Annotated in this window: 44 protein-coding genes and 1 pseudogene (1 of these 45 running past the window's edge); 20 read left to right on the top strand and 25 right to left on the bottom strand. The window is 67.0% G+C overall.

Features of this window, described 5'->3' with window-relative positions; translation table 11 throughout:
- Nucleotides 1–111 precede the first annotated feature (111 nt).
- The 3 genes from CWS39_RS08405 to CWS39_RS08395 are packed head-to-tail and all read left to right on the top strand — an operon-like array spanning nt 112 to nt 1,666.
- Nucleotides 112–441, top strand: coding sequence for an ArsR/SmtB family transcription factor (locus CWS39_RS08405; protein ID WP_102142462.1), 330 nt, complete (start codon nt 112–114; stop codon nt 439–441).
- Nucleotides 441–1,049, top strand: coding sequence for a cation efflux transmembrane domain-containing protein (locus CWS39_RS08400; protein WP_102142437.1), 609 nt, complete (start codon nt 441–443; stop codon nt 1,047–1,049). The genes CWS39_RS08405 and CWS39_RS08400 overlap by 1 nt, the downstream gene beginning before the upstream one ends.
- 11 nt (nt 1,050–1,060) lie before the next feature.
- A complete protein-coding gene (locus CWS39_RS08395; protein ID WP_102142461.1) occupies nt 1,061–1,666 on the top strand; it encodes a methyltransferase family protein in 606 nt (201 codons plus the stop codon).
- On the opposite strand, the gene CWS39_RS08390 is transcribed toward CWS39_RS08395, so the two are convergent.
- Nucleotides 1,663–3,705, bottom strand: a complete 2,043-nt coding sequence (locus CWS39_RS08390) for an NAD(+) synthase (RefSeq protein WP_102142436.1) — start codon at nt 3,703–3,705, stop codon at nt 1,663–1,665. The genes CWS39_RS08395 and CWS39_RS08390 overlap by 4 nt on opposite strands.
- 58 nt (nt 3,706–3,763) lie before the next feature.
- Between CWS39_RS08390 and CWS39_RS08385 the strand changes: the two genes are divergently transcribed.
- Nucleotides 3,764–4,303, top strand: coding sequence for a cysteine hydrolase family protein (locus tag CWS39_RS08385; protein WP_102142435.1), 540 nt, complete (start codon nt 3,764–3,766; stop codon nt 4,301–4,303).
- Here the strand turns inward: CWS39_RS08385 and CWS39_RS08380 are convergent.
- Nucleotides 4,300–5,346, bottom strand: a complete 1,047-nt coding sequence (locus CWS39_RS08380) for a glucose 1-dehydrogenase (RefSeq protein WP_102142434.1) — start codon at nt 5,344–5,346, stop codon at nt 4,300–4,302. The two genes, CWS39_RS08385 and CWS39_RS08380, sit on opposite strands and share 4 nt — an antisense overlap.
- A gap of 43 nt (nt 5,347–5,389) precedes the next feature.
- Here CWS39_RS08380 and CWS39_RS08375 point away from each other — a divergent pair, with 43 nt between their 5' ends.
- Complete coding sequence (locus tag CWS39_RS08375) at nt 5,390–6,223, top strand: NAD-dependent protein deacetylase (RefSeq protein WP_102142433.1); 834 nt, start codon at nt 5,390–5,392, stop codon at nt 6,221–6,223.
- Between the two features lie 41 nt (nt 6,224–6,264).
- On the opposite strand, the gene proB is transcribed toward CWS39_RS08375, so the two are convergent.
- The 12 genes from proB to CWS39_RS08315 form a co-directional block, all read right to left on the bottom strand.
- On the bottom strand, nt 6,265–7,365 hold the full coding sequence (gene proB / locus CWS39_RS08370; protein ID WP_102142432.1) for a glutamate 5-kinase: 1,101 nt from the start codon (nt 7,363–7,365) through the stop codon (nt 6,265–6,267).
- Nucleotides 7,362–8,807 carry a GTPase ObgE gene (obgE, locus tag CWS39_RS08365; protein WP_102142431.1) on the bottom strand — a complete coding sequence of 482 codons (1,446 nt, stop codon included), beginning with the start codon at nt 8,805–8,807 and terminating at the stop codon, nt 7,362–7,364. Before obgE ends, proB begins: the two co-directional genes overlap by 4 nt.
- An 81-nt stretch (nt 8,808–8,888) precedes the next feature.
- Entirely contained in the window at nt 8,889–9,155 is a 267-nt protein-coding gene (gene rpmA / locus CWS39_RS08360; protein WP_102142430.1) for a 50S ribosomal protein L27, read from the bottom strand.
- A 15-nt stretch (nt 9,156–9,170) separates the two neighbouring features.
- Nucleotides 9,171–9,482 (bottom strand): 50S ribosomal protein L21, encoded by a 312-nt coding sequence (rplU, locus tag CWS39_RS08355; RefSeq protein WP_102142429.1) that lies wholly within the window; start codon nt 9,480–9,482, stop codon nt 9,171–9,173.
- 172 nt (nt 9,483–9,654) lie between these two features.
- Nucleotides 9,655–12,423, bottom strand: a complete 2,769-nt coding sequence (gene rne / locus CWS39_RS08350) for a ribonuclease E (protein ID WP_102142428.1) — start codon at nt 12,421–12,423, stop codon at nt 9,655–9,657.
- 375 nt (nt 12,424–12,798) lie between these two features.
- Nucleotides 12,799–13,215: a nucleoside-diphosphate kinase gene (ndk, locus tag CWS39_RS08345; protein WP_102142427.1), complete on the bottom strand. Its 417-nt coding sequence runs from the start codon at nt 13,213–13,215 to the stop codon at nt 12,799–12,801.
- Nucleotides 13,216–13,226: 11 nt separating this feature from the next.
- Nucleotides 13,227–13,622: a DUF4233 domain-containing protein gene (locus tag CWS39_RS08340; RefSeq protein ID WP_102142426.1), complete on the bottom strand. Its 396-nt coding sequence runs from the start codon at nt 13,620–13,622 to the stop codon at nt 13,227–13,229.
- Nucleotides 13,619–15,028, bottom strand: coding sequence for a bifunctional tetrahydrofolate synthase/dihydrofolate synthase (folC, locus tag CWS39_RS08335; protein WP_102142425.1), 1,410 nt, complete (start codon nt 15,026–15,028; stop codon nt 13,619–13,621). The genes CWS39_RS08340 and folC overlap by 4 nt, the downstream gene beginning before the upstream one ends.
- Nucleotides 15,025–17,688 carry a valine--tRNA ligase gene (locus CWS39_RS08330; protein ID WP_102142424.1) on the bottom strand — a complete coding sequence of 888 codons (2,664 nt, stop codon included), beginning with the start codon at nt 17,686–17,688 and terminating at the stop codon, nt 15,025–15,027. Before CWS39_RS08330 ends, folC begins: the two co-directional genes overlap by 4 nt.
- Before the next feature lie 86 nt (nt 17,689–17,774).
- Nucleotides 17,775–18,398, bottom strand: coding sequence for a DUF937 domain-containing protein (locus CWS39_RS08325; protein WP_102142423.1), 624 nt, complete (start codon nt 18,396–18,398; stop codon nt 17,775–17,777).
- A gap of 89 nt (nt 18,399–18,487) precedes the next feature.
- Nucleotides 18,488–19,738, bottom strand: coding sequence for a saccharopine dehydrogenase family protein (locus CWS39_RS08320; RefSeq protein WP_102142422.1), 1,251 nt, complete (start codon nt 19,736–19,738; stop codon nt 18,488–18,490).
- A 10-nt stretch (nt 19,739–19,748) separates the two neighbouring features.
- Nucleotides 19,749–21,731, bottom strand: coding sequence for a S9 family peptidase (locus CWS39_RS08315; RefSeq protein ID WP_102142421.1), 1,983 nt, complete (start codon nt 21,729–21,731; stop codon nt 19,749–19,751).
- A 43-nt stretch (nt 21,732–21,774) separates the two neighbouring features.
- On the opposite strand from CWS39_RS08315, the gene CWS39_RS08310 reads away from it, so the two are divergent.
- Nucleotides 21,775–22,956 carry an FAD-dependent oxidoreductase gene (locus CWS39_RS08310; RefSeq protein WP_102142420.1) on the top strand — a complete coding sequence of 394 codons (1,182 nt, stop codon included), beginning with the start codon at nt 21,775–21,777 and terminating at the stop codon, nt 22,954–22,956.
- Here CWS39_RS08310 and CWS39_RS08305 read toward each other — a convergent pair.
- The 6 genes and pseudogenes from CWS39_RS08305 to CWS39_RS08280 all read right to left on the bottom strand — a co-directional run bounded on the left by CWS39_RS08305 (nt 22,922) and on the right by CWS39_RS08280 (nt 29,950).
- Nucleotides 22,922–23,395, bottom strand: coding sequence for a transglycosylase family protein (locus tag CWS39_RS08305; RefSeq protein WP_102142419.1), 474 nt, complete (start codon nt 23,393–23,395; stop codon nt 22,922–22,924). The genes CWS39_RS08310 and CWS39_RS08305 overlap by 35 nt on opposite strands.
- Before the next feature lie 288 nt (nt 23,396–23,683).
- A pseudogene (locus CWS39_RS08300) lies at nt 23,684–23,908 on the bottom strand (transglycosylase family protein); the annotation flags it as partial.
- Between the two features lie 1,113 nt (nt 23,909–25,021).
- Nucleotides 25,022–25,591 (bottom strand): molybdenum cofactor guanylyltransferase, encoded by a 570-nt coding sequence (gene mobA / locus CWS39_RS08295; RefSeq protein ID WP_102142418.1) that lies wholly within the window; start codon nt 25,589–25,591, stop codon nt 25,022–25,024.
- Nucleotides 25,592–25,601: 10 nt separating this feature from the next.
- Nucleotides 25,602–26,684 (bottom strand): 2-oxoacid:ferredoxin oxidoreductase subunit beta, encoded by a 1,083-nt coding sequence (locus CWS39_RS08290; RefSeq protein WP_102142417.1) that lies wholly within the window; start codon nt 26,682–26,684, stop codon nt 25,602–25,604.
- A complete protein-coding gene (locus CWS39_RS08285) occupies nt 26,681–28,654 on the bottom strand; it encodes a 2-oxoacid:acceptor oxidoreductase subunit alpha (protein ID WP_199178008.1) in 1,974 nt (657 codons plus the stop codon). Before CWS39_RS08285 ends, CWS39_RS08290 begins: the two co-directional genes overlap by 4 nt.
- Nucleotides 28,655–28,945: 291 nt before the next feature.
- Nucleotides 28,946–29,950 (bottom strand): LacI family DNA-binding transcriptional regulator, encoded by a 1,005-nt coding sequence (locus CWS39_RS08280; RefSeq protein ID WP_102142458.1) that lies wholly within the window; start codon nt 29,948–29,950, stop codon nt 28,946–28,948.
- 88 nt (nt 29,951–30,038) lie between these two features.
- Here CWS39_RS08280 and CWS39_RS08275 point away from each other — a divergent pair, with 88 nt between their 5' ends.
- Genes CWS39_RS08275 through CWS39_RS08260 form a run of 4 tightly spaced genes read left to right on the top strand, consistent with a single transcriptional unit; the run spans nt 30,039 to nt 34,031 of the window.
- Nucleotides 30,039–31,202: a phytanoyl-CoA dioxygenase family protein gene (locus CWS39_RS08275; RefSeq protein WP_102142416.1), complete on the top strand. Its 1,164-nt coding sequence runs from the start codon at nt 30,039–30,041 to the stop codon at nt 31,200–31,202.
- Nucleotides 31,199–32,203: a Gfo/Idh/MocA family protein gene (locus tag CWS39_RS08270; protein WP_102142415.1), complete on the top strand. Its 1,005-nt coding sequence runs from the start codon at nt 31,199–31,201 to the stop codon at nt 32,201–32,203. Before CWS39_RS08275 ends, CWS39_RS08270 begins: the two co-directional genes overlap by 4 nt.
- On the top strand, nt 32,200–33,078 hold the full coding sequence (locus tag CWS39_RS08265) for a sugar phosphate isomerase/epimerase family protein (RefSeq protein WP_102142414.1): 879 nt from the start codon (nt 32,200–32,202) through the stop codon (nt 33,076–33,078). The genes CWS39_RS08270 and CWS39_RS08265 overlap by 4 nt, the downstream gene beginning before the upstream one ends.
- Complete coding sequence (locus CWS39_RS08260; protein WP_102142413.1) at nt 33,069–34,031, top strand: Gfo/Idh/MocA family protein; 963 nt, start codon at nt 33,069–33,071, stop codon at nt 34,029–34,031. The genes CWS39_RS08265 and CWS39_RS08260 overlap by 10 nt, the downstream gene beginning before the upstream one ends.
- A gap of 249 nt (nt 34,032–34,280) precedes the next feature.
- Here CWS39_RS08260 and CWS39_RS08255 read toward each other — a convergent pair whose 3' ends face one another.
- The 4 genes from CWS39_RS08255 to CWS39_RS08240 form a co-directional block, all read right to left on the bottom strand.
- A complete protein-coding gene (locus CWS39_RS08255; protein WP_102142412.1) occupies nt 34,281–35,105 on the bottom strand; it encodes an ATP-binding cassette domain-containing protein in 825 nt (274 codons plus the stop codon).
- A 4-nt stretch (nt 35,106–35,109) separates the two neighbouring features.
- On the bottom strand, nt 35,110–36,162 hold the full coding sequence (locus CWS39_RS08250; RefSeq protein WP_102142411.1) for an ABC transporter permease: 1,053 nt from the start codon (nt 36,160–36,162) through the stop codon (nt 35,110–35,112).
- A complete protein-coding gene (locus tag CWS39_RS08245; protein ID WP_102142410.1) occupies nt 36,162–37,148 on the bottom strand; it encodes a substrate-binding domain-containing protein in 987 nt (328 codons plus the stop codon). The genes CWS39_RS08250 and CWS39_RS08245 overlap by 1 nt, the downstream gene beginning before the upstream one ends.
- Nucleotides 37,149–37,276: 128 nt before the next feature.
- Complete coding sequence (locus CWS39_RS08240) at nt 37,277–38,266, bottom strand: LacI family DNA-binding transcriptional regulator (RefSeq protein WP_102142409.1); 990 nt, start codon at nt 38,264–38,266, stop codon at nt 37,277–37,279.
- A 98-nt stretch (nt 38,267–38,364) separates the two neighbouring features.
- Here CWS39_RS08240 and CWS39_RS08235 point away from each other — a divergent pair, with 98 nt between their 5' ends.
- Together CWS39_RS08235 and CWS39_RS08230 are read left to right on the top strand one after the other, a co-directional pair.
- The gene (locus CWS39_RS08235) at nt 38,365–39,336 is read left to right on the top strand and encodes a Gfo/Idh/MocA family oxidoreductase (protein WP_102142408.1); all 972 of its coding nucleotides are present in this window, start codon (nt 38,365–38,367) and stop codon (nt 39,334–39,336) included.
- Nucleotides 39,333–40,109 carry a TIM barrel protein gene (locus CWS39_RS08230; protein WP_102142407.1) on the top strand — a complete coding sequence of 259 codons (777 nt, stop codon included), beginning with the start codon at nt 39,333–39,335 and terminating at the stop codon, nt 40,107–40,109. Before CWS39_RS08235 ends, CWS39_RS08230 begins: the two co-directional genes overlap by 4 nt.
- Nucleotides 40,110–40,179: 70 nt before the next feature.
- Here the strand turns inward: CWS39_RS08230 and CWS39_RS08225 are convergent, their stop codons facing one another.
- Complete coding sequence (locus CWS39_RS08225) at nt 40,180–40,959, bottom strand: GntR family transcriptional regulator (protein ID WP_306768813.1); 780 nt, start codon at nt 40,957–40,959, stop codon at nt 40,180–40,182.
- A 103-nt stretch (nt 40,960–41,062) separates the two neighbouring features.
- Here CWS39_RS08225 and iolC point away from each other — a divergent pair, with 103 nt between their 5' ends.
- The 8 genes in view from iolC to CWS39_RS08185 are tightly spaced (at most 43 nt apart) and all read left to right on the top strand, a layout consistent with a single transcriptional unit that may run on beyond the window.
- Nucleotides 41,063–42,034 carry a 5-dehydro-2-deoxygluconokinase gene (gene iolC, locus CWS39_RS08220; protein WP_102142406.1) on the top strand — a complete coding sequence of 324 codons (972 nt, stop codon included), beginning with the start codon at nt 41,063–41,065 and terminating at the stop codon, nt 42,032–42,034.
- The gene (locus tag CWS39_RS08215) at nt 42,027–42,908 is read left to right on the top strand and encodes a Cgl0159 family (beta/alpha)8-fold protein (RefSeq protein WP_102142405.1); all 882 of its coding nucleotides are present in this window, start codon (nt 42,027–42,029) and stop codon (nt 42,906–42,908) included. The genes iolC and CWS39_RS08215 overlap by 8 nt, the downstream gene beginning before the upstream one ends.
- Nucleotides 42,909–42,911: 3 nt before the next feature.
- The gene (gene iolB, locus CWS39_RS08210; RefSeq protein ID WP_102142404.1) at nt 42,912–43,778 is read left to right on the top strand and encodes a 5-deoxy-glucuronate isomerase; all 867 of its coding nucleotides are present in this window, start codon (nt 42,912–42,914) and stop codon (nt 43,776–43,778) included.
- 1 nt (nt 43,779) lies between these two features.
- Nucleotides 43,780–45,708, top strand: a complete 1,929-nt coding sequence (gene iolD / locus CWS39_RS08205; RefSeq protein WP_102142403.1) for a 3D-(3,5/4)-trihydroxycyclohexane-1,2-dione acylhydrolase (decyclizing) — start codon at nt 43,780–43,782, stop codon at nt 45,706–45,708.
- Nucleotides 45,705–46,610 carry a sugar phosphate isomerase/epimerase family protein gene (locus CWS39_RS08200; RefSeq protein WP_102142402.1) on the top strand — a complete coding sequence of 302 codons (906 nt, stop codon included), beginning with the start codon at nt 45,705–45,707 and terminating at the stop codon, nt 46,608–46,610. Before iolD ends, CWS39_RS08200 begins: the two co-directional genes overlap by 4 nt.
- A 20-nt stretch (nt 46,611–46,630) precedes the next feature.
- Nucleotides 46,631–47,668, top strand: coding sequence for a Gfo/Idh/MocA family protein (locus tag CWS39_RS08195; RefSeq protein ID WP_102142401.1), 1,038 nt, complete (start codon nt 46,631–46,633; stop codon nt 47,666–47,668).
- On the top strand, nt 47,665–48,540 hold the full coding sequence (locus tag CWS39_RS08190) for a sugar phosphate isomerase/epimerase family protein (protein ID WP_102142400.1): 876 nt from the start codon (nt 47,665–47,667) through the stop codon (nt 48,538–48,540). The genes CWS39_RS08195 and CWS39_RS08190 overlap by 4 nt, the downstream gene beginning before the upstream one ends.
- 43 nt (nt 48,541–48,583) lie before the next feature.
- On the top strand, nt 48,584–48,682 hold the beginning of the coding sequence (locus tag CWS39_RS08185) for an FdhF/YdeP family oxidoreductase (RefSeq protein WP_102142399.1). 2,229 nt of this gene lie beyond the right edge of the window; the window shows 99 of its 2,328 coding nt (coding positions 1–99); it begins with the start codon at nt 48,584–48,586; the stop codon falls past the right edge of the window.

Raw genomic sequence — 48,682 nt, 5'->3', positions numbered from 1 at the left:
CGGCGCGAAACCATTTCGATACAGCCCGCTGAGCGCAACTGCGCGCGCCGAAATCGCTGCGACGGATAGTTCAGGGTTTTCTGAATACAGGATTAGATGTACTGTCTGGGTATGCAGACGGTGGTTCGCAGCGATGCGCTATCGCGGTTCGGCTCGGCATTGTCGGACCCGACCCGCGCCGAGATCCTGATGCTGTTGCGCGACGGGCCGAGTTATCCGTCAGACCTCGCGGAGAAGATCGGGGTGTCGCGGCAGATCCTGTCCAACCACCTGGCCTGCTTGCGCGGCTGCGGCCTGGTCCTGGCCACCCCGGAAGGCCGGCGCAGCCGTTATGAGCTGGCCGACGTCCGTATCGCCCACGCGCTCGACGATCTGATCGGGCTGGTGCTGGCGGTCGACCCGGCCTGCTGCCCCACCGCCGAGACCGATGACTGCTGCTGATGCCTATCTCATCGACGCGACAAACGGTGCTGGCCCGCCGCATCCGCTGGCTGGTCACCGCGACCATCACGTACAACGTCATCGAAGCGGTGATCGCGCTGACCGAGGGCACTCGGGTGTCGTCGTCGGCGCTGATCGGATTCGGTCTGGACTCGGTGGTCGAGGTGTCGTCGGCCGCGGTGGTGGCCTGGCAGTTCTCCACCAAGGATCCCGAGACCCGCGAGAAGACGGCGCTACGCCTGATTGCGTTCTCGTTCTTTGCCCTTGCGGCATATGTTGCGGCCGACGCCACTCTGTCGCTGCTGGGCATCGGCGAACCCCGCCCGTCACCGATCGGCATCGGCCTGGCCGCGGCGAGCCTGATCGTCATGCCGGTGCTGTCCTGGGCGCAGCGTCGCGCGGGCCGCGAATACGGATCACGTTCGGCGGTCGCCGATTCCAAGCAGACGCTGCTGTGCGCATACCTGTCCGCGGCGCTGCTGGCGGGTCTGGTGCTCAATGCGCTGTTCGGCTGGACGTGGGCGGACGGGGCCGCGGCGCTGGTGATCGCCGGGATCGCGGTCCGTGAGGGACTCAACGCCTGGCGCGGCGACCCGTGCTGCTCGTGAAAGGAAATGACATGCCCGTTGTCGCATTGGTGTTGTTCGCCGTGTTCGGCGCGCTCGGATTCGGTTGGCGCAGTTGGGAACAGCGTCGCCGCACCGGTTCGACGGGTTTTCGGGGGGTCAGCGGCCGGCTGGGTTCGGCGGAATGGTTCGCCGGTGTGGGCTTCGTCGTCGCGTTGGTGGCCGCGGTCGCTGCGCCCGGGCTGCAACTCGCCGGCGTGGTGTCACCGCTGGACATCCTTGAGGCAACCTGGATTCAGGTCAGCGGCATCGTGCTGGCGATCGCCGGCATCGCGGGCACCGTCTACGCCCAGATCGACATGGGTGATTCCTGGCGGATCGGCGTGGACCCCGGCGAGACCACCACGCTGGTCCGCTCCGGAGTGTTCGGCTGGGTGCGCAACCCGATCTTCACCGCGATGGTGGTGTTCGGCGTCGGCATCGCGCTGGTGACGCCGAACGTGGTGGCAATCGCCGGTTTCCTGCTGCTGGTCGCCACCATCGAGTTGCAGGTGCGCCTCGTCGAAGAGCCGTATCTGCTGACGGTGCACGGTGATTCCTACCGCGAGTACCTCGCCACCGTCGGCCGCTTCGCGCCCGGTGTCGGCTTGAAGATCTAGTCCTCGGGGATCTCGCGGTCGATCTCGTCGAGCCACGTTCGCGCCGACATGTCCGACGGGGCCCGCCAGTCGCCGCGCGGCGACAGCGATCCCCCGGCCGACACCTTGGGGCCGTTGGGCAGAGCCGAGCGTTTGAACTGGCTGAACGAGTAGAACCGCTGCGCGAACACCTGCAGCCAGTGCCGAATCTCCTTCAGCGAATACGCCGGCCGCTTGTCGTCAGGGAAGCCGGCCGGCCAGTCGCCGCGGTCGGGGTCGCTCCACGCATGCCAGGCCAAGAACGCCACCTTGGACGGACGGAAACCCCAGCGCAACACATGGAACAGCGAGAAGTCCTGCAGCACATAGGGCCCGACCTTGGCCTCGCTGCTCTGGATCTCCTCGTCCTCGCCGGTCGGAATCAGCTCAGGGGTGATTTCGGTATCGAGCACCGACTGCAGCACCTCGTTGACCTCATCGCAGAACTGGCGCGACGAGATGACCCACCGAATCAAGTGCTGGATCAACGTTTTCGGCACCCCGCCGTTGACGTTGTAGTGCGACATCTGATCGCCGACGCCGTACGTCGACCAACCCAAAGCCAATTCGGACAGATCCCCGGTGCCGAGCACGATGCCGCCGCGCTGGTTGGCCAGCCGGAACAGGTAGTCGGTGCGCAACCCGGCCTGCACGTTTTCGAACGTGACGTCGTAGACCTCTTCACCGTTGGCGAACGGGTGGCCGATCTCGCTGAGCATCAACTTCGCCGTCGACCTGATGTCGAGCTCTTCGAACGTGACACCCAATGCGTTGGCCAACCGGATCGCATTGCCCTTGGTGCGCTCTCCGGTGGCGAAGCCGGGCAGCGTGAAGGCCAGAATGTCGCTGCGCGGCCGGCCTTCCCGGTCCATCGCGCGCGCGGCGACGATCAGCGCGTGGGTGGAATCCAGGCCCCCGGACAGTCCCAGCACCACCTTGGGATAGTTCAACGCCCGCAGCCGCTGCTCGAGGCCGGCCACCTGAATGTTGTACGCCTCGTAGCAATCCTGTTCCAGCCGTGAGGGATCCGCCGGCACGAACGGGAAACGTTCGACTTCGCGCAACAGACCGATGTCACCGGTGGGCGGATCGAGCCGGAACTCGATGCGCCGGAACGCATCAAGACCGGCGCTATGGTGTCTGGCGTTGTCGTCGAAGGTGCCCATCCGTAGCCGCTCCGAACGCAGCAGCTCGAGGTCCACATCGGCGACCGAGCGCCGCTCCCCCTTCGGGAACCGCTCCGACTGGGCGAGCAGCACACCGTTCTCCCAGATCATGGTCTGGCCGTCCCAGGCGAGGTCGGTGGTCGATTCGCCCTCCCCCGCCGCGGCGTACACGTAGGCCGCCAGACATCGCGACGACGCAGATCGCGCCAGCAGGCAACGATCTTCGGCCCGCCCGATGGTGATCGGGCTGCCGGACAGATTCGCCAACACCGTCGCGCCCGCCAACGCCGCTTCCGCGCTCGGCGGCACCGGCACGAACATGTCCTCGCAGATCTCGACGTGCAGCACGAAACCCGGCATATCCGTGGCGGTGAACAACAGGTCGGGACCGAACGGCACCTCGGCGCCGGCCACCCGGATCGTGCCGCGCACGTCGTCGCCGGGGGCCATCTGCCGGCGTTCGTAGAACTCGCGATAGGTCGGCAGATACGACTTCGGTGCGACTCCCAGCACCGCGCCACGGTGGATGACGACAGCGGTGTTGTAGATCCGGTGCCGGTGGCGCAGCGGCGCGCCGACCACCAGCACGGGCATCAACACCGCGGACGCCGCGACGATTTCGACCAGCGCGTCCTCGACCGCGTCCAGCAACGCATCCTGCATGAGGATGTCTTCGATCGAATAGCCCGACAGCGTCAACTCGGGGAACACCGCGAGCGCGACGCTGTCGTCGTGGCAGGCCCGCGCCATCCGCAGCACCGCCTCGGCGTTGGTCGCGGGGTCGCCGATGGTGGTGTGGTCGGTGCATGCGGCGACCCGCACGAAGCCGTGCGCGTATGCCGAGTAGAAGTCCATCGCACTCCATTGTCGCCCGCCGAGTGTCAAGATCGGGTGACGGGGTATCAACAGTTATATGGCCGAGACCGCTGTCCTCGTCATCGACATGCTCAATGCCTATCGCCACGAGGACGCCGACCTGTTGATACCCAACGTCGCCGAGATCATGGCGCCGCTGGCCGGGCTCATCGCTGATGCCCGGCGCCGCGACGGCATCGACCTGATCTACGTCAACGACAACTACGGCGATTTCACCGCGGAATTCAGCGATATCGTGCGCTCCGCACTCGACGGCGAGCGGCCGGATCTGGTCAAGCCGATCGTGCCGGACGACAGCTGCCGCACATTGATCAAGGTGCGGCACAGCGCGTTTTACGCCACCGCGTTGGACTATCTGCTGGGGCGCTTGGAAACTCGGCGCCTGGTGTTGACCGGGCAGGTCACCGAGCAGTGCGTCCTCTACACCGCACTGGACGCCTACGTCCGTCATCTCGACGTGGTGGTGCCGCGGGATGCGGTGGCGCACATCGACTCAGCGCTCGGCGACGCGGCGCTGAAGATGATGGAACGCAATATGCGGGCCGAGATCGTGCCGGCCGCCGACTGTTTGGGCTAGAGGTCGATGACGACCTTGATGTCGGAGCCGTCGTCGTCGAACGCTTTGAGGGCGTCGTCCAGTCTCACCCGTCGGGTGATCAGCGCCTCCAGCCATCCCACGTCGGCGCGTGCCAGGGCGTCGGCGGCCTGCCGGTAGTGGTTCAGATTGGCGTTGACGGATCCGATCACCACGTCGTTTTCCAGCACGATCTCCCGGTTCACCGCCCCGGCGTCGACCTGGATGTGACGCCCGGCCGGCGATACCCCGGTAAGACACGTGACCCCGTACGCGCTGGTCTGCTGCAGGACGGCGAAGACGACGGCCGCGGCGCCGGTGGCTTCGATGACGATGTCGGGTTGCAGCGCCATGGCGACGGCGTCGACGTCCTCGTGGTGGTAGGTGGCGCCCAAATCGCGCACCAGCTTGGGTTTGGGCCCGTCGGTGACGCGGTCCAGCACGTGGGTGTCCAGCCCGCGCTGGACACCGATCAGCGCGGCCAGCAACCCGATCGGCCCCGCGCCGGTGACCAGCACCGTGCGCGGTTCGAACCAGCTGCGTCCGCCGACGCGGTCGATCTGCTCCCACGCCTTGGCCACCACCGAGGTCGGTTCGATCAGCATGCCGACCCGCTGCAGCGCCGCGTCGACACGCACGACGTATTCTGTTGGCACACACCACTGTTGGCTGCCGTAGCCGTCCAACTCCTTGATACCGCGTTCGGTGTAGCGGCCGTTGCGGCACATGTCGAACTCGCCGCGGGCGCAGGCACCGCACGGCACCGGGTCCGGCCTGCGCACCACGCCCGTGACCAGGTCGTCGACGGCGAACCCACTGCCGTCAGGTGCCTGACGCACACGCCCCAGCGATTCATGGCCGAGAACCAACCGCTGCGCCCCCGGCGGCGGCCAGCCGTATTCGCCGCGGGCGATTTCGCGGTCGGTGCCGCAGACACCGAGCGCGATGCCCTCGACAAGCAGTTCACCAGGCGCTGGCGTGGGATCGGGCACGTCGGCCACTTCCAGCGATCCCGGCCGGCCCGGTGTCACGGTGAGCGCACGCATACCTCTAGATAACCCGCCGACGCGCAGTTCTACTCTCGAAAGGGTGGATGCACCCGAACTCGTCGCGCTGCTGGCGGGCCGCCGGATCGCCGTACTGACCGGCGCGGGCATGTCCACCGATTCGGGCATCCCGGACTACCGCGGACCGGATTCGCCGCCGAGCAATCCGATGACCATCCGCCAGTTCACGTCGGATCCGGTGTTTCGCCAGCGCTATTGGGCCCGCAATCACCTCGGTTGGCGGCATATGGACGCCACCTCGCCCAATGCCGGGCATCGAGCGCTGGCCGCGATGGAGCGCGCCGGCGTGGTGGGTGGGGTGATCACCCAGAACGTCGATCTGCTGCACAGCAAGGCCGGCAGTCGCACGGTCGTCAACCTGCACGGCACCTATGCCCAGGTGGTGTGTCTGGACTGCGGGCACACCATCTCCCGTGCCACGCTCGCCGACCTGCTGGAGGCCGCCAACCCCGGCTTCATCGAGCGCGCGGAGGCCGTCGGGGGCATTGCGGTGGCGCCCGACGCCGACGCGGTCGTCGGCAACACGGCGTCGTTTCGCGTCGTCGACTGTGCGGCATGCGGCGGGATGCTCAAACCCGACATCGTGTACTTCGGCGAGAGTGTGCCCAAAGACCTTGTGGAGCAAGCCTATTCGCTTGTCGATGCGGCCGACGCATTGCTGGTGGCGGGCTCGTCGCTGACCGTCTACTCCGGGTACCGGTTCGTCCGCCACGCCGCCGCGAAGGCCATACCCGTCGCGATCATCAACCGCGGGCCCACCCGCGGCGACGACCTGGCCACGGTGAAAATCGACAGCGGTTGCTCAGAAATGCTGACCCTGCTGGCCGACGAACTCTCCCCCGCGATTTCGGCGTGAAAACCTGCGCTGGGCGCCGGAAATCACGCCCAAATCGCACGCTAGACGGCGACGAGGTCGTCGGCGTGCACGGCGGGACGTCGCAGCTCGGCGGGTAGATCCGATGTCGAGCGGCCCAACATGCCGGCCAGCTCGGTCGCGTCATAGGCCACCACGCCGCGGGCCACCATGGTTTCGTCGGGGCCGCGTAATTCGACGACATCGCCGCCGTAGAAGCGGCCCGACAGGGCGATGATCCCCGCGGGCAGCAGTGACCGCCGTTGGCGCACCACCGCGCGCACCGCGCCCTCGTCGAGGGTCAGCGCACCCGCCGATTCGGCGGCGTAGCGCACCCAGAACTTGCGCGCCGACATGCGTTCGGGCCGCGGCGCGAACACGGTGCCCACCGATGCGTCCTTGAGCGCGGTGGCGACATCCGACGCCGCGGCCAATAACACCGGCACCCCCGCATCGGCGGCCAGCAGCGCCGACGACAGCTTCGAGGCCATCCCGCCGGTGCCCAGGTGGCTGCCGGTCCCGGCCACCACACCGTCCAGATCGTCGGGGCCGGCAACCTCAGGGATGAACCGCGCGTTCCCCTTTCGCGGGTCGGCGTCGTACAGCCCGTCGATATCGGACAGCAGCACCAGCGCATCGGCACCAACAAGGTGGGCCACCAGCGCCGAGAGCCGGTCGTTGTCGCCGAACCGGATCTCGTTGGTGGCCACGGTGTCGTTCTCGTTGACGATCGCGACCGCATGCAGCGCCCGCAACCGGTCAAGCGTGCGTTGGGCATTGGTGTGCGACACCCGTTCGGAGATGTCGTGCGCCGTCAGCAGCACCTGCCCGACCACACGGTCGTAGCGGGCAAACGCGGTGCTCCACGCGTTCACCAGCGCCACCTGCCCGACACTGGCCGCGGCCTGTTTGGTCGCCAGGTCCGTGGGCCGCTTGCTCAACCGCAGCGGCTCGATCCCGGCGGCGATCGACCCCGACGACACGATCACCACATCCGAGCCGGCTTTCATCCGCCCCTCGATGGCATCGGCCAACCTCGCCAGCCGGCTGGCGTCGAACATGCCGGACGGCGTGGTCAGCGCGGTGGTGCCGACCTTGACCACGACGCTGCGGGCGGTGCGGATGGCCTCGCGGTACTTGCTCATGAGTCACCGCCTGGCCGCCGACGCTCGCGACGGGCGGCCTTGCGCTCGGCGGCGGCGACGCGATCCGTCTGCTCCAGTCGCGTGTCGGTACCGCGACCGGACAACGGCACATCGACGCCCGCGGGCGTGGCGGGCTCCCAGTCGAACGTCATCTCCCCGATGGTGACGGCGCACCCGGGTCGTGCGCCCAGGCGCAGCAGCTCCTCTTCGACGCCGAGGCGGGCCAGCCGGTCACCGAGGTAGCCGACGGCCTCGTCGTTGTCGAAATCCGTTTGGCTGACCCAGCGTTCAGGCCGCGAGCCGCGCACCAGAAAACCGCCCTGGCCATCCGGTTCGACGGTGAAGCCGCTCTCGTCCACTGCTTTCGGGCGGATGACCGGGCGTCGGGGCACGATCGGCGGCTGCGAGTCCCGGTATGCCTTGACCATGTCCCACAGCGCAAACGTCAACGGCCGCAAGCCTTCATGCGTGACCGTCGACACCTCGAAAGTCGGCCAGCCGAACCGCCGGGCGATGTCGTCTTTCACGAAGTCGGCCAGTTCCCGCGCCTCGGGCACGTCGATCTTGTTGAGCACCACCGCGCGAGGCCGCTCGGCCAGATCTCCCAGAGTTGAATCGCCTTGCAGCGTCGGGGTATACGCCGCAAGCTCGGCTTCCAAGGCGTCGATATCGGAGATCGGGTCGCGGCCCGGTTCGAGTGTGGCGCAGTCCACCACATGCACCAGCACCGCACATCGTTCGATGTGGCGCAGGAAGTCCAGACCCAGGCCGCGACCCTCCGATGCACCGGGAATCAGGCCGGGAACGTCGGCGACGGTGAACGTGTGATCGCCCGCGGAGACCACGCCCAGGTTGGGCACCAGCGTCGTGAACGGATAGTCGGCGATCTTCGGTTTGGCCGCCGAGATGACCGATACCAGAGACGACTTACCCGCCGAGGGAAACCCGATGAGGCCGACGTCGGCGACGGTCTTGAGTTCGAGCACCAGGTCACGGGCCTCGCCCTTCTCGCCGAGCAGCGCGAACCCCGGCGCCTTGCGGGCGCGTGACGCCAGCGCGGCGTTGCCCAGCCCGCCGCGACCGCCGGCGGCGGCCACGAACCGGGTGCCTTCGCCGACCAGATCGGCCAGCAGCCGGCCCTGCTCGTCGAGCACGACCGTGCCGTCGGGTACCCGGACCTCCAGGTCTTCACCTGCGGCCCCGTCCCGGTTGCTGCCCATGCCCTGTTTGCCGGACGGCGCCACGACATGGGGGTGGAAATGGAAATCGAGGAGGGTGTGCACCTGCGGGTCGACGACCAACACGACGCTGCCGCCGCGTCCGCCGTTGCCGCCGTCGGGGCCGCCGAGCGGTTTGAATTTCTCCCGATGAACCGAGGCGCACCCGTTACCGCCGTTGCCCGCCCGCGCGTGGATCACGACGCGATCGACGAACCGGGGCATCGGAGTTCCTTTCCGTCGACTGTGAAGCTACTGCGAAATTTCAGCCGAGAATTCGCAGTAGCTTCACATTCGCGGCAGAAGTTAGGCCTCCGGAGCCGACGGTCGCACCACGCTGACCGTCTTGCGGCCGCGCGTCACGCCGAACTCGACGGCGCCGGGGGCCGTCGCGAACAGGGTGTCGTCACCGCCGCGTCCGACGTTCACGCCGGGGTGGAAGTGTGTGCCGCGCTGACGGACCAGGATCTCGCCGGCCTTGACGATCTGACCACCGAACCGCTTGACGCCGAGCCGCTGGGCGGCTGAGTCGCGACCGTTGCGCGAGCTGGAAGCGCCCTTTTTGTGTGCCATGTGTTCGCTCCCTACCTACTTGATGCCCGTGACCTTCAGGACCGTCAGCTGCTGACGGTGACCCTGGCGCTTGTGGTAGCCGGTCTTGTTCTTGAACTTATGGATACGGATCTTGGGGCCCTTGGTGTGCTCGAGCACCTCGCCGGTGACGGCGACCTTCTCCAGGGCCTTGGCGTCGCTGGTGACCTTCGCGCCGTCGACCACGAGCGCGACGGGCAGCGAGACCTTGGCGCCGGGCTCGGAGTCGAGCTTCTCGACCTTGACCACGTCACCGACCGCGACCTTGTACTGCTTGCCGCCGGTCTTGACGATTGCGTATGTCGCCATCGTGCTTCTTTCTCTGCTCTGCGGGCGCGCGCTACCCGTGGCTGCGCGTGCGGGTCTGGGGTGCGGGCTCAGGTGGCCCCGCTGCCTTCGGCGTCGGCCGAAAGACAACTGCTCAAGGTTACGTGACCAGCGGGTACAGGGTCAAACTGCGGGTCACGGCGTGGTGCACTCCTCAGCCCTCGTGGATGGGCGGTCCGGCGGGGCGGACGGCGGCCCGCCGGCGATGACGACCGCCGCGCGCCGTTACCACCTGGATGGGGACGTCGTCTTCCTCGTCCTCGTCAGATTCTTCGTCGTCGTCCTCATCGGTGTCGTCATCCTCGTCGGAGTCCTCCTCGGAGTCCTCATCAGAGTCGATGACCTCGATGTCGTCGTCGATGTCCTCGTCCTCGTCGTCGGCGTCGAGGTCGATCTCGTCTTCGTCGTCTTCGTCGTCATCATCGTCAGACTCGTCTTCGTCTTCATCGGACTCGTCGAAGTCCTCGTCCTCGAGGTCCTCCTCGGCGACCTCGCGCGCGACCTGTTCGGCGGTTTCCTCGTCGGACGCCGCGCCGAGGGTCTTGGTCTCGTCTTCGGTGACGTCCTCGGCGCGCTCCTCGCCCTCCTCGGTGGCTTCATGCTTGCCGTTGGCCGCGGCCATCGCCTTGAACATCGGGTGCTCGCCGGGGACGTGCGGCGGCACCTTGGCCACCTGCACATCATCGGCCTTGCTCTTCTTGCCCCGCTTGGAGCGCCGGCTGCCCGATTCGGACTTGCGCCCGGTGGACGACGAATCGACCGGATCACCGTGCAACAGGATCCCGCGACCGCCGCAGTGCGGGCAGGCGGTGGAGAAGGCTTCAATCAGCCCGGTGCCCAACTTCTTTCGCGTCAGCTGCACCAAACCAAGCGAGGTCACTTCGGACACCTGGTGGCGGGTGCGGTCACGGGCCAGCGCCTCGGTCAGCCGACGCAGCACCAGGTCGCGGTTGGATTCGAGCACCATGTCGATGAAGTCGATGACCACGATGCCGCCGATATCGCGCAACCGCAGCTGTCGGACGATCTCCTCGGCCGCCTCGAGGTTGTTGCGCGTGACGGTCTCTTCCAGGTTGCCGCCCGAACCGGTGAACTTGCCGGTGTTGACGTCGATCACCGTCATCGCCTCGGTGCGGTCGATGACCAGGGTGCCGCCCGACGGCAGCCACACCTTGCGGTCCATCGCCTTGGTCAGCTGTTCGTCGATGCGGTGCACCGCGAACACATCGGGGCCGTCGTTACCCGCGGGCTCGTACTTTGACAGCCGTGGAAGAAGATCCGGCGCAACCGAATTCACGTACTCGTTGATTGTGTTCCAGGCCTCGTCGCCGGCCACGATCAGGCTGGAGAAGTCCTCGTTGAACAGGTCGCGGATCACCTTGACCAGCACGTCGGGCTCTTCGTAGAGCGCGACGGCGGCACCGGCCTTCTTCTCGGTGATCTCGGCGGCCTTGGCCTCGATCTCCGTCCACCGCTTCTGCAGCCGCTCGACGTCGGAGCGGATGTCATCTTCTTTGACGCCCTCGGACGCAGTGCGAATGATCACGCCGGCCTCGGCCGGCACCACTTCGCGCAGGATCTCCTTGAGCCGCTGCCGTTCGGTGTCGGGCAGCTTGCGGCTGATACCGGTCGACGACGCGCCCGGCACGTAGACCAGGTAGCGGCCGGCCAGCGACACCTGCGTGGTCAGCCGGGCGCCCTTGTGCCCGACCGGATCCTTGCTGACCTGCACGACGACGTAGTCGCCCGGCTTGAGGGCCTGCTCGATCTTGCGGTTCTGCCCGCCCAGCCCGGCGGCCTCCCAGTTGACCTCGCCGGCGTAGAGCACGCCGTTACGGCCGCGCCCGATGTCGACGAAGGCCGCCTCCATCGAGGGCAGCACGTTCTGCACGATGCCGAGGTAGATGTTGCCGACCAGCGACGACTGGGCCGCGGAGGTGACGAAGTGCTCGACGACGACGCCGTCCTCGAGCACCGCGATCTGGGTGTATCGGGCGCCTTCGTGCGGCGGTTCAGTGCGGACCTTGTCACGCACCACCATCACCCGTTCGACGGCCTCGCGGCGGGCCAGGAATTCGGCTTCGCTCAGGATCGGCGGGCGACGACGTCCGGCGTCTCGACCGTCGCGGCGGCGCTGCCGCTTGGCTTCCAGTCGGGTGGATCCGGTAATGCCCTGGATCTCGGTGTCGTCGTTGAGGGCCTTGTCCCGGCGCGGCGCACGCTCGTGCACGACCGTGTTGGGCGGATCGTCGGGTGCACCGGAATCGCTGTCGTCGCCCGCACCGGACTTGCGCCGGCGACGGCGGCGGCGACGACGCGTGACGCCCTCGGTACCGGTGGCGTCCTCGTCGCCGGTGTCCTGGTCGGTGTCCTCGCCGGCGTCGGACTCATCGGAATCGGTGTCGGCCTCGCCGGCGGACTCGTCGCCATTCTGTTCGCCGCGGCCACGACCGCGACCGCGACGACCGCGGCGGCGGCGGCGTGCCACAGGCCGCTCGGCCTGGTCCTCGGACTCCGCGTCGTCGGTGTCCTCGTCGTCCTCGTCCTCGTCCTCATCCTCGTCGTCGGCGTCGGGCTCGTACTGGACGGGCTGCGGCGCCACGAACAGCGGCAGGTAGTCGGCGCGCTGCGGGGTTTCGGTGGCCGTTTCGAGCATCAGCCGCGACTCCGGCTCGTCGCCGTCGGTCTCCGACGCGCCGTCGGGCTCAGCGGCCAGTGCTTCGCGCACCTGATCGGCCTCGGCCTGATCGACGGTGGAGTGCGCGCTGCGCGGCCGGCCGTCGATCTCGGCCAGCGCGTCGAGCACCCGCTTGCTGGTGGTTCCGAGCGTGCGAGCCAGCGAATGGACCCTCAGACGGTCGGGCTGAGCCTCTTCACGCTGAGTCTCATCGGATAGGTCTTCGGTAGGGGCATCTTCGGCCACGTATTCTCCTCAAGCCCCCGGGCGCGTCGGGTGGACGCGGCCACGCGAGGGCTTCCGCTATGGACCCGGGCAACTCCCCCCGGGCTTGTTATGGTCTCGCTCCGAGAAGTCCGCTGGCGAACCGGCTCGGTGCCTGGCTGAATGATGGCTGGACGGTCGGCGCCGCACCGAGAATTGTCACGATGGTCGCGCTCGTCTAAGTCTTCATTCGGGCGTCCGCCCTTGGTATGAGGCCGGTCACCCGAATCCAGTATCCCACATCGCCGGGCGCTGCCCGACCAAGCGGCGCGAACGGGGCGACAGCAGCGAGTTCTGCACCAGGGCTGTGACCGTCGCGAGCACGACCCTCCCGCAGGGAATCGACCGGTCGAGCGGCTATGCGCCGGGAAACCAGAGCGCTATTTCGCGGGCCGCCGACTCGGGTGAATCCGAGCCGTGCACCAGGTTGTCCTGGGTGACGAGTGCCAGGTCACCGCGGATTGTGCCGGGCGCGGCCTTCTCCACCGGATCAGTCGCGCCGGCGATCTGGCGAAACGCGGCGACGGCCCGCGGCCCTTCCACGATGGCGGCGATCACCGGGCCAGAGGTGATGAATTCCAGCAGCGAGTCGAAGAACGGCTTGCCCTCGTGTTCGGCGTAGTGGCGCCGGGCGAGATCGTCGCTCACATTCTTCAGCTCGAGGGCCGCGATGCTCAGGCCCTTTGCCTCGATCCGGCTGAGGATCTCGCCGACCAGGCGCCGCTTCACGCCGTCCGGCTTGATCAACACAAGAGTCTGCTCCGTCGCGGTCACGGAGACACAGCCTAATCCGCTGGTGGCTGCTGGCCCGGCAGCAGTCCCCGCTTCTGCCTACGCAGCACCTCCGCGCGCAGGTACACGATCAGCAGCCATACCGCGAGGAAGATGCCGCCGATGAAGCCGATTCCGGCGTGTACGACGACGCCCGCGATGACGACCACCTGGATCCCGAGGTTCGCCCAGATGGCCCACGACCGGCCCTGGATTCCGGTCAACAGCACCAGCACCACCGCGAGGCCGATCAGATAGCTGCCGCTGAACACCGTCAGCCCGTTGGTGCGGGCCACCAGTGGCAGCGCCAACAGCACCACAATGGCCTCGAGAATCAGCGTGCCGGCCAGGACGCCGCGAAAGCTGCGCCACGGGTCCGGAGCCCCCTTCGTGGGCTGCGCGCTCGTCATTCCGGATCCCGCCCGAATAGTGTGCGCGCCGCGCCGGCGGTGACGACGGAACCGGTGATCACGATGCCGCTGCCGGAGAAACCTTCGCCTTCGAAGCCGGACTCCTCCACCAGCGCGGTGGCCGTCTCGATGCCGTCGGGCAGCGTCGCGGCGGTGACGACGCGCTCCGGGCCGAACCGCTCCTCGGCGCGGATCCGCAAGGAGTCGACGTCGAGCGCGCGGGGTGACCCGTTGTGGGTGACGACGATCTGGTCGAACGCCGGCTCGAGCGCGGCCAGGATGCCGTCGATGTCCTTGTCCCCCATCACCGAAACCACGCCGACCAAAAAGCGGAAGTCGAACTCCTGCTGCAGCGCATCTGCCAACGCCGCAGCGCCGGCGGGATTGTGGGCGGCGTCGATGAAAACCGTTGGGGCGCTGCGCATGCGCTCCAGCCGACCCGGGCTCGTCACCGCGGCGAAGCCGGCGCGCACCGCGTCGACATCCAGCTGCCGCTGCGCTCCCGCACCGAAGAACGCCTCGACGGCGGCCAGTGCGACGGCCGCGTTGTGCGCCTGATGCTCACCATGCAGCGGCAGGAACATGTCGGAGTACACGCCGCCGAGCCCCTGCAGCTCCAGCATCTGCCCGCCGACGGCCACCTGCCGGCTCAGCACCGCGAACTCCGAATCTTCCCGGGCCACAGCGGCATCCGCACGCACCGCCTGGGCCAGCAGCACCTCCATCGCCTCGGGCACCTGCCTCCCGATCACCGCGACGGTATCGGTAGGCACCAGATCATCTCTGGCCTTGACGATGATGCCCGCCTTTTCGGCGGCGATCTCCGCGATGGTGTCGCCCAGATAGTCGGCGTGGTCCACGCCGATCGGGGTAATGACGGCGACGGGGGCGTCGACGACGTTGGTGGCGTCCCAGCGCCCGCCCATGCCGACCTCGACGACGGCGACGTCGACGGGTGCGTCGGCGAACGCCGCGAACGCCATCGCGGTGACGACTTCGAACTTGCTCATCGCCGGGCCGCCGGCGGCCTGCGACTGCTGATCGACCAGGTGCACAAACGGTTCGATCTCCTGATACGTCGCGACGTACCGCGCCGGCGTAATGGGTTTGCCGTCAATCGAAATGCGCTCCACCGCCGACTGCAGATGCGGGCTGGTGGTGCGTCCCGTGCGTCGATGCAGCGCGGTCAGCAGCGCATCGACGATACGGGCCACCGACGTCTTGCCGTTGGTGCCGGCGATGTGGATCGACGGATAACCCCGCTGCGGCGAGCCCAGCATCTCCATCAGCGCGGTAATACGGGCCGTGCTCGGTTCGAGTTTGGTTTCCGGCCACCGCTGATCGAGCAGGTGCTCGACCTGAAGCAGTGCCGCAACCTCATCCGGCGTCGGCGCGGCATCGGTCATTTCAGGCTGGCCAGGCGTGCGGTGATGCGGTCGACTTCCTCGCGAGCCACCTGCTGTCGGGCCCGGATCTTGTCGACGACGTCTGCGGGCGCCTTGGCCAGGAAGGCCTCGTTGCCGAGTTTGTTTGTGGTGCCGGCCAGTTCTTTCTCGGCGGCGGCCAGGTCCTTCTCCAGGCGCCGCCGTTCGGCGGCGACGTCGACGGTGCCCGACGTGTCGACCTCGACCGTCACCGTGCCCCCGCTCAACCGGACCTCGACCGCCGCCGACGGGTTGAAGCCCTCAGCCGGCTCGGTGAGCCAGGCCAGCGAGGTAACCGCCGGGGTGTGGGCGTCGAGGTCGGCCTCGGTGATGCCGATGAGTCGCGCGGGGACCTTCTGGCGATCGGCCAGACCCTGATCGCTGCGGAATCGGCGCACCTCGGTGATCAGCTTCTGCATGTCTTCGACGCGTTGGGCGGCAGCGTTATCCGGAGTGATTCCCGACGGCTGCGGCCAGTCGGCGATGACCAGAGACTCGCCACCGGTCAGGGTCTTCCACAGCACCTCGGTGACGAACGGCATCACCGGGTGCAGCAGTTTGAGCAGGGTGTCCAGCACCGCGGCCAGCACGGCGGTGGTATGGGAAATACCCTGCCCCAGCTGGACTTTGGCCAACTCGACGTACCAGTCGCAGAACTCGTCCCACGCGAAGTGGTACAACGCCTCGCATGCGCGGTTGAACTCGTAGGAGTCGAACGCCGAATCGACCTCGGCGCGGACCTCTTCGAGCCTGCCGAGGATCCAGCGGTCGGCGTCGGTCAGCGCGCCGGCCTCGGGCAGCTCGGCCGGGGCCGCGCCGTTCATCAGCGCAAATCTGGTGGCGTTGAACAACTTGGTCGCGAAGTTGCGCGACGCGCGGGCGTGGTCCTCGCCGATGGACAGATCGCCGCCGGGGCTCGCGCCGCGGGCCAGGGTGAACCGCAGCGCGTCGGCGCCGAACTTTCCCACCCAGTCCAGCGGGTCGATGCCGTTGCCGCGCGACTTGCTCATCTTGCGACCGAACTCGTCGCGAATCAGCCCGTGCAGGAACACATTTGTGAACGGCACCTGCGGCCCCCGCTTGCCGTCGAGGGTGATGGCGGGGTCGTCGCCGACGAAGGTGCCGAACATCATCATCCGGGCCACCCAGAAGAACAGGATGTCGTAGCCGGTGACCAGGACGGTGGTCGGATAGAATTTCGCCAGGTCTTCGGTGTGATCGGGCCAGCCCAGCGTCGAGAACGGCCACAGCGCCGAGGAGAACCAGGTGTCGAGCACGTCGGGGTCCTGCTCCCAGCCCTCGGGTGGGGTCTCGTCGGGCCCGACGCAGATGGTGTCGCCGTCGGGGCCGTGCCAGATCGGGATGCGATGGCCCCACCACAGCTGACGGGAGATGCACCAGTCGTGCATGTTGTCGACCCACGCGAACCAGCGCGGCTCCAGACTGGCCGGGTGAATCACGGTGTCCCCGTTGCGAACCGCGTCTCCGGCGGCTTTCGCAAGCGATTCCACCTTGACCCACCATTGCAACGACAACCGCGGTTCGATCGCCTCGCCGCTGCGCTCCGAGTGCCCGACGCTGTGCAGGTACGGCCGCTTCTCCTCCACGATCCGGCCCTGCTGGGCCAGCGCCTCACGGACCTTCACGCGGGCGTCGAAGCGGTCCAGGCCGTCGAATTCGGTTCCGGTGTCGACGATCCGGGCCTTGGTATCCATGATGTTGGGCATCGGCAGCTGGTGGCGCAGCCCGATCTCGAAGTCGTTGGGGTCGTGGGCGGGGGTGACTTTGACCGCGCCCGTACCGAATTCGGGGTCGACGTGGTCGTCGGCGACGATGATCAGCTGTCGATCGACGAAGGGGTGCGGCAGCGTCGTGCCCACCAGGTGGCGATAGCGCTCGTCGTCGGGATGCACCGCGATCGCCGTGTCGCCGAGCATCGTCTCCACCCGCGTCGTCGCCACCACGATGTGGGGTTCGTCGTCGCGCATCGAGCCGTACCGGAACGACACCAGTTCGCCCTCGACGTCTTCGTATTTGACCTCGAGGTCGGAGATCGCGGTCTCCAACACCGGCGACCAGTTCACCAGGCGCTCGGCTTGGTAGATCAGCCCCGCGTCGTAGAGCCGCTTGAAGATCGTGCGCACAGCGCGGGACAGGCCCTCGTCCAGGGTGAACCGGTCACGGCTCCAGTCCACGCCGTCGCCGAGCCGGCGCATCTGTGCGGCGATCGTGCCGCCGGACTCGCGCTTCCAGTCCCACACCTTGTCGATGAACAGTTCCCGGCCGAAGTCTTCCTTGGTTTTGCCGTCGACGGCGAGCTGCTTCTCCACGACCGTCTGGGTGGAGATGCCCGCGTGATCCATGCCGGGTAGCCACAACACCTCGTAGCCCTGCATCCGCTTGCGCCGGGTCAGCGCATCCATCAGCGTGTGGTCGAGCGCATGACCCATGTGCAGGCTGCCGGTCACATTCGGCGGCGGCAGCACGATCGAATACGCCGGCTTGCTGCTCGATGCGTCGGCGGTGAAGTAGCCGGCCTTGACCCAGCCCTCGTAGATGTCGGACTCCACCGCCCCTGGCTCCCACGATTTGGGCAGGGCCTCGGCCCGTGGGCTGGCGGCAGGCTGAGAACTGGCGGTCACCGGGCCATTCTAGGAAGAACAGGCCACGTGGCAGCGAAAGCCCCCACACGCCAGGCGTATGGGGGCCGTCGCTGTGGGCTTGCCCGTTACTTCTTCCCGCCGAGCAGCCCGCCCAAGATCTCTCCGATGGCGTTGCTCTGCCCGCCGCCGCCGAGCACACTGCCCAGGATGCTGCCGAGCGGGTTGTTGCCGCCACCACCGCCACCGGCTGCGCCGCCGAGGATGCTGCCCAGCACATCGCCGAGGCCGCCACCCGACGGCGCGGCCTGCGCCTGCGCCTCACCACCGGCCGGTGCGGACTGGCGCTGGGCGAACTGCTTGCCGATGTAGGCCAACACGATCGGCGCCAGGATCGGCAGCAGCTTCTGGATCAGGCCGCCGGAGCCCGCGCCGGTGCCGGCCAGCGCCGAGGCGACCTGATTGCTGTCGTTGCCGCCGAAGATCTTGGCGACGAGCTCGTTGCCCTGGTTCGGATCGACCTGGTCGACGCTCACGCCGCCGTCGAGCAGGCCGCTGGTGCCTTGCTGGGCGACCGTCTGCTCGAGGTCGCTGGAGTCGATGTCTTCCGACTGCACGTTTTGCGCAAGGCCGCCGACCAAGGCGGGCACCAGTGTGCGGACGGCGTTGTTCACCTCGCCTTCATCCGCGCCGAGTTTGTTTGCGATGTCCTGTACGGGGATCTGTGCGAAGAGGTCGTCGAGCGCGGCCATGTCATTCCACCTTCGTTGCTGGTTGTTGGTAGCTCGCGAACGACATTAGTCGAACTGATCTTGGTGCACACGGGTTCCGCGCGCGCAGATCAGTTCAACCGGGTCGTCTCCAACTTCACGCCCGCGCCGGGGAATCGGGCCATCAGCGCATCGCCCATCGCGGCCGCGGGGGTCAGCACACCGTGCAGGTCCGACAACTTGTCGCGGTCCAGCGCGAGCGCGAGACCACATTCACCCAGCAACACCGACGTCGCCTTGTACCCGGGGTCGCCCTGCTGCGACATGACGGCCCGATATCGCGCCCCGGTCGTCGTGGTGGTGTACGTCTCGACGGTGTAATGCCCCTTCTCCTGCGTGCGTTCGCTGGGTCCCGTCCCCGGCTTCGGGGCGATGCGTTCGAGGACTTTGCGCGGGAGCCGGTTGAACAACCGGCTACCCACGGCCATGACGGCGGCGTTGCCGCCCGTCATCATCGCCGCCGCGACCGGCGCCGCGATCGACTTGCCCACGCTCATCTGCTCGGCGTACTCGAACCGGCGGCCATAGGCGTAATCCAGTAATGCGTTGCTGCGTCGCACAATCCGGGTGTTTGCCGCGGCCATCACAAACGCGCCTGTCCAGTAGCCATCCAGCTCGGGCGCGATTTCACGGCCCCGACGCCAGCGGATGTCGCGTTGCGCGCCAAGCTCAGGCTCCGCGGCCCGATCCGGGCTCAAGGTGTACGGGTCGGTCATCACCCGCCGCGCCTCGGGGTCGGAGGAGGCGGCATTCAGCACCTCCATCATCGAAGCGACGGTGCCGCCGGAGACCCCGCCGGCGAACGAGCGCACCACAAGGTTGGTGTCGCCGAGCTGGCCTTCCCCATCCTGCTCAGCGCGCCGATACAACGCGAAGACAGTGAGATCCGAAGGGACGGAGTCGAATCCACAGGAGTGCACGATCCGCGCGCCGGTGTCGATGGCTTGCTTGTGGTACTCGTCGATGCTGTCGCGGATGAAATTGACCTCGCCGGTCAGATCGGCGTAGTCGGTGCCGGCCGCCGCGCACGCGGCCACCAGCGGCAGGCCGTATTTGGTGTAGGGGCCCACGGTGGTCACCACCACCTGGGTGCGGGCCGCCATCGCGTTCAACGACGACGGGTCCGACGCATCGGCAGTGATCAACTGCCACGAGGCTGCGTTGTCCCCCAATTGCTCTCGAACGGCGAGCAGTTTCTCCTGGGATCGGCCGGCAAGTGCGATGCGCGCGTCGCCGCCGGCCGTGGCGAGGTAGTGCGCGGTCAGTTTCCCGACGAACCCGGTCGCTCCATACAGGACGATGTCGAACTCACGCTGCGTCATGAGCGCGACGCTACCCGAGCATTTCGGGCGGTTGGGCGTCCTCACCGAACAGGTGGCGGGCCAGGAACGCGCTGACGACCTGGTACCAGATCTTGGCGTGCGGAGGGTGGCGTACCCAGTGGTTCTCCGACGGGAAGTACAGGAACTGGTGCGGGCTGGTGCCGTCGTCGTCGGCGGGCAGCCCGGACTTGGTCAGCAACTCATACCAAAGCCGCAGCGCCTCGCCGATCGGCACCCGATAGTCCTTGTCGCCATGGATGACGAGCATCGGGGTGCCGATGTGCTCGACGAACCGGTGCGGCGAGTTCTGCTCGGCCATCTCGGGCGTCATCTCCCGCGCCCACCAGTAGGCGCCGTCGGTGGTGGCGCCGAACTGGTCCAGCGCCCACAAACTGGCGTGGGTGACGATCGCGTCGAACCGATCCGTATGCCCGGCAATCCAATTGGCCATGTATCCGCCGAACGAACCGCCCATGGCTGCCGTGCGTGTCTCATCCACCCCGGGATGTGCGCACGCGGCGTCGGTGGCGGCCAGCAGATCGGTATACGGTGCCGAACCCCAAGCGCCCCAGCCACGTTGAATGAAGTCCTGCCCGTAGCCGGTGGACAACGCCGGATCCGGCATCAACACCGAATAACCTTGCGCCACCATCAGCCAGGGGTTCCACCGCCAATGCCAGGCATTCCAACTGGCCAGTGGACCACCGTGGATCCACAGCAGCAGCGGCGCGGGCTCGTCTGTTTTGGGCAGCGCCAACCACGACCGGACCGGCGTCCCATCGTCGGCCGTCGCGATGATTTCGGTCAAAGTGCCGGGCAGACCCGGCAATTCGACGCACGGCAACACCGTCACCGCGCCGTCGGGATCGATCCGAACCGGATGTGGCGGCGCATCATAGGAACTGCGCAGCGCGAAGATCACCCCACCGGGCGCGGTGCGGACGTCGCAGTAGGTGTAGTCGTCGTCGGTGATCCGGGTGACCGAGCCCGTCACCGGGTCGACGGCGAAAATCGGGCCGCGCCCGTTCTCGTCGGCGGTGACGATGATGCTCGAGCCGTCCACCGCCCAGGTCACCGACGTGGGCCACCGGTCCCACTCTGTCCCGAGCTCAACGAACGGCTCTGCGAATCGCAGACAGCACAACGTGATTCGTGGTGCCTTGTCTGGCGTGGAGTGGGTTTCGCGGGTGAAGGCCACCGCCGAACCGTCGGGCGAGATCGCGGGCAGCTCCAGGTCCGCGTCGGGATCGTCGGCGATGGTGGTCCGTTCCCCGCTGTCGAGGTCGATGCGCACCAACGTGCCGCGAATGGACGCCCGCGGTCCGGGGTCGTGCCACGACGTCACGAGGAAGCGTCCGTCGGCGCTGACGTCGAAATCGGCCTCCCGCAATGCATCACCGGGTTGCGGCGTCAGGTCACGCGGGCCCTCGGCGTCGAGCAGATGCGGATGGTCGGGCCCGAGGTCGTGATCCCAGTACCGCACCGGATATCCGGTGTGCAGCACCGCGGAGATCTTGTTGTCCTTGCGCAGCGTTCGCAGTCGTTTGTCCTCGTCGATGCCCTTCGCCGATCGCAGCAGCGGGGCTGCGACCACGGTGGTCGCGGCGTCACGTGCGGTCTGCACCTTGGTCACCCCGCCGGGCAGCGTCAGCTCCTCGACCGCTTCACCGCCCGCCGCGGGCAACCGCCACAGCGCCGCGGGCGGCTTGTCGTCGTCCTCGGTCGGGCGGACCGCGATGAACAACACGTCACCGTCGGCGGTGAAGACGGGTGACGACTCGCCCTTCGCGCCGCGCGTGAGCCTGCGCACCGGCCGCTCACCCGACGGGTCGAGTTCCCACACCGCCGTGACGTATTCGGTGCGCTTGTCGTTGAGTTCGGCGATGGTGGTCACCACCCGCGAGCCGTCCGGCGACACCGCCAGGCCCGACACCCGCGGCAGGGCGACGAACGCGTCGAGGTCATGAAAGGGCGTCGACGGTGCAGAAGTCATGCCCCGTTGGTAGCACACCCACCCGACCGTTTACGTTCGACGGATGGCGCAGCAGATCCTGGTGGTCGGGGCGGGTATCGCAGGTCTGGCCACCGCGGTGGCCCTGCAGCGGCGCGGACACCGGGTCGCCATCGTCGAATCGCGCACCGACACGTCATCCGGCGCGGGCATCAGCATCTGGCCCAATGCCCTGGCCGCGCTGGACGACATCGGACTGGGAGACCGTGTGCGTGCGGCCGGCGGACCGGTGGCCGCGGGAGCGCTGCGCTGGCGCGACGGGAGGTGGCTGCGCCATCCCACCGCGGACCGGATCGTCAATGCGTTGGGCGAGCCGTTGGTGGTGGTGCAGCGGTCAGCGTTGATGGACATCCTTACCGACGCGTTGTCCGACGGCACGCTTCGTCGCGGTGTGGCGGCACAACACATCGTCGCCACCGATTCCGGTGTACAGGTGACGTTGTCGGATTCGACGACCTGCTCGGTCTCGGGGGTCATCGGCGCCGATGGCATCAACTCGGTGGTCGCGCGGCACCTCAACGGACCGCTGAACCACCGCTATGCCGGCTACACCGCGTGGCGCGGGGTCGCAGAGTGCGCGCTCGACCCCGATCTCGCCGGCGAAACGTTGGGCGCAGGGCTCGAATTCGGTCACGTCCCGATGGGGCCGAATCGCACATATTGGTTTGCCACCGAACGAGCGCCGCAGGGCAACGCCGCACCGGACGGCGAACTGGCTTATTTGCAAACCAGGTTCGGGGCGTGGGCGCAGCCCATCCCGGCGCTGCTTGCGGCCACCGACCCCGCGCAGGTGTTGCGTAATGATCTGTACGACCGCGATCAGGCGCGACGCTGGTCACGCGGCCCGGTGGTGCTCGTCGGCGACGCCGCGCACCCGATGCGCCCGCATCTGGGCCAGGGCGGCTGTCAGGGTCTGGAAGACGCTGCCATCCTGGCCCGCTTCGTCGATCACACCGCAGATGTGTCGGCGGCCTTCGCCGGGTTCGAGGCGTTCCGGCGCCGCCGGGTGCGCTCATTGGTGCGTGAGTCGGCGTGGATCGGCAGGGTCGTCAACCTGCGTCCCGCGTTGTTGAGCGCCCTGGCCAGTCGCGCGACGGTCCTGGTGCCCGAGGCGGTGCTCACCCACCATCTCGCCTCGGTGGCGGCCCGTTCGGCGTTCGTCGCGCCGACGCTCAGCGAGGCAGGCCAAGCGCGGCCAGCGGGCTGAGGAACGTCGAACACACCTGGCGCAGGTCCACGATGCCCAGCACACTGCCAACCCGAATAGCATCGCAGCCGATCGGGGCGTTCGTCGCCCAGACCGCCGGGCCGGCGCCCCGCGTACCGCAGGTGGGCCAGGCGTCCAGCCCCTGAGCCGCCAGGACGTTCTCAGCCACGCGAATCTGCTCCTCGCGCGACGCGGTTGCCGGCGACCCCACGCCGCCGTGTGCGGCCCAAGTGGTCGGTTTGAACTGCAGGCCGCCGTAATGCCCGTTGCCGGTATTGGTGGACCAGTTACCGCCGGACTCGCATTCGGCGATCGCGTCCCAGTTGACGGTGTCGGCGCGCGCGCTGCCCGTCGACAGGATCAGCGGCACCAGGGCGAGCATTGCGGTGATCGCGGCCAGCCACAGACCTTTGAGCAGTGATTTCCCGGTGTACTTCATTGCGGTCCTTCCTCGACCGGTTTCACCAAGGACCGCAATGAAGTACACGCGGTCAACAGGTTCTTCGTGTGACGCACATCACGCGTTACAGGGGAGGCTGAAGTTTTCTTCCGAGACGGGACTGACCAGCGAGAACGCTGGGAAAAATGAGAACGGTGCCGGGCATGCTCGCCCGGCACCGTCTCCGAAAATGACCTAACTTGCGCGCGTGAGATTGCACTGAGGGCTGTGGTTTCCCGGAAATCACGACCCTGTGCGCAATGTCAGCGCACAGCGCGAGGCTGGGTACTAGCCCCGCTGACCGCAGACCGGCCACGCGCCGATGCCCTGCGAACGCAGGACGTTCTCGGCAACCCGGATCTGCTCGGCCTTGGAGGCCTGGTGCGGCATGCCCGAGCCACCGTTGCTGCGCCAGGTGCCCAGCGCGAACTGCAGGCCGCCGTAGTAGCCGTTGCCGGTGTTGATCGACCAGTTGCCGCCCGACTCGCAGGCAGCGACGGCGTCCCAGTTGACGCCGCTGTCCGCATTGGCGGTGGTCGCCAGCGCGATCGGTGCCACGGCGAGCGCCCCGGCGACGGTGGCCAACCCAAACGTCTTGCGGATGTTCTTCAACTTCGTTCCTTTCGCCAAGCGCGTGCCACCCACACCCGCGCGTCACGCGGGCGTAGTTCCCATGGAGGTGAAGAGCTGGGCCGCGCCGTCTCGGTCAGGCGCGACAGGGGACGGCTGCTGAAGGCTCTGCGCCTATTGCCAGCCCCACTCACACGCAGCTTCGTGGTTTTGAAATTATTTGCTCCGTTTCGGAGCTCTCAGGGACCGTACAAAGCCCGTGGCGAGAAGTCATATCGGTGAACGGCCGATAGCGGTTAGATCACGGACAGATCACGACGCCATCATCGACATCATCTGTGCAGGTCACTCTGCATTCCGCGCGGACGGTCAAATCTGCTAACAGGGCGACATTTTGTGACCCAAATCACCAGGCTTTTGTGAGCTGGGCCACGCGGACCGGGGAATTAACCCGCGCCTGCCGCCCTTCGTCGGCGCTAAACCGCAGGTGAGAGCACCTGCGAGCCCGCGTTGACGCGCCCTCGTACCCCCGCGGCGATTCGCTGGTTCGGCTTACCCATCCGGGTTGCCCAAACTCCTTGATGCGACGGGGTATTCGGACGCAGCCTACGATCACCGACGGTGCCCGGCCGGGCCCTGACCCGACCGTGTCTGGCGTTAATCACATTGCTACACAACAAATTCGGCATAACGTCAGCATCGCGGAACCCCAGCACCACCCGTCGCCTGCGCCTCCCCCGGCGCGTACACCGGCACCACCCCTCGATATGGCCGCTTTTGCCGACTAGCCGGGAACCAAAACCAGGGCCGCCGTCGCCCGAATTTCCCCACTGCGGCCGGTCTCGCAACGCGAAATCCCCGCCGCCAGAAGCATTCTCGGTGCCACACCGTAGCCTCTGGGCGCAAAAAAGTACGACGGATCGAGAAATAGAGACAGCCAATAACGAACAGATATGCAGCCAATTACCGGGAGACGAACTGCCAATTTAGCGGAAAAGGATCAAATAGCGATCCAAATACAATTTGCTGACAATTTCGGGACGCGCTGTGGCAAGTTCAGGGCAGGTCTGCGGGGGTGTTGACGTTGGTCAGAGCCCGTTGCCCGGGTGACATCACGATCCGTTGCGTATCGACGCGGTCAACCAGCGCCCGCATGCTGCGCTCCCCCGCGGCCACCAACTCCGACGCCCGCTCGTGCAGTGCGGTGCGGTACACGCCGGCCAGATAGTGGTCGCGGCCATCCCACGGCAGCACCGCATCGACGCCGAGACGACTTGCGCGACGGGCAAGTTCGTCGATCAGCTCCGTGGTCAGAAACGGCATGTCGACGGCACAGACAAACGCCCACTCGCAACCTGCCTCGGCGGCGGCCCGTAGTCCGCGACCGGTCGCGAGCAGCGGCCCGACACCGCGCACCTCATCACGGAGCACCTCGGCGGGCAGTGGCGGCAAGGGTTGGCCGGGCGCGGCGATCACGAAGACGGGTGAGCACCGCGGGCCGACCGCGGCGACGACATGCTCGATGAGAGTCTTTCCGTCGTACGGCAGGGTGGCCTTGTCGCGGCCCATCCGCCGGGATGCCCCGCCCGCCAGCACTACCGCCGCCAGCGGAACGGTGGACGTCACGCCAGTGACGTTAGTCGACGGTCCAGGTGTCTTTGCCGCGCAACAGCGATTGCAGCGCCGCCGTGTCGTGCGCCTTGGCCTCGCGCGCGGAGGCGACCTGCGCACGGGCGGCGTCGTCGTAGGTCGGCTTGCTGACCTGACGGAAGATGCCCATCACCATGTGTTCGAGGTTCTGCTCAGAAAGCCGCGACAGCGCGAAGGCGTACGCCGGATCCTCGACGTGGGCGTTGTGCACGACGATCTCGTCGGCGGACACGTCGGCGGTCTTGGCGACCTCCAGGCCGTAGCCGGACTTGACCACGCAGTACTCTCCGTCTGCGCCGAAGATGATCGGTTCGCCGTGTGCGACGTTGATCAGCCGTTCCTCGGCGCCTTCCTTGCGCAGCGCATCAAAGGAGCCGTCATTGAAGATCGGGCAGTCCTGCAGGATTTCGACCAGCGCGGCGCCGCGGTGCGAAGCGGCCGCCCGCAGCACTTCGCTCAACCCCTTGCGGTCGGAGTCCAGCGCACGCCCGACGAATGTCGCGTCGGCGCCCAGCGCCAGCGACACCGGGTTGAACGGATAGTCCAGCGAGCCCATCGGCGTCGATTTGGTGATCTTGCCGACCTCGGAGGTCGGCGAGTACTGCCCCTTGGTGAGCCCGTAGATCCGGTTGTTGAACAACAGGATCGTGATGTTGATGTTGCGGCGCAGCGCATGGATCAGGTGGTTGCCGCCAATCGAGAGTGCGTCGCCGTCGCCGGTGACAACCCACACCGAGAGGTCCTCGCGGGCCAGCGCCAAGCCGGTGGCGATGGTCGGGGCCCGGCCGTGGATCGAGTGGAAGCCGTAGGTTTCCAGGTAGTACGGGAAGCGGCTCGAGCAGCCGATGCCGCTGACGAACGCGATGTTCTCGCGGCGCAATCCCAACTCGGGCAGGAAGTTACGAATCGTGTTGAGGATGACGTAGTCACCGCACCCGGGGCACCAGCGCACCTCCTGGTCGCTGGTGAAGTCTTTCGCCTTCTGCGGTTGGTCGGTTGTGGGCACCCCGCTGGTCTTGGACAGACCGCCGGGTGTCAGTCCGAGATCCGCACCGATCAGGTCAGTCATGCGTTCACTCCCACGCCAGTCGCGTCCGCGTCGGCGGTGTCTGGCCCCTCGATGGTGGCCGCCGCCAGCCGGGCGAATTTGGCCTTGTCGATTTCCTTGTCGCCCAACGTCCCGTCCAGTGCGGAATCGATGATGTCCTCAACCTCGTCGGCCAGAAACGCCATGCCTTCCACCTTGGTCACCGATTGCACGTCCACCAGGAACTTGCCGCGCAACAACAACGCCAGCTGGCCGAGGTTCATCTCCGGCAGCACCACCTTCGGGTAGCGCCGCAGCACCTCACCGAGGTTGGCCGGGAACGGGTTGAGGTAGCGCAGATGCGCCTGGGCCACCTTGATGCCCTTGCGGCGGGCGCGCCGGCACGCCTCACCGATCGGGCCGTATGAACTGCCCCACCCGAGCATCAGCAACTCCGCATCGCCAGTCGGGTCGTCGACCTCGAGGTCTGGCACCGTGATGCCGGCGATCTTCTCCTGGCGCAGCCGCACCATCAGGTCGTGGTTCTTGGGCTCGTAGGAGATGTTGCCCGAGCCGTTGGCCGCCTCCAGCCCGCCGATGCGGTGCTCCAGACCGGGAGTGCCGGGGATGGCGAACTGGCGGGCCAGCGTCTCGGGGTCACGCGCGTACGGCTGGAACGGCTCGCCCGCTTTGGCGAACGTGTGCTCGATCGGCTCGAACGTGCTGATGTCGGGAATGCGCCACGGTTCTGACCCGTTGGCGATCGCGCCGTCGGACAGGATCATCACCGGCGTGTGGTAGTTCACCGCGATTCGCGCCGCCTCGATGGCGATCTCGAAGCAGTCCGAAGGGGACCGCGGCGCCAGCACCGCGACCGGCGATTCGCCGTTGCGCCCGAACAGCGCCTGCAGCAGATCGGCCTGCTCGGTCTTGGTCGGCAGACCGGTTGACGGGCCGCCACGCTGCACGTCGATGACGATCAGCGGCAGCTCGGTCATCACGGCCAGGCCGATGGCCTCGGATTTCAGCGAGATGCCGGGGCCCGACGTGCTGGTGACGCCCAGCGCGCCGCCGTAGGACGCGCCGATCGCCGCGCCGATGCCGGCGATCTCGTCCTCCGCCTGGAAGGTGAGCACATTGAAGTTCTTGTGCTTGGAGAGCTCGTGCAGGATGTCCGACGCCGGCGTGATGGGGTAGGTGCCCAGCACCACCTGGATGTCGCCGAGGTGACCCGCCGTCACGATGCCGTACGCCAGCGCGGTGTTGCCCGAAATCTGGCGGTATTCACCGGTCTTCAGCTTGGCCGGGGCCACCTCATAGGTGGTGCCGAAGGCCTCGGTGGTCTCGCCGTAGTTCCAGCCCGCCTTGAGCGCGAGCACATTGGCCTCGGCGATTTCTGGCTTGCGGGCGAACTTCTCGCGGATAAACGCCTCGCTGTGCTCGAGCTCGCGACCGTACATCCACGACAGCAGGCCGAGCGCGAACATGTTCTTGGCGCGTTGCCCGTCCTTCTTGGAGGCGCCGATCTCCTCGACCGCACCCAGCGTCAGTGTGGTCATCGGAACGGCCTGCACGACGTAGTCGGACAGCTCGTCGTTCTCCAGAGGATTGCTCTCGTAGCCGACCTTGGCCAGATTGCGCTTGGTGAACTCGTCGGAGTTGGCGATGATCAGGCCGCCGCGGGGCAGGTCGCCGACATTGGCTTTGAGCGCGGCGGGGTTCATCGCGACCAGCACGTCGGGGCGGTCACCCGCGGTCAGGATGTCGTAGTCGGCGATTTGGATCTGGAACGACGAAACGCCCGGCAGGGTGCCCTGCGGGGCGCGGATCTCGGCGGGGTAATTCGGTTGTGTGGCAAGGTCATTGCCGAACAGTGCGGCCTCGGAGGTGAACCGGTCACCGGTGAGCTGCATACCGTCGCCGGAGTCGCCGGCGAAGCGGATGACGACCTTCTCCAGCTTCTGCCGAGGGCCCGAAGTGCCGGGACTGACCGCGTTGTCGATGGCCCCCACGACGCCTGCCTTCCGTGCTGATCGGGCGAAGTCTTCCGAGTCGCAGTCACGCGGACGCGCCGCCGGTTGACGTTCACCAAAGTTTTGCTGTCACTACCAGTACCGATTATTGCACTTCTCTTAGGCTGCGCTTCACCGGACTCGCGGGTGACTTGCGGGTGAGCACCGATCGAACTCGCTGCTCAGTGACGTGAACAACGCCGACGTGAGACAAAAATGTGGTTTTCGTCACGTTTAGGAGAATGTCATTCTCTAAGAATTGGTTACCGACCGGTAGCTGTCGGCTAGCACTCACGGCGGCAAGTTGTACGGCGTGATGACCTGGATGGGAACCGGCCGAGAGGGCTCGGCGGGAAGTGCGCCCCGGTGCTGCAGGATCAGCCGCATCGCCAGGCGGGCGTCGGCGCGCAAATCGTTGTGCAGCACCACGGAGATGCGGCCTTCACGGAGCAGTCGGCGGTTGTCGGCGTCGAGATCGTGGGCGATGAAAACCCGGCAAACCCGCCCCAACTTCTCGAACGCCGCCACCGTCGCGGCGTTGCCGCCCCCGACGGAGTAGACGGCCTCGACGGAGGGGTGGCGCTCGAGGGCTTCGAGCACCAGCCGTTCGTTGGTGGCGTCGATGCCGTCACTGTCGCTGACGTCGACGATGGTGCGACCGGAGCCACGCAGCGCCGTCCGGAACCCCACCTCGCGTTCACCCTCGCCGCGAAAGACGTTGCGACTGAGCGTGATGAGCACGTCCGACGGCGCCGGCCCCAGCCACTGCCCCATCAAGTAGGCCGCGGTGACCCCCGCGCCGTGGTTGTCGATGCCGACGTATCCGCACCGGGCGCTGGTCGGCACATCGGTCGCATAGGTCACCACCGGGACACCGCTGTCGACGAGCCGGTCGATCGCCTCGGCGACGTCGGGATCGTCCTGGGCCTTCAAGATGACGCCGTGGCTGCCCTTGATGCGGCCGAGGGTGTCGACCATCTGGGCCGTCGAGCCCGACTCCCACAGATGGAATCGGGCGCGCAGCATGGCCGGCGCGAATGCCGGCAGTTCGGCCTCCACCGCCGCGCGGAAGGCGTCGGAAAACCGCCGGGGCGTCTGCATCACCACGTCGATCAGGTAGCGCCGGCCGTTGAGGCGCAGCTGCGACCGCTGCCTGTCCAGATCGGCGATCGCCTGCATGACCTCGGCGCGGGTGTTCTCCCGCACCCCGGGACGCTGATGGAGCACCCGGTCGACGGTGGCCTCACTCAGCCCGGACTGCTGCGCGATCTCACGCACCTTGTAGCGATGCGGCATGTTGCCTCCGGCTCCGCCCATCCTGCTGAGGTGTTTTTGATGGGTTTTTGGCGTTGTATGCGGTCGATGTCACAGCAACACTAGCTGCATGGCGACACCGATGACCACTACGCACCGGGCGTTCCTCGACGACACGGATTGCCATCTGGACGAATTCCGTGACCAGGTGCTGCGGGAAACCGATCTTGCCGACTATCCGCACGCCAGCGATGTGCGAAGCAACGTGCTGGTGTACTCGGCGGGTGCGGCCGCGCAGTCCAGCCGCCGCGCAGTGCAGTCGGAGTTGGTCCGGGCGCTGGCCCACGGGCCCGGCGTCGTGGTGTTCGAGGGCGGGTTCACCGACGATGTCGTCGACGCGGCCAGGGCCGCATTCTTCGACATCATCGCCACCCAGCGCGCGGCCGGATCGGCCGCAGGGGACCACTTCGGCACGCCTGGCGCCAACGACCGGATCTGGAACGCGGCGCAGAAACTGGCGCTGCACGCGCCCGCTGTCTTCGCGGAGTACTACGCCAGCGACGTGCTGGCGCTGATCTGCCAGGCCTGGCTGGGACCGCGATACCAAGTCACCTCGCAGGTCAACGTGGTCAATCCCGGTGGCCGGCAACAAGTTCCCCACCGCGATTATCACTTGGGTTTCGTCCGACCGGATGAGCTGGCGGCCTATCCGGCGCACCTGCACCAGATGTCGGCGGTGCTCACGCTGCAGGGCGCTGTCGCGCACTGCGACATGCCGATCGAGAGCGGACCCACCATGTTGCTGCCCTACTCGCAGCGGTTCGTCGCCGGGTACATCGCATTCAACCGGCCGGAGTTCATCGATTTTTTCGCCGAGCACCACGTGCAGGTTCCGCTGCGCAAGGGCGACGCGATGTTCTTCAATCCGGCGCTGTATCACGGCGCGGGCTCCAACACGTCGTCCGGCATCCGGCGGATGGCCAACCTGCTGCAGATCTCGTCACCGTTCGGCCGGGCCATGGAGGCGGTCGACCGCGCAGCGATGGTGCGCGCCGTCTATCCGGTGCTGCGGACGATGAAAGCGGCCGGCCGGCCGGAACGCGACCTGGTCAACGTCATCGTCGCAGCCGCCGAGGGCTACCCCTTCCCCACCAACCTGGACCGCGACCAACCGGTCGACAGCCTGGCCCCACCCAGTCAGGTCGACACCGTACTGGCCGCGCTGGCCGACGACATGTCCCCCGAAGCACTCGCCATCGCATTACGCAACCAGGACGATCGGAGAACCCCATGACCACACTCGGCGTTATCGGGCTTGGACGCATCGGCGCCTTCCACGCCGACACCCTCAGCGGGCTGGACGGGGTCGACGGCCTGGTGGTCGCCGATGAGCGTGCCGAGGTGGCGGCAGCGGTGGCCGCCAAACACGCTGCGAAACAAGCTGATTCGATCGAGACGCTGCTCGACTCCGTCGACGGCGTCGTCGTGTCGGCGGCTACCCCGGCACATGCCGAACTGACGCTGGCGGCAGTGCGGCGTGGGCTGCCCACCTTCTGCGAGAAACCGATCGCCGCGACCGCCGCCGAGAGCGCCCGCGTCGCCGAAGTGGTCGCGCGGTCCGGCGTTCCCGTCCAGGTGGGATACCAACGACGGTTCGACGCCGCGTTCGCGGCGGCCAAACAAGCGGTCGACGACGGCTCGCTGGGTCCGCTGCACACCGTGCGCAGCACTACGATGGATCCGGCGCCGCCGCCGATGGAGTACATCGAGAGTTCGGGCGGCATCTTCCGGGACTGCGCCGTGCACGACTTCGACGTGCTGCGCTGGATCGCCGGTCAGGAGGCGGTCGAAGTGTATGCCACCGGCAGCGTGCAGGGTGACCCGCGCTTCGCCGAGTTCGGCGACGTGGACACAGCCGCGGTGCTCGTCACGTTCGAGTCGGGCACCCTGGGCGTGGTGTCGGTGGCCCGCTACAACGGCCGCGGCTACGATTGCCGCCTGGAGGTGCACGGCTTCCACGACACTGTGGTCGCCGGCTGGGACGGCGGCGCGCCAATGCGAAACATGGAGCCCGCCAACGACTTTCCGGCGGGTCCCTACCACCATTTCTTCATGGACCGCTTCACCCACGCCTTCCGTGCCGAGTTGGCCGCCTTCGTCGACGTGGTGAACGGCGAGGCGATGCCCGCGTGCACAGTGGCCGACGCGGTGGAAGTGGCCCGGATCGCCGAAGCAGCGGCCGAATCGTTGAAGCGGCACATGCCGGTCCGGATCGAGGAGGTAGGGGCATCATGAAGATTGCGGGAGCACCGATCTCGTGGGGTGTCTGCGAAGTGCCGGGCTGGGGTCATCAGTTGGCACCGCAGCGCGTCCTCACCGAGATGCGCGACATCGGTTTGACCGCAACGGAACTGGGACCTCAGGGCTTTCTTCCGACCGATCCCGGCGAGCTCAATGCCCTGCTGGACTCCTACGGTCTGCAGTGCGTCGGCACCTTCGCACCGGTGCTGCTACACGACGAGTCGAATGACCCCCTGCCCGACATCTCGGGGCCTCTCGATGCGGTGGTGGCTTGTCGCGCAAAGGTTCTCGTGCTGGCGGCGGCCAGCGGCGCCGACGGCTACGACGCCCGTCCGGCACTGAACGACGGTCAATGGGCCACTCTGTTGACCAATCTGGATCGGCTGGCCGCCGCGGCCGCCGAGCGCGGCGTGCTCGCGGTCCTGCATCCCCACGTCGGCACCATGGTGGAAACCCGCAGTGATGTCGACCGCGTGCTGGCCGGTTCCACCATCCCGCTCTGCCTCGACACCGGGCACCTGCTGATCGGCGGGACGGACCCGGTGGCCCTGGCCCGCGAGGTCCCCGACAGGATCGCCCATGCGCATCTGAAGGATGTCGACGCGGCATTGGCCGCCCGCGTCAGGACCGGTGAACTCAGCTACACCGACGCGGTGCGGCAGGGCATGTACACCCCACTCGGATCCGGCGACGTTGACATCTCGGGCATCGTGACGACGCTGCGCGGCAATGGCTTTGACGGCTGGTTCGTGCTCGAGCAGGACACCGTCCTCGACGGCGAGCCGGCCGATGAGGGGCCGGCACGTGATGTGCGGGCCAGCGTGGGGTTCATGCGCGATGTGTGTGCGGGAGTTGATGCGTGGGCCTGAAGTTCGGCGTACTGGGGGCATCCCGCATCGCCGAGCTGGCCATCGTCGGGCCTGCCCGGGAGCTGGGACATCGCCTGGTCGCGGTGGCGGCCCGTGACCCGCGACGGGCCCATGAGTTCGCCGAAAAGCACGGTGTGGAGCGTGTTTTGCCGACATATGCCGATGTGATCGACGAACCCGAGGTCGAGGTGGTGTACAACCCGCTGGCCAACGCATTGCACGCGCCGTGGAACCTAGCCGCGATCGCGGCGCGCAAACCGGTGCTGACCGAGAAGCCGTTCGCGCGCAACCGTGCCGAGGCGCAGCGGGTGGCCGGGGCCGCCGACGCCGCCGGCATCACCGTGATGGAGGGGTTTCACTACCTGTTTCACCCGGTTACCCGCAGGGCGTTCGACTTGGTGCGTGACGGCATCCTCGGCGAGATGACCCACGTCGAGGTGCGGATGGCCATGCCGCCACCACCGGATGCCGACCCGCGGTGGTCGCGGGAGCTGGCGGGCGGGGCGCTGATGGATCTGGGCTGCTACGGCCTACACGTCATGCGGCAGTTGGGCCACCCGACGATCGTGCGCGCTCACGCCGAACAGCGCACCGCGGGTATCGACGCGTGGTGCGACGTCGAACTGGCCTTCCCCAACGGAGGGACCGGCTTGTCCGCCAACTCGATGGTCGCCGACGATTATTCGTTCACGCTGCGGATCGTCGGGACCAAAGGAGATGTGTTGGTACACAACTTCATCAAGCCCCACCTCGACGACCGACTGACCATTCGCACTCCCGATGGCACCACGGTGGAGCGGCTCGGCACTCGGCCGTCGTACACCTATCAACTCGAGGCGTTCGCCTCCCATGTGCAGCACGGCGCGACGCTGCCGATCGATACCGCCGATGCGGTGCAGAACATGGCCTACGTCGACGCCGCGTACCGTGCCGCGGGGATGTCCCCGCGCTGAGGGCGCACCTCACGCCGCAGGCTCAGCGGGCGTCGCTGACCACGCGTGTGGCGGCGTTCGTGCCACCGCAACCGCAGCAACAACACCTGACGATGCGCGCGCCAACCCACGGTCAACGGGTCGCGCCAGGCCGGCGTACGAAACCGTTCGGGATCAACGTCCATACGTCCTATTGTGCAGACCCCATGCAAATCGGCACGTCGGCACGCCCGCCGAACGGGTGTCGACCAGATGAATTGATGTCGACTCTCAGCTCTTGTCGCCGCGCAGCTCGTGCGAGAGCGCCTCGAGCTCATCGCCGCCGGCCATCTCCTGGGTGAGGTGCTCCAGGGTGATGTCGTCGAAGCTGCAGTCGAGCTTCTGCTGACCACGGTTGAGCAACACGAAATGGTCGCCGACCATGTGCGCGTGGTGCGGGTTGTGCGTGATGAACACCACGCCGAAACCGGCTTCCTTCGCGGCGGTGATGTACTTCAGCACCACCCCGGACTGTTTGACGCCCAGCGCCGCGGTCGGCTCGTCGAGAATCAGCACCCGGGCGCCGAAGAACACCGCCCGCGCGATTGCCACACACTGGCGCTGACCGCCCGAGAGTGAGCCGATCGGCACGTCGACGTCGGGCAGGTCGATTCCCATCTTCGACAACTCGGTCAACGTGGTGGCCCGCATCGCGTTGGAATCCAGCGCCCACGGGAAGCGCTTCTGCCGGATCTCCTGGCCCAGAAAGAAGTTGCGCCACACCGGCATCAGCGGAACGACGGCTAGATTCTGGTACACCGTGGCGATGCCCTTGGCCAGCGCGTCTGCCGGTGAGCCGAATTTCACCGGCTCCCCGTCCACCACGAGTTCACCGGATGTCGGCTGGTGGTAGCCGGCGATGATCTTGATCAACGTCGACTTGCCCGCGCCGTTGTCACCGAGGATGCCGGTCACCTCGCCCGCATGCACTCGCAGCGAGATATCTTTCAGGGCAACGATGTTGCCGTAGGCCTTGCCGACGTTGCGCATCTCCACCAGCGGCACCTTGCCTCCGGACGGCGCGTCGTGGACGGGACGGTCGACGGTTGCGGTCACGGGGTCACCTCTTCGCGGCGTAGTTACGGAAGGCGTTGTTGGCGATCACCGCGAACAGCAGCATCACGCCCATGAAGAACTTGAACCAGTCAGGTTCCCAGCCGGCATACACGATGCCCTGCTGCACCATGCCGAAGATGAACGCACCGATGGCGGCGCCGATTGCGGTGCCGTATCCGCCGGTCAGCAGACACCCGCCGATCACCGCGGCGATGATGTAGATGAACTCCTGCCCGGCGCCCTGACCGGACTGCACGGTGTTGAAGGAGAACAGCAGATGCATGCCGACGAACCAGGCGCAGAACCCGACGAACATGAACAGCCCGATTTTCACCGCGGTGACGGGCACGCCGACGGCCCGCGCGCTCTCCTGGTCGCCGCCGACAGCGAAGATCCAGTTGCCGACCCTTGTCTTGAACAACACGTAGGTCGCGATCGCGGTGAACAGCAACCACCACAGCACCGTGATCCGCACCTGCACGCCGAACACGGTCAGCGTCGACGAGAACACCGCACGAGCCGAATCCCAGCCCTGCATGTCGTTTACGCTCGGCGTGGCCACCTGCCCCGAAATCAGTTTGGTCACAGCGATGTTGGCACCGGTCAGCATCAACAAGGTGCCCAGCGTGATCAAGAAGCTCGGGATCTTCGTCTTCATCACCAGGTAGCCGTTGAAGAAGCCGATCGCCAGCGCCAGGATGAGCGCCAGTCCCGCACCCGCCCATAGGTTCAGGTGCAGGTTGTAGGCGAGCATCGACGCGGCGAGCGAGCCCGTGGTGACGGCCACCCCCGACGACAGGTCGAATTCGCCGCCGATCATCAGCAGCGCCACCGCACACGCCATGATGCCGATCGTCGAACTGGCGTACAGCACGGTGGCCAGCGCGTCGGGGGTCCGGAACGGCGGGGCTACCACCATGAAGAAGATGAAGATCGCCACCGCACCGATGAACGCACCCATCTCAGGGCGAATCAGCAATCGCTGCAGCTTGTTTCGTTCCTTGACACGTTCGTCGTGGACGACCTTGCGCTGGGAGAGATCGACTTGTGTGGTCATCAGCGGGTTCCGTTCTCGGCGTATTCGGCCACGGCCTCGATGTTGGACTTGTCAATGAATGCGGGCCCGGTCAGCGTCGGCTGACCGCCACCGATGACGTTGCCGTTGTTCAGGTACAGCCACAGCGAGTCGACTGCCAGATAGCCCTGTAGGAAGGGCTGCTGATCGACGGCCCACTGCACGTCACCGTTCTCGATCGCGTCCACCAGCGCGGCGTTGGTGTCGAAGGTGGCGATCTTCGCCGAACTACCGGCATTCTTGGCCGACTGCACGGCGGTCAGGGCGAACGGCGCGCCGAGGGTCAGCACGAAGTCGATGCTCGGATCCTGTTGCAGCTTCGCGGTGATCGTCGACTCCACCGACGGCATGTCCTTGCCATTGACGTTGAGGTTCTCGGTCGCCGGGAACTTGTTCTTCACACCGGCGCAGCGGTTTTCCAGGCCGACGTGGCCCTGCTCCTGAATTACGCAGATCACCTTCTTGGCGCCGTCGGCCTTCAGCCGGTCGCCTGCGGCCTGGCCGGCGATGTACTCGTCCTGGCCGAAGTACTCCTTGACGCCCATCTCCTGCCACTCGTCGAGGCCGGAGTTGAAGGCCACCACAGGGATGCCGCGCGCATTGGCGTTCTCTACCGCGGCGCGCATCGCGTCGGGCTTGGCAAGAGTCACCGCGATGCCCTTGACGCCGCTGTCGATGGCGGTCTGCACCAGGTTGGCCTGGTTGGGCGCCTCGGGATCATTCGAGTAGCGGAGCTCGATGTTGTCTTTCTTCGCCGCGGTTTCTGCACCCTTGCGAATCAGATCCCAGAACGAGTCGCCCGGCACCTCGTGCGTGATCATCGCGATCGTCATGCGCGGCGTATCGGCGGTACCCCCGCCCATCCCGCTGTCAGATTCACGGGGTTTGCCCCCAGTGCTGGAACACGATGCGATTCCCACCACGAGCACGCTCGCCCCGACAACGGCCGCGAGCCGACTGAACCTCATTGCTTCTCCTTGTGATCATGCGGTGATCGAGCGCCGCTAGGTCGATGTAATACGGCTCACACTCGAAAGTCAATAGTTTGTCCTGACATTAGGACTGCACGTCATATGTCCGAACGGAACGAGGCAGGTCAGGCGGGTTCGCCTGTTGACCCGCGCACGATCAAGGTCGGCTCGAGCGCGACGTCCACCGGGCCGCCGTCAACCGCGGCATCATCGAGCCGCGCCACCAGCCGCTGTACCGCCGCGCGCGCGAGGCCCGCGGAATCCTGGCGCACCGTGGTCAGATCGATGTGCGCCATCCCTGCCAACGGGCTGTCGTCGAAGCCGAGCACCGACACCTGTTGCGGCACAGCAACACCCGCGCGGATGAAAACGTCCATCACCCCGACCGCACAGCGGTCGTTGAACGCGAAGACCGCGCTGGGCAACGTCGGCGAGTCGAGCATCGCGTACGCGGCGGCTGCGCCTTCGCGCTCAGTGAGCCCGCCGGACATGATCAGCTCGGGCAGCCCCGCGGCACGGACGGCGCGACGATAACCGCGGCGACGTTCGGCCGCGCCCGGCGCCCGGCCGCCGTCGAGATAGGTCACGCGGCGATGTCCCAGCCCGAGCAAGTGGTCCATGCCCAACGTTGCCCCGGCCACGTCGTCGCTGCGCATCACGTCGACCCCGCGCACGCGCCGGGCCACCACGACCGTCGGGACCCGTGCCGCCAGTTCGGCGAGTTCACGCGGCGGCGCGCTCGGCCCGATCAGCACCACGCCCTCGCAGCGGTCGTCGATAAGTATCCGCAGGGCGCGAGGCTCGTCGCGGTGCGGCGTGACCCCGCTGAGCACCACGTCGTAACCGAGATCTTCGGCGGCTACGTAGACGCCGTCGACGAGGTCGGCGTGAAACTCCTGGCCGGCTGTGAACGTCACGCCGATGAGCCTGGTCCGCAGCTGACGCAGCCGACGGGCCCGCGGGTCGGGCCGGTAGCCGATCGCCTCGGCGGCCCGGCGTACCCGTTCACGCGTCTGCTCGCTCGCACCGGGGGCGTCGCGCATCACGATCGACACCAGTGCCCGTGACACGCCGGCGCGTTCGGCCACGTCTTCGAGCGTCGGTCTGCGCTGCACGACACATAGCCTAGAACGTTCTAGTCACAGCATTGACGCGAAACGGTCACACGACCTACCGTTCTGCTAGAACGTTCTAGTCACGATCGGAGTCGTCTATGCCTGCCCCGTTATCCTTCGGTCTCATCGGCGCCGGGTGGATCGGCAGCTTCCACGCCGAGACCTTGGCCAATCGCCTGCCGGGCGCCCGCCTGGCCGCCGTCGCCGATCCCGTTCCTGGAGCGGCGGAGCGACTTCCGGCACCCCGGGCCTATCGCGATCCGATGGACCTGATCGCCGATCCGTCCGTCGACGCGGTGGCCATCTGCTCGCCCGCTGCCACCCACGCCGACCTGGTCGTCGCTGCGGCGCAGGCCGGCAAGCATGTGTTCTGCGAGAAGCCGATGGCGCTGACGCTCGACGACGCCGACCGCGCCATCGAGGCCGCCGGCGCCGCGGGCGTCGCGCTGCAGGTCGGCTTCAACCGGCGCTTCGCCCCCGATTTCGCCGAGATGCGCGCCCGCATCGTCGACGGCGCGATCGGCACGCCGCAGCTGCTGCGGTCACTGACGCGCGACCCTGGGATCACCGCCGAGGTGGCCGCCCGGCTCAAACCGTGGACGATCTTCAACGAGACGCTGATCCACGACTTCGACACCCTGTGCTGGCTTAATCCGGGCGCCCGGGTGACGCAGGCCTATGCGCAGGCCGACGCGCTGATACACCCGCAGTTCGCCGATACCGGATTCCTCGACACCGCGGTGGTGCAGATCCGTTTCGACAACGGCGCTTTCGCGATCGCGGAGGCCAGCTTTCAGGCCGTGTACGGCTATGACATCCGCGGCGAAGTGTTCGGCTCCGGCGGCGTACTGCAGGCGGGGCGTGCACCGGAGAACGCGGCGGCGCGCAACACCGAGTTGTTCGCCGACGCATACGTCGCACAGTTCGCCCACTTCGTCGAATGCGTGCGCACCGAAACCGCACCGTCGGTCACCGGCCACGACGCCCGCGTGGCGCTGGAGATCGCTCTGACCGCCCGCGAATCGGTGGAGACCGCGGCGCCTGTCACGTTGAACGCAGTGCTGCGATGAGCGATTTTCAGTTGGCGGTGTGCGCGGAGATGGTCTTCTGTGACCTGCCGATCCTCGAGCGGGTGCGACGCATCCACGACCTCGGCTTCGCGGTCGAGATCTGGAGCTGGCACGACAAGGACCTGGCCGCGCTGGCCGACACCGGTGCACGGTTCTCGTCGATGACGGGGTATCTGCACGGCGATCTCGTCGACCCGGCCAGCGCCGACGAGGTGGTGCGAACCGCCGAGCTCTCAGTCAAAGCCGCGGAAACCCTTGGTGTTTCGCGGCTCAATCTGCACACCGCCGAACTCGTCGGCGGGAAGGCGGCCCGTCCGCGCTACCGTGCGACGGGCCCGATGTGGTTGACGGCCCAACGCACACTGGAGCGCATCGCGGAGCTGGGCGCCGCCGCGGATGTGACGTTCTGCGTGGAGAACCTCAACACCATCGTTGACCACCCGGGCGTGCCGCTGGCGCGCGCCAAGGACACGCTGGCCCTTGTCGAAGCCGTCGACCACCCCAATGTCCGGATGATGCTCGACCTCTATCACGCCCAGATCGGCGAGGGGAACCTCATCGAGTTGATTCGGCGCTGCGGTGACGCGATCGGTGAAATTCAGGTAGCCGACGTGCCGGGCCGATGCGAGCCCGGTACCGGTGAGATCAACTACCCCGCGATCGCAAAGGCGCTGCGCAACATCGGCTTTACCGGAACAGTCGGCATGGAGGCCTGGGCGTCGGGCGACAGCGTCGACGCGCTGCAAGCCTTTCGCGCCGCGTTCAGTTCCTAGGCCGAGCAGACGCAAACCTTCCCTATTTGCGACGAAATTGAGCAGTTTTGCGTCTGCTCGCGGGGAAAAGTCAGCGGTCCACCAATGTGGTGTCGAAGTAGTACCGCGACGCGCGATAGCAGTGGTTGCCGAACTCGACCGCGCTACCAGAATCGTCGAACGCGGTCCGCGACATGGTGAGCAGCGGCGCGTTCGGCTTTTCGTCCAGCAGGCGTGCTTCGGCGCGGGTCGCACCGCGGGCGCCAATCCGCTGGCGCGCCAACCGGATATGGACTCCGCGCGCCCGCAACGTCTGGTACAGCCCGGTGCGTTCCAACTCGTCGGGCTCGGGGGCGATGCCGACGGGCAGGTGATTCGTCATCACCGCCAGCGGCTCACCGTTGGCGCAGCGCAGTCGCTGGATGGAGACCACTTCGGCGTCCTCGGCCAGGCTGAGCTCGTGGGCAACCTCTTCGCCGGCGGGGCCGACGCGGTAGTCCAGCAGTTTGGTGGTCGGCTCCTGGCCGGCGCGGGCCAGGTCATCGAAAAGGCTGGTCAATTCGACCCGGCGATGCACCGGATGTTGGACCACCTGGGTGCCCACCCCGCGTTTGCGCACCAGCAGACCCTTGTCGACAAGCTCCTGGATGGCACGGCGGGTGGTCGGACGCGACAGCGCCAGCCGCTTCGCCAGGGCCAGCTCGTTTTCGAAGCGATCGCCGGGCGCGAGTTCGCCGGTGCGGATGGCAGCCTCTATCGCCTGGGCGAGCTGATAGTAGAGAGGAACAGGACTGGACCTGTCGAGCTCCACCGCCAGGGGCACGTCGTCTCCGATCTCACGTCGGACCAGATGGTAGCTGCATCGTAGCATCGCATGATCGAAAGACAGAATGTCAGGACAAACTATTGACACCATCGCGTGGTTCGGGGCACAGTCGTAATCGAGCCGTCCCCTAGCCGTCGGAGAAGCTGATTTGAGTAGCGCGCAGCCCCTGGATGTCCTCGCGATCGGCCGCTGCGGCGTGGACATCTACCCTCTGCAGGTCGGCGTCGGCCTCGAGCAGGTGAAGACGTTCGGCAAGTTCCTGGGCGGCAGCGCCGCCAACGTGGCGGTGGCCGCGGCCCGGCTGGGCAACAACGCGGCATTGATTTCCGGTGTCGGCGACGACCCGTTCGGCGCGTTCGTCCGCGCCGAACTCGCCAGGCTGGGGGTCGACAACCGGTATGTGGCAACGCACGGCGAATACCCGACCCCGGTCACGTTCTGCGAGATCTTCCCGCCGGACAATTTTCCGCTGTACTTCTATCGCAAACCGTCGGCGCCCGACCTTCAGATCTCGCCGAACGAGATCGACACCGACGCCGTGCGATCCGCGCGCCTGTACTGGTCGACGGTCACCGGACTGTCCGAAGAGCCAAGCCGCAGCGCACATTTCGCTGCGTGGGAGGCCCGCGCCAAGAAGCCGTTCACCGTGCTCGACCTGGACTATCGGCCCATGTTCTGGGAATCCCCCGCGGCCGCCACCGAACAGGTCCGGCGTGCGCTCGCGCATGTCACGGTGGCTGTCGGCAACCGCGAGGAATGCGAGATCGCCGTCGGGGAAAGCAATCCGCGCAAGGCCGCCGATGCGCTGCTGGACCTCGGTGTCGAACTGGCCATCGTCAAGCAGGGACCGCGCGGCGTGCTGGGCAAGACGCGCCACTCCTCGGTCACGGTGCCGCCCAACGATGTTGACGTCGTCAACGGGCTGGGGGCCGGCGACGCGTTCGGCGGCAGCCTGTGCCATGGCTTGCTGCACGGCTGGCCGTTGGAAAAAACTTTGCGCTACGCCAACGCCGCGGGCGCGATCGTCGCGTCGCGGCTCGAGTGCTCGACGGCGATGCCCACCGCCGCCGAGGTCGCGGCGCTCGCCGAGCAGACCGCGGAGGAGGCCGTCAATGTCTAGTCCCCTCTGCAAGGACTACGCCGAGATCACCGACCTGCGCGCGGCGGATCCCGGGGCAATCGCACGCGCATGGCAGAACCGCGCCGTCCGGCCCGCGGTGCGCGGCAACGGCCGGCTGATGATCGTGGCCGCCGACCATCCCGCGCGCGGGGCGCTGGCGGTTGGTCCGCGGCCCACCGCGATGAACAGCCGCACCGATCTGCTCGACCGGCTGCGTGCGGCGCTGGCCGATCCCGGTGTGGACGGTGTGCTGGCCACCGCCGACATCCTCGACGATTTGCTGCTACTCAGCGCGCTGGAGGACAAGGTGGTGTTCTCGTCGATGAACCGCGGCGGCCTGGCCGGCTCAGCCTTCGAACTCGATGACCGGATGACGGCGGCGACCGCGGCCGCCACCGCCGCCGCACGGATGAACGGCGGAAAGATGTTGTGCCGCGTCGACCTCGATGACCCCGGCACGGTCGCGACGTTGGAGTCATGCGCCCGCGCGATCGACGAGCTGGCCTCCTACGGGCTCATCGCGATGCTCGAACCGTTCATGTCGACGCGGGTCGGGGGCAAGGTGCGCAACGACCTCAGCCCCGACGCGGTGATCAAGTCGGTGCACATCGCCCAGGGCCTCGGGTCAACGTCGGCGTACACCTGGATGAAGCTGCCCGTGGTGGATGAGATGGACCGGGTCATGGAGGCCACCACGCTGCCGACGCTGCTGCTCGGCGGCGATCCGGTCGACGCCGACGAGGCGTTCGCCAGCTGGGAGAAGGCCCTTGCGCTGCCGTCGGTCCGCGGCCTGATCGTGGGGCGCACGCTGCTGTATCCGGCTGACGACGACGTGAGTTCCGCCGTGGCTACTGCGGTCTCGATGGTGAGGTGAAAGATGCACAGTAAGCACTACATACCAGCCCGCAGCGCCACGCTCCCCTACACCGTCGACGTCACCCCCGAATCGGCCGGCTGGTCCGAATCGAGCCTGCAGGTGCTCGAACTGCAACCGCTGCAAGAGATCACGTTAGCGACGGGTGACAACGAGGTGATGATCCTGCCGCTGGCCGGCGGCGGAACGGTGGACTGCGACAACGAAGAATTCGAACTCACCCGGCGCGCATCGGTTTTCGACGGCCCAGCCGACATGGTCTACCTCGGCAAGGACAACACCTACGCCCTGCGCGGCGAGGGCCGATTCGCGATCTGCGGCGCGAGGGCCACCCACAAGTTGCCCAACCGGCGGGTGGCCGCCGCCGATGTACCCGTCGAACTGCGCGGCGCTGGGACCTGCAGCCGCCAGGTGCACAACTTCGGTACCGCGGACACGTTCGAGGCCGACTCGCTGATCGCCTGCGAGGTGATCACCCCGGGCGGCAACTGGTCGAGCTACCCCGCGCACAAGCACGACGAGGAGTCACCGGTCGAATCACAGCTCGAAGAGATCTACTACTTCGAAATCGCTGCCGGTCCAGATGATTCCCCCGGCTTCGGGTATCACCGGGTGTACGGCACGGCAGACCGGCCCATCGAGATTCTCGAGGAAGTCCGCTCCGGCGACGTCGTACTGGTACCGCACGGCTACCACGGCCCGTCGATCGCGGCGCCCGGACATGACATGTACTACCTCAATGTGATGGCCGGCCCCGGCCCGGACCGCGCCTGGCGGATCGTCTTCGACCCACACCAGGACTGGCTGCGCGGCACCTGGGCACACCAGGAGATCGACCCGCGGCTGCCACTGCATACCCGAGGAGCGTGACGTGGTCTCCAAAGCCTCCGATATCAAGTCACCGGACACCGAGCCGACGGTGCGCCTGACCGTCGCCCAGGCGACCGTTCGGTTCCTGGCGAACCAGTTCGCCGAATGCGACGGCGAGCGCACCAGGTTCTTCGCAGGCTGCTTCGGCATCTTCGGCCACGGGAACGTGGCGGGTCTCGGCGAAGCCCTGCTGGAGTCCGAAATCGGTGCCGCGCCGGCGTTCCGGTACGTCTTGGGCCGCAACGAGCAAGCCATGGTGCACACCGCCGTCGGCTACGCCCGGCAGAAGGACCGGCTGCAGACGTGGGCCGTCACCGCCAGCATCGGCCCCGGTTCGACGAACATGCTCACCGGCGCCGCACTCGCCACGATCAACCGGTTGCCGGTGCTGCTGCTGCCCTCCGACACCTTCGCGACACGGGTCAGTGCCCCGGTGTTGCAGCAACTGGAGATGCCGCACGACGGCGAGGTGACTGTCAACGACGCGTTCAAACCGCTGTCGCGGTTCTTCGACCGGGTATGGCGTCCTGAACAGCTCCCGTCGGCGCTGCTGGGTGCCATGCGGGTGCTGACCGATCCGGTCGAAACGGGGGCGGCGACGATCGCGATGCCGCAGGACGTGCAGGCCGAGGCGTTTGACTGGCCGGAATCGCTTTTCGCCGAACGCACCTGGCACGTCGCCCGGCCGCTCCCGGAACAGTCGGTGATATCCCGCGCCACCGAGATCATCCGGTCCGCGCGACGTCCGCTCATCGTGGCCGGCGGCGGCCTGATCTACTCGCATGCCACCGACGCGCTGGTCCGCTTCGTCGAACAAACCGGCATCCCCGTCGCTGAAACGCAGGCGGGCAAGGGCTCGCTGCCCTACGACCACCCACAGTCGGTGGGCGCGATCGGGTCGACCGGCACCACGGCCGCCAACGCGCTGGCCTCCGAGGCGGACGTCGTCATCGGAATCGGCACCCGCTACAGCGATTTCACCACCGCGTCACGCACCGCGTTCAACAACCCCGACGTCAAGTTCGTCAACATCAATGTCGCATCGTTCGATTCGGTCAAGCAAGGCGGGTTGTCGGTGGTGGCCGATGCCCGCGAAGCGCTCGATGCCCTCTCGAACGCGCTCGAAGGATATTCGACCAGCGACGAATACCGCACGCGCGCCACCGAACTCGCTCGCCGCTGGGACGACACCGTCTCGGCGGCGTACCGGGTGGACGACGACGGCAGCGCGTTGAACCAGAACCAGGTGATCGGACTGACCAACGCGCTGTCCGACCCGCACGACGTGGTGGTGTGCGCCGCCGGCTCGATGCCCGGCGATCTGCACAAGCTCTGGCGCACCCGCGACCGCAAGGGCTATCACGTCGAGTACGGCTACTCGTGCATGGGCTATGAGGTCGCCGGCGGTATCGGCGTCAAGATGGCCGCCCCCGACCGCGACGTGTTTGTGATGGTCGGCGACGGCTCATATCTGATGATGGCCACTGAACTGGTCACCGCCGTGCAGGAAGGCGTCAAAGTCATTGTGGTGCTGGTGCAGAACCACGGCTTCGCGTCGATCGGGTCATTGTCGGAGTCGCTTGGCTCCCAACGATTCGGCACGGCGTACCGCTACCGCGACGACGCCGGGCACCTGGCGGGACCGAAGCTGCCGGTCGATCTGGCTGCCAACGCCGCCAGCCTCGGCGCGGAGGTGATCCGGGTGACGACGGCGGCTGAATTCGCCGACGCGGTCAAGGTGGCCAAGGCCAACGAGCACACCACCGTGATCCACGTCGAAACCGATCCGCTGATCACCGCCCCCGACAGCGAATCCTGGTGGGACGTACCGGTGAGCCAGGTGTCGGCATTGGAATCCACCCGCTCGGCCTACCAGAAATACGCCGAGTGGAAGAAGGTGCAACGTCCACTCCTAGGGCCGGCCGAATGAGCGCCATCCGCGTCGGCTCCGCCCCCGATTCGTGGGGAGTGTGGTTTCCCGACGACCCGCAGCAGACGCCCTATACCCGGTTCCTGGACGAGGTCGCCGCAGCCGGCTACCACTGGATCGAGCTGGGGCCCTATGGGTATCTGCCGACCGACCCGCGGCAACTGTCCGATGAGCTCGCACAGCGCAATCTGAAGCTTTCTGCGGGCACGGTTTTCGAACACCTGCACCAGGACGACGCGTGGGACGCGGTGTGGAAGCAGATCGAGGATGTCGCGAAACTGACCGCGTCGGTCGGCGGCAAACACGTCGTCGTCATCCCGGAGATGTGGCGTGATCCCTCCACCGGCGAGGTACTCGAGGACCGCAATCTTACTGCGGCACAGTGGAAGAAGAAGACCGAGGGCATGAACGAACTCGGCAGGGCGATGTACGAGAAGTACGGTGTGCGGGCGCAATATCACCCACACGCCGACAGCCACGTCGACACCGAGGAGAACGTTTACCGCTTCCTCGACGGCACCGACGGCGTCTTCGTCAACCTGTGCCTGGACACCGGACACATCAGCTATTGCGGCGGCGACAACCTGGCGATCATCCAGCGTGCGCCCGAGCGGATCGGCTACTTGCACCTCAAGCAGGTCGATCCTGAGGTGCGCGCCAAGGTCGAAGCCGAGGACCTGCCCTTCGGCGAGGCCGTCAAACTCGGCGCGATGACTGAGCCGCCGCGGGGCATCCCGGACATGCCGCCCCTGCTGGCCGCCATCGAGCGGCTCGGCGTCGACGTGTTCGCGATCGTCGAACAGGACATGTACCCCTGCGACCCCGGCACGCCGCTGCCCATCGCGCAGCGCACCCGCCGCTATCTCGGCTCGTGCGGAGTCGCCTCCGTCAGATTCACCTAGCTCGAAAGGATCGGAAAGTCATGTCAGACTTGCGCGTTGCCGTGCTCGGTGTCGGTGTGATGGGCGCCGATCACGTCGCCCGCATCACCTCGCGGATCTCCGGCGCCCGGGTGAGCGTGGTCAGCGACTACATCACCGAGAAGGCCGAGCAGATCGCCGCGGAGATCCCCGGGTGCCGAGCCATCACCGACCCGCTGGATGCCATCGCCGACCCCGCTGTCGACGCGGTCGTGCTCGCCACTCCCGGGGCCACCCATGAAAAGCAGCTCCTGACCTGTCTGGAGCACGCGAAGCCGGTGATGTGCGAGAAGCCGCTGACCACCGATGTGGAGACCTCGCTGCATGTGGTCAAGCGTGAAGCGGAGGTGGGGCGCAAGCTGATTCAGGTCGGCTTCATGCGCCGGTTCGATCACGAGTACGCGCAACTGAAGGCGCTGCTGGACGGCGGTGAGCTAGGCCGTCCGCTGATGTTGCACTGTGTGCACCGCAATCCCGCGGTGCCACCCAACTTCGACAGCGCGATGGTGGTGCGGGACTCACTGGTGCACGAAGTGGACGTGACGCGCTTTCTCTTCGACGAGGAGATCACGTCGATCCAGGTCATCACGCCGGCGCGGAATCCGTCTGCGCCCGAAGGGCTTACCGATCCGCAGATCGCCATCATGCGCACGGAGTCCGGCCGTCACGTCGACGTCGAGTTGTTCGTGACCACCGGGGTGGGCTACGAGGTGCGCACCGAGGTCGTCGCCGAGAAGGGCAGCGCGATGATCGGCCTGGACGTCGGGCTGATCCGCAAGACCCCACCGGCGCAATGGGGTGGTCAAATCACACCGGGATTCCGGGAGCGGTTCGGCCGGGCCTACGACGCCGAGGTCCAGCGCTGGGTCGACGCGGCACGCCGCGGCGCCCAGACCGGGGTCTACGTCGACGGACCAGGCGCCTGGGACGGTTACGCCGCCGCGACGGTGTGCGAGGCGGGGGTGGAATCGTTGCGCAGCGGCCTACCCGTGAACGTTGCGATGGTCTCCCGCGAGTCGATAGGGGTATCCGAGGCATGAAGATCGCGCTCGACCCGACGCCGTTTCATCACGACTACGAGCTGCTCGAATTCCCCCGGCTGGTGGCGGAATTGGGCTACGAGTACCTGCAGTTGACACCACACCGCGACTTCATCCCGTTCTTCAACCATCCCCGCGCCGACGACGAGCTGGTGGCCACGTTCCGCAAGGCCTGCGCCGACGCGGGCGTGGGGATCGCCTCGGTGTTGCCGGTGCTGCGCTGGTCGGGTCCCGACGAGGACGCGCGGGAAGCCGCGGTGCGCAACTGGAAGCGGGTCATCCAGATCACCGTCGACCTCGGCGTCGACGTCATCAATACCGAATTCTCCGGCCGCCCCGAGCGGGCGGAAGAATCCGAGCGGGCGTTCTTCCGGTCGATGGAAGAGCTGGTGCCGATCTTCGAACGCGAAGGCCTCGATGTCCGCATCGACCCGCACCCCGACGATTTCGTCGAGGACGGCCTGGAGGCGCTACGGATCATCCGCGGCGTCAACTCCCCCAACATCGGCATGGTCTATGTCGCCTGCCACACCTATCACATGGGCGGCAACATGACCGAGATCATGCGTGCCGCGGGCGAGAAGCTGCGCCTGGTACATGTCGCCGACACCATGGACCACCGGCGCAGCCACGGACTGCGCTACATTACCAACCCGCCCGGCAGCCCGGCGCGTGTGCACCAGCACCTCAAGATCGGCGACGGCGACGTCGACTGGGACGAGTTCTTCGGCGGTCTGGCCGAGATCGGCTTCTATGACCGGCCCGACACCGTCATGGTGTCCTCGGTCTTCGCCGAGGACGAGAACGCCGACGAGGTGTCGCGCTATCAGCTCGCCACCATGCGCGACTACGTGTCCAAATACCGGCGGTGACAGCGGCGGGTCGCGGCTGACACAAAAGTCATAGGGTGGACACATGGGCACTCGCCGCCACCCCGACCAGGACGTCGACGCCAGGTTCGATGAGCACCAGGTGGTCGTCACCGAGCCGAAACGCGAGGCCGCCGGAGTCCGA

This window comes from Mycobacterium hubeiense, assembly GCF_002838065.1.
In the GTDB taxonomy this organism is placed as follows: Bacteria; Actinomycetota; Actinomycetes; order Mycobacteriales; family Mycobacteriaceae; genus Mycobacterium; species Mycobacterium hubeiense.
The sequence above is the reverse complement of the archived record's forward strand: the minus strand, read 5'-3'. Positions and strand labels throughout refer to the sequence as shown.

Coding starts and splice junctions, on each gene's coding strand:
- CWS39_RS08405 (WP_102142462.1), top strand. CDS start 112: ATGCAGACGGTGGTTCGCAGCGATGCGCTATCGCGGTTCGGCTCGGCA.
- CWS39_RS08400 (WP_102142437.1), top strand. CDS start 441: ATGCCTATCTCATCGACGCGACAAACGGTGCTGGCCCGCCGCATCCGC.
- CWS39_RS08395 (WP_102142461.1), top strand. CDS start 1,061: ATGCCCGTTGTCGCATTGGTGTTGTTCGCCGTGTTCGGCGCGCTCGGA.
- CWS39_RS08390 (WP_102142436.1), bottom strand. CDS start 3,705: ATGGACTTCTACTCGGCATACGCGCACGGCTTCGTGCGGGTCGCCGCA.
- CWS39_RS08385 (WP_102142435.1), top strand. CDS start 3,764: ATGGCCGAGACCGCTGTCCTCGTCATCGACATGCTCAATGCCTATCGC.
- CWS39_RS08380 (WP_102142434.1), bottom strand. CDS start 5,346: ATGCGTGCGCTCACCGTGACACCGGGCCGGCCGGGATCGCTGGAAGTG.
- proB (WP_102142432.1), bottom strand. CDS start 7,365: ATGAGCAAGTACCGCGAGGCCATCCGCACCGCCCGCAGCGTCGTGGTC.
- obgE (WP_102142431.1), bottom strand. CDS start 8,807: ATGCCCCGGTTCGTCGATCGCGTCGTGATCCACGCGCGGGCGGGCAAC.
- rpmA (WP_102142430.1), bottom strand. CDS start 9,155: ATGGCACACAAAAAGGGCGCTTCCAGCTCGCGCAACGGTCGCGACTCA.
- rplU (WP_102142429.1), bottom strand. CDS start 9,482: ATGGCGACATACGCAATCGTCAAGACCGGCGGCAAGCAGTACAAGGTC.
- CWS39_RS08340 (WP_102142426.1), bottom strand. CDS start 13,622: ATGACGAGCGCGCAGCCCACGAAGGGGGCTCCGGACCCGTGGCGCAGC.
- folC (WP_102142425.1), bottom strand. CDS start 15,028: ATGACCGATGCCGCGCCGACGCCGGATGAGGTTGCGGCACTGCTTCAG.
- CWS39_RS08325 (WP_102142423.1), bottom strand. CDS start 18,398: ATGGCCGCGCTCGACGACCTCTTCGCACAGATCCCCGTACAGGACATC.
- CWS39_RS08320 (WP_102142422.1), bottom strand. CDS start 19,738: ATGACGCAGCGTGAGTTCGACATCGTCCTGTATGGAGCGACCGGGTTC.
- CWS39_RS08315 (WP_102142421.1), bottom strand. CDS start 21,731: ATGACTTCTGCACCGTCGACGCCCTTTCATGACCTCGACGCGTTCGTC.
- CWS39_RS08310 (WP_102142420.1), top strand. CDS start 21,775: ATGGCGCAGCAGATCCTGGTGGTCGGGGCGGGTATCGCAGGTCTGGCC.
- CWS39_RS08305 (WP_102142419.1), bottom strand. CDS start 23,395: ATGAAGTACACCGGGAAATCACTGCTCAAAGGTCTGTGGCTGGCCGCG.
- CWS39_RS08290 (WP_102142417.1), bottom strand. CDS start 26,684: ATGACTGACCTGATCGGTGCGGATCTCGGACTGACACCCGGCGGTCTG.
- CWS39_RS08280 (WP_102142458.1), bottom strand. CDS start 29,950: ATGCCGCATCGCTACAAGGTGCGTGAGATCGCGCAGCAGTCCGGGCTG.
- CWS39_RS08275 (WP_102142416.1), top strand. CDS start 30,039: ATGGCGACACCGATGACCACTACGCACCGGGCGTTCCTCGACGACACG.
- CWS39_RS08270 (WP_102142415.1), top strand. CDS start 31,199: ATGACCACACTCGGCGTTATCGGGCTTGGACGCATCGGCGCCTTCCAC.
- CWS39_RS08265 (WP_102142414.1), top strand. CDS start 32,200: ATGAAGATTGCGGGAGCACCGATCTCGTGGGGTGTCTGCGAAGTGCCG.
- CWS39_RS08250 (WP_102142411.1), bottom strand. CDS start 36,162: ATGACCACACAAGTCGATCTCTCCCAGCGCAAGGTCGTCCACGACGAA.
- CWS39_RS08245 (WP_102142410.1), bottom strand. CDS start 37,148: ATGAGGTTCAGTCGGCTCGCGGCCGTTGTCGGGGCGAGCGTGCTCGTG.
- CWS39_RS08235 (WP_102142408.1), top strand. CDS start 38,365: ATGCCTGCCCCGTTATCCTTCGGTCTCATCGGCGCCGGGTGGATCGGC.
- CWS39_RS08230 (WP_102142407.1), top strand. CDS start 39,333: ATGAGCGATTTTCAGTTGGCGGTGTGCGCGGAGATGGTCTTCTGTGAC.
- CWS39_RS08225 (WP_306768813.1), bottom strand. CDS start 40,959: ATGCTACGATGCAGCTACCATCTGGTCCGACGTGAGATCGGAGACGAC.
- CWS39_RS08215 (WP_102142405.1), top strand. CDS start 42,027: ATGTCTAGTCCCCTCTGCAAGGACTACGCCGAGATCACCGACCTGCGC.
- iolB (WP_102142404.1), top strand. CDS start 42,912: ATGCACAGTAAGCACTACATACCAGCCCGCAGCGCCACGCTCCCCTAC.
- CWS39_RS08200 (WP_102142402.1), top strand. CDS start 45,705: ATGAGCGCCATCCGCGTCGGCTCCGCCCCCGATTCGTGGGGAGTGTGG.
- CWS39_RS08195 (WP_102142401.1), top strand. CDS start 46,631: ATGTCAGACTTGCGCGTTGCCGTGCTCGGTGTCGGTGTGATGGGCGCC.
- CWS39_RS08190 (WP_102142400.1), top strand. CDS start 47,665: ATGAAGATCGCGCTCGACCCGACGCCGTTTCATCACGACTACGAGCTG.